At 70.4% G+C, this 57,671-nt stretch carries 44 protein-coding genes and 1 tRNA gene (2 of these 45 only partly in view); 25 read left to right on the plus strand and 20 right to left on the minus strand.

Annotated elements, in window-relative coordinates; genetic code table 11:
* Positions 1 to 447, plus strand: partial view of a hypothetical protein gene (locus AB0M70_RS20155; RefSeq protein ID WP_365821319.1) — the 3' portion only. The gene continues 108 nt to the left of window position 1, outside the view; 447 of the gene's 555 nt are visible here — the last part of the coding sequence; its start codon lies beyond the left edge, outside the window; its stop codon occupies positions 445 to 447.
* Positions 448 to 585: 138 nt separating this feature from the next.
* Positions 586 to 1,062 (plus strand): large conductance mechanosensitive channel protein MscL, encoded by a 477-nt coding sequence (gene mscL / locus AB0M70_RS20160; RefSeq protein WP_365821320.1) that lies wholly within the window; start codon positions 586 to 588, stop codon positions 1,060 to 1,062.
* A gap of 7 nt (positions 1,063 to 1,069) precedes the next feature.
* Here mscL and AB0M70_RS20165 read toward each other — a convergent pair whose 3' ends face one another.
* The 4 genes from AB0M70_RS20165 to AB0M70_RS20180 all read right to left on the minus strand — a co-directional run bounded on the left by AB0M70_RS20165 (position 1,070) and on the right by AB0M70_RS20180 (position 6,149).
* The gene (locus tag AB0M70_RS20165; protein ID WP_365821321.1) at positions 1,070 to 1,324 is read right to left on the minus strand and encodes a hypothetical protein; all 255 of its coding nucleotides are present in this window, start codon (positions 1,322 to 1,324) and stop codon (positions 1,070 to 1,072) included.
* Positions 1,325 to 1,361: 37 nt separating this feature from the next.
* The gene (pflA, locus tag AB0M70_RS20170; protein WP_365821322.1) at positions 1,362 to 2,162 is read right to left on the minus strand and encodes a pyruvate formate-lyase-activating protein; all 801 of its coding nucleotides are present in this window, start codon (positions 2,160 to 2,162) and stop codon (positions 1,362 to 1,364) included.
* Between the two features lie 27 nt (positions 2,163 to 2,189).
* On the minus strand, positions 2,190 to 4,448 hold the full coding sequence (gene pflB / locus AB0M70_RS20175) for a formate C-acetyltransferase (RefSeq protein WP_365821323.1): 2,259 nt from the start codon (positions 4,446 to 4,448) through the stop codon (positions 2,190 to 2,192).
* Positions 4,449 to 4,715: 267 nt separating this feature from the next.
* A complete protein-coding gene (locus AB0M70_RS20180; protein WP_365821324.1) occupies positions 4,716 to 6,149 on the minus strand; it encodes a NarK family nitrate/nitrite MFS transporter in 1,434 nt (477 codons plus the stop codon).
* A 183-nt stretch (positions 6,150 to 6,332) separates the two neighbouring features.
* Between AB0M70_RS20180 and AB0M70_RS20185 the strand changes: the two genes are divergently transcribed.
* The 3 genes from AB0M70_RS20185 to AB0M70_RS20195 all read left to right on the plus strand — a co-directional run bounded on the left by AB0M70_RS20185 (position 6,333) and on the right by AB0M70_RS20195 (position 9,776).
* The gene (locus AB0M70_RS20185; protein ID WP_365821325.1) at positions 6,333 to 7,430 is read left to right on the plus strand and encodes a P1 family peptidase; all 1,098 of its coding nucleotides are present in this window, start codon (positions 6,333 to 6,335) and stop codon (positions 7,428 to 7,430) included.
* 144 nt (positions 7,431 to 7,574) lie between these two features.
* On the plus strand, positions 7,575 to 8,810 hold the full coding sequence (locus AB0M70_RS20190; protein WP_365821326.1) for an Ig-like domain-containing protein: 1,236 nt from the start codon (positions 7,575 to 7,577) through the stop codon (positions 8,808 to 8,810).
* A gap of 174 nt (positions 8,811 to 8,984) precedes the next feature.
* The gene (locus tag AB0M70_RS20195) at positions 8,985 to 9,776 is read left to right on the plus strand and encodes a DUF6227 family protein (RefSeq protein WP_365821327.1); all 792 of its coding nucleotides are present in this window, start codon (positions 8,985 to 8,987) and stop codon (positions 9,774 to 9,776) included.
* 25 nt (positions 9,777 to 9,801) lie between these two features.
* Here AB0M70_RS20195 and AB0M70_RS20200 read toward each other — a convergent pair whose 3' ends face one another.
* The 5 genes from AB0M70_RS20200 to AB0M70_RS20220 all read right to left on the minus strand — a co-directional run bounded on the left by AB0M70_RS20200 (position 9,802) and on the right by AB0M70_RS20220 (position 15,823).
* Positions 9,802 to 10,056: a hypothetical protein gene (locus tag AB0M70_RS20200; RefSeq protein WP_365821328.1), complete on the minus strand. Its 255-nt coding sequence runs from the start codon at positions 10,054 to 10,056 to the stop codon at positions 9,802 to 9,804.
* Between the two features lie 128 nt (positions 10,057 to 10,184).
* Positions 10,185 to 12,194, minus strand: coding sequence for a fructose-specific PTS transporter subunit EIIC (locus AB0M70_RS20205; protein ID WP_365821329.1), 2,010 nt, complete (start codon positions 12,192 to 12,194; stop codon positions 10,185 to 10,187).
* 94 nt (positions 12,195 to 12,288) lie between these two features.
* Positions 12,289 to 13,236: a 1-phosphofructokinase gene (pfkB, locus tag AB0M70_RS20210; RefSeq protein ID WP_365821555.1), complete on the minus strand. Its 948-nt coding sequence runs from the start codon at positions 13,234 to 13,236 to the stop codon at positions 12,289 to 12,291.
* A 62-nt stretch (positions 13,237 to 13,298) separates the two neighbouring features.
* Positions 13,299 to 14,060, minus strand: coding sequence for a DeoR/GlpR family DNA-binding transcription regulator (locus AB0M70_RS20215; protein ID WP_365821556.1), 762 nt, complete (start codon positions 14,058 to 14,060; stop codon positions 13,299 to 13,301).
* 176 nt (positions 14,061 to 14,236) lie between these two features.
* Positions 14,237 to 15,823 (minus strand): MFS transporter, encoded by a 1,587-nt coding sequence (locus AB0M70_RS20220; RefSeq protein ID WP_365821330.1) that lies wholly within the window; start codon positions 15,821 to 15,823, stop codon positions 14,237 to 14,239.
* Between the two features lie 170 nt (positions 15,824 to 15,993).
* On the opposite strand from AB0M70_RS20220, the gene AB0M70_RS20225 reads away from it, so the two are divergent.
* A complete protein-coding gene (locus tag AB0M70_RS20225; protein WP_365821331.1) occupies positions 15,994 to 16,953 on the plus strand; it encodes a YafY family protein in 960 nt (319 codons plus the stop codon).
* 583 nt (positions 16,954 to 17,536) lie between these two features.
* Here AB0M70_RS20225 and AB0M70_RS20230 read toward each other — a convergent pair.
* Positions 17,537 to 18,544, minus strand: a complete 1,008-nt coding sequence (locus tag AB0M70_RS20230) for a sigma-70 family RNA polymerase sigma factor (protein ID WP_365821332.1) — start codon at positions 18,542 to 18,544, stop codon at positions 17,537 to 17,539.
* A gap of 184 nt (positions 18,545 to 18,728) precedes the next feature.
* Between AB0M70_RS20230 and AB0M70_RS20235 the strand changes: the two genes are divergently transcribed.
* Entirely contained in the window at positions 18,729 to 19,271 is a 543-nt protein-coding gene (locus AB0M70_RS20235) for an N-acetyltransferase family protein (protein WP_365821333.1), read from the plus strand.
* A 92-nt stretch (positions 19,272 to 19,363) separates the two neighbouring features.
* Complete coding sequence (locus tag AB0M70_RS20240; RefSeq protein ID WP_365821334.1) at positions 19,364 to 20,416, plus strand: questin oxidase family protein; 1,053 nt, start codon at positions 19,364 to 19,366, stop codon at positions 20,414 to 20,416.
* A gap of 19 nt (positions 20,417 to 20,435) precedes the next feature.
* Here AB0M70_RS20240 and AB0M70_RS20245 read toward each other — a convergent pair whose 3' ends face one another.
* Positions 20,436 to 21,224, minus strand: coding sequence for a class III extradiol ring-cleavage dioxygenase (locus tag AB0M70_RS20245; RefSeq protein ID WP_365821335.1), 789 nt, complete (start codon positions 21,222 to 21,224; stop codon positions 20,436 to 20,438).
* Positions 21,225 to 21,352: 128 nt separating this feature from the next.
* Here AB0M70_RS20245 and AB0M70_RS20250 point away from each other — a divergent pair, with 128 nt between their 5' ends.
* Positions 21,353 to 21,886: a MarR family transcriptional regulator gene (locus AB0M70_RS20250; protein ID WP_365821336.1), complete on the plus strand. Its 534-nt coding sequence runs from the start codon at positions 21,353 to 21,355 to the stop codon at positions 21,884 to 21,886.
* 25 nt (positions 21,887 to 21,911) lie between these two features.
* Here the strand turns inward: AB0M70_RS20250 and AB0M70_RS20255 are convergent, their stop codons facing one another.
* On the minus strand, positions 21,912 to 23,426 hold the full coding sequence (locus tag AB0M70_RS20255) for an MFS transporter (RefSeq protein ID WP_363211790.1): 1,515 nt from the start codon (positions 23,424 to 23,426) through the stop codon (positions 21,912 to 21,914).
* 78 nt (positions 23,427 to 23,504) lie between these two features.
* Entirely contained in the window at positions 23,505 to 24,161 is a 657-nt protein-coding gene (locus AB0M70_RS20260) for a helix-turn-helix domain-containing protein (protein ID WP_365821337.1), read from the minus strand.
* 309 nt (positions 24,162 to 24,470) lie between these two features.
* Here AB0M70_RS20260 and AB0M70_RS20265 point away from each other — a divergent pair, with 309 nt between their 5' ends.
* A complete protein-coding gene (locus tag AB0M70_RS20265) occupies positions 24,471 to 25,754 on the plus strand; it encodes a M6 family metalloprotease domain-containing protein (protein WP_365821338.1) in 1,284 nt (427 codons plus the stop codon).
* Between the two features lie 9 nt (positions 25,755 to 25,763).
* Here the strand turns inward: AB0M70_RS20265 and rho are convergent, their stop codons facing one another.
* The gene (rho, locus tag AB0M70_RS20270; RefSeq protein ID WP_365821339.1) at positions 25,764 to 26,978 is read right to left on the minus strand and encodes a transcription termination factor Rho; all 1,215 of its coding nucleotides are present in this window, start codon (positions 26,976 to 26,978) and stop codon (positions 25,764 to 25,766) included.
* Between the two features lie 352 nt (positions 26,979 to 27,330).
* On the opposite strand from rho, the gene AB0M70_RS20275 reads away from it, so the two are divergent.
* From AB0M70_RS20275 to AB0M70_RS20300, 6 genes are all read left to right on the plus strand, one after another.
* Positions 27,331 to 28,131, plus strand: coding sequence for a 3-hydroxybutyrate dehydrogenase (locus tag AB0M70_RS20275; protein ID WP_365821340.1), 801 nt, complete (start codon positions 27,331 to 27,333; stop codon positions 28,129 to 28,131).
* A 57-nt stretch (positions 28,132 to 28,188) separates the two neighbouring features.
* Entirely contained in the window at positions 28,189 to 29,607 is a 1,419-nt protein-coding gene (locus tag AB0M70_RS20280; protein ID WP_365821341.1) for an MFS transporter, read from the plus strand.
* A gap of 47 nt (positions 29,608 to 29,654) precedes the next feature.
* A complete protein-coding gene (locus AB0M70_RS20285; protein WP_365821342.1) occupies positions 29,655 to 31,577 on the plus strand; it encodes a helix-turn-helix domain-containing protein in 1,923 nt (640 codons plus the stop codon).
* A gap of 83 nt (positions 31,578 to 31,660) precedes the next feature.
* Positions 31,661 to 33,742 carry a pectinesterase family protein gene (locus AB0M70_RS20290; protein ID WP_365821343.1) on the plus strand — a complete coding sequence of 694 codons (2,082 nt, stop codon included), beginning with the start codon at positions 31,661 to 31,663 and terminating at the stop codon, positions 33,740 to 33,742.
* Positions 33,743 to 33,824: 82 nt separating this feature from the next.
* A tRNA-Arg gene (locus tag AB0M70_RS20295) sits at positions 33,825 to 33,897 on the plus strand.
* Positions 33,898 to 34,531: 634 nt separating this feature from the next.
* Positions 34,532 to 35,098, plus strand: coding sequence for a Uma2 family endonuclease (locus AB0M70_RS20300; RefSeq protein WP_365821344.1), 567 nt, complete (start codon positions 34,532 to 34,534; stop codon positions 35,096 to 35,098).
* A gap of 40 nt (positions 35,099 to 35,138) precedes the next feature.
* Here AB0M70_RS20300 and AB0M70_RS20305 read toward each other — a convergent pair whose 3' ends face one another.
* Positions 35,139 to 36,335, minus strand: a complete 1,197-nt coding sequence (locus tag AB0M70_RS20305; protein WP_365821345.1) for a hypothetical protein — start codon at positions 36,333 to 36,335, stop codon at positions 35,139 to 35,141.
* 661 nt (positions 36,336 to 36,996) lie between these two features.
* Here AB0M70_RS20305 and AB0M70_RS20310 point away from each other — a divergent pair.
* From AB0M70_RS20310 to AB0M70_RS20320, 3 genes are all read left to right on the plus strand, one after another.
* The gene (locus tag AB0M70_RS20310; RefSeq protein ID WP_365821346.1) at positions 36,997 to 38,832 is read left to right on the plus strand and encodes a transglycosylase domain-containing protein; all 1,836 of its coding nucleotides are present in this window, start codon (positions 36,997 to 36,999) and stop codon (positions 38,830 to 38,832) included.
* A gap of 59 nt (positions 38,833 to 38,891) precedes the next feature.
* Positions 38,892 to 39,503, plus strand: coding sequence for a serine/arginine repetitive matrix protein 2 (locus AB0M70_RS20315; protein WP_365821347.1), 612 nt, complete (start codon positions 38,892 to 38,894; stop codon positions 39,501 to 39,503).
* An 88-nt stretch (positions 39,504 to 39,591) separates the two neighbouring features.
* Entirely contained in the window at positions 39,592 to 40,515 is a 924-nt protein-coding gene (locus AB0M70_RS20320) for a MerR family transcriptional regulator (RefSeq protein ID WP_365821348.1), read from the plus strand.
* 37 nt (positions 40,516 to 40,552) lie between these two features.
* On the opposite strand, the gene AB0M70_RS20325 is transcribed toward AB0M70_RS20320, so the two are convergent.
* Together AB0M70_RS20325 and AB0M70_RS20330 are read right to left on the minus strand one after the other, a co-directional pair.
* Positions 40,553 to 42,415 (minus strand): MFS transporter, encoded by a 1,863-nt coding sequence (locus AB0M70_RS20325; RefSeq protein ID WP_365821349.1) that lies wholly within the window; start codon positions 42,413 to 42,415, stop codon positions 40,553 to 40,555.
* A gap of 275 nt (positions 42,416 to 42,690) precedes the next feature.
* Positions 42,691 to 45,666: a serine hydrolase gene (locus AB0M70_RS20330; protein WP_365821350.1), complete on the minus strand. Its 2,976-nt coding sequence runs from the start codon at positions 45,664 to 45,666 to the stop codon at positions 42,691 to 42,693.
* Positions 45,667 to 45,865: 199 nt separating this feature from the next.
* Here AB0M70_RS20330 and AB0M70_RS20335 point away from each other — a divergent pair, with 199 nt between their 5' ends.
* The 3 genes from AB0M70_RS20335 (at position 45,866) to AB0M70_RS20345 (ending at position 48,305) form a co-directional block, all read left to right on the plus strand.
* Complete coding sequence (locus AB0M70_RS20335) at positions 45,866 to 46,639, plus strand: GPP34 family phosphoprotein (protein ID WP_365821351.1); 774 nt, start codon at positions 45,866 to 45,868, stop codon at positions 46,637 to 46,639.
* Between the two features lie 382 nt (positions 46,640 to 47,021).
* Complete coding sequence (locus AB0M70_RS20340) at positions 47,022 to 47,879, plus strand: helix-turn-helix transcriptional regulator (protein WP_363211805.1); 858 nt, start codon at positions 47,022 to 47,024, stop codon at positions 47,877 to 47,879.
* A gap of 228 nt (positions 47,880 to 48,107) precedes the next feature.
* Positions 48,108 to 48,305: a DUF397 domain-containing protein gene (locus tag AB0M70_RS20345; protein WP_365821352.1), complete on the plus strand. Its 198-nt coding sequence runs from the start codon at positions 48,108 to 48,110 to the stop codon at positions 48,303 to 48,305.
* Between the two features lie 97 nt (positions 48,306 to 48,402).
* On the opposite strand, the gene AB0M70_RS20350 is transcribed toward AB0M70_RS20345, so the two are convergent.
* Positions 48,403 to 49,242, minus strand: coding sequence for a hypothetical protein (locus AB0M70_RS20350; protein WP_365821353.1), 840 nt, complete (start codon positions 49,240 to 49,242; stop codon positions 48,403 to 48,405).
* A 75-nt stretch (positions 49,243 to 49,317) separates the two neighbouring features.
* Between AB0M70_RS20350 and AB0M70_RS20355 the strand changes: the two genes are divergently transcribed.
* Positions 49,318 to 50,106 (plus strand): SDR family oxidoreductase, encoded by a 789-nt coding sequence (locus tag AB0M70_RS20355; protein ID WP_365821354.1) that lies wholly within the window; start codon positions 49,318 to 49,320, stop codon positions 50,104 to 50,106.
* A 300-nt stretch (positions 50,107 to 50,406) separates the two neighbouring features.
* Entirely contained in the window at positions 50,407 to 51,984 is a 1,578-nt protein-coding gene (locus AB0M70_RS20360; protein ID WP_365821355.1) for a sodium:solute symporter family protein, read from the plus strand.
* A gap of 97 nt (positions 51,985 to 52,081) precedes the next feature.
* On the opposite strand, the gene AB0M70_RS20365 is transcribed toward AB0M70_RS20360, so the two are convergent.
* Both AB0M70_RS20365 and AB0M70_RS20370 read right to left on the minus strand, forming a co-directional pair.
* Complete coding sequence (locus tag AB0M70_RS20365) at positions 52,082 to 53,200, minus strand: ADP-ribosylglycohydrolase family protein (RefSeq protein ID WP_365821356.1); 1,119 nt, start codon at positions 53,198 to 53,200, stop codon at positions 52,082 to 52,084.
* 146 nt (positions 53,201 to 53,346) lie between these two features.
* Positions 53,347 to 56,676, minus strand: coding sequence for a tetratricopeptide repeat protein (locus AB0M70_RS20370; protein ID WP_365821357.1), 3,330 nt, complete (start codon positions 56,674 to 56,676; stop codon positions 53,347 to 53,349).
* A gap of 241 nt (positions 56,677 to 56,917) precedes the next feature.
* Between AB0M70_RS20370 and AB0M70_RS20375 the strand changes: the two genes are divergently transcribed.
* Positions 56,918 to 57,671: the 5' portion of a VCBS repeat-containing protein gene (locus AB0M70_RS20375; RefSeq protein ID WP_365821358.1), read on the plus strand. 647 nt of this gene lie beyond the right edge of the window; 754 of the gene's 1,401 nt are visible here — the first part of the coding sequence; its start codon is at positions 56,918 to 56,920; the stop codon falls past the right edge of the window.

The raw sequence follows: 57,671 nt of genomic DNA on the forward strand, positions 1-57,671 counted from the left end.
CTGCTGCGGCACAGGCGGCGGGCCATGGCCGCGGGTCTCGCGGTGACCGCTGCCGCGCTCGTGGCCGCCGGGCCGCGTGATGCCGAACGGGCGCGGGCGCAGGGGCCTCCGGCCGCTTCCACCCCGGCCGCTGACGCCGCAGCGCCTTCGCGGGCCTCGAAGCCGCGGGCCGCCGCCATGGTGACGGCACCCGTGCGGATCGCGGACGCGGAGACGGTGCGTCTGCTGCACCGCGGGGACCGGGTCGACGTCGTGGCATCGGACGGATCGACGTCGCGGGTGGTGGCGGCCGGGGCGAGGGTGACCGAGGTGCCAGGGGCTCAGGCGGGTGCTGCCGAAAGCGCCGCCGAGGCAGGGGCGTTGCTCGTGCTCTCCGTGCCACGGGCGACGGCGGCGCGGCTCGCCGGAGCGGGTGCGGGCATGCGACTGGCGGTGACGCTGTGCTGACTCACGATGTGTGCGACTGCACTGATTTCCTGTCAAGCCGCTCGTTCGGGTTACCCAATTGGACAGTCCTACCAGGCCCTGACGTAGTTTGCGAAGCTGTCTGTTTCACGAACTGCATGTGCAACGAAAGGCCTCGTGGTGAGCGAGAAGAACGAGCCGAGTCTCTGGGAGGGCTTCAAGGCCTTCCTCATGCGCGGCAATGTCGTCGACCTGGCGGTCGCGGTGGTCATCGGAGCCGCGTTCACGAACATCGTGAACTCCGTGGTGAAGGGTGTCATCAACCCGCTGGTCGGCGCCTTCGGTACGAAGGACCTCGACCACTACAGCTCCTGTCTCCAGTCGCCGTGCGTCGTGAAGGCGGACGGCACGGTCGAGAGCGGCATCCCGATCATGTGGGGCTCGGTCCTCAGCGCCACCCTCAGCTTTGTGATCACCGCGGCCGTCGTCTACTTCCTGATGGTGCTGCCCATGGCCAAGTATCTGGCGCGGCAGGCCGCGCGGAAGGCCGAGAAGGAGGGCACGCAGGAGGTCATCGAGATCTCGGAGCTGGAGGTCCTCAAGGAGATCCGCGACGCCCTGGTGGCGCAGCGCGGCACTGGGCACGACGAGCGCTAGCGCGGGCTCAGAAGTGGTGGGGCGGCTTCTCGTCGAGGAAGCGCGCCAGGTCGGCGGCGCTGTCGCCGCCGGCCGAAGGCCGCTCGCCCCACCCGCGGTCCGTGTCGTCCGAGGACTGCTGCGACAGGGGGTCGTCGAAGACCAGGGCGCTCTTGGGCTTCTTCGGTGCCGCGGAGCCCTTCGGGGTTTCCGATTCCTTCGGGGCCTCCGAGGTCTCCGGGTCCTTCGGATCGCGCGGTTCGGGGGCGGGGGCGGTGCTCATGCGTCCAGGGTACGTCGGTGCGGCACCGCAGGGTCCTTCAGACGGCCGTGAGCCCCTGAGCTGCGAAGATCTCCCTGGCGGCGGCTACCTGCCCGGGGGGCGGCGAGGGGGTGGCGCGCAGGGTGAAGTCCTTGCCGAGGGCGTCCCACTTCGCCTCGCCCAGCTTGTGGAAGGGCAGCACGTCGACGCGCGAGACGTTGCCGAGCGAGGCGGCGAAGCGGGCGACGCCCTCGATGTTCTCCGGGTCGTCGGTCAGGCCGGGGACGAGGACGAAGCGCACCCAGACGTCCTTGCCGAGGTCCGCGAGACGTCGGGCGAAGTCGAGGGTGGGGCGCAGCGGCCGCCCGGTGACCTTCTTGTACGTGTCGCGGTCCCAGGACTTGATGTCCAGGAGCACGAGGTCGACGTCACGCAGCAGGGCGTCGGTGGCGCGCACGCCGAGGAAACCGGACGTGTCCAGGGCGGTGTGCAGGCCCAGTTCGTGCTTGAGGCGGTGCAGCAGTTCGCCGGTGAAGACGGGCTGCAGGAGGGGTTCACCGCCGCTGACGGTGGCTCCGCCGCCCGCCGCAGCGATGAACCCGGTGTACTTCGCGGCCTCCTTGATCACGTCGTCGACGGTGGTCCGCTTGCCGTCGCGCATCCGCCAGGTGTCCGGGTTGTGGCAGTACAGGCAGGCCAGCGGGCAGCCCGAGAGGAACGTGACGAAGCGGGAGCCGGGCCCGTCCACGCCGGTGGACAGGTCCCAGGAGTGGAGGGACCCGGTGACGGGCCGCCGGGTGACCGCGGCCGCGGGGGTCGCCGAGCCGAGCGACGAGCCCGTTTCGATCAGGACAGCCATGGCGTGACTCCCGGACTGCTCAGGGGCTCAGAGGGAGCCGTGGAAGGTGCGGTTGATGACGTCGAGCTGCTGGTCGCGGGTCAGGCGGACGAAGTTCACCGCGTAGCCGGAGACCCGGATGGTCAGCTGCGGGTAGTTCTCCGGGTGCTCCATGGCGTCCTGGAGCGTCGCCCTGTCGAGCACGTTGACGTTCATGTGGAAGCCGTCGCTGGCCATGTAGCCGTCGAGGACTCCGGAGAGGTTCTGGACCCGCTCCTCAGGGGTGCGGCCCAGGGCGTCCGGCGTGATGGTGTTGGTGAGCGAGATGCCGTCCTCGGCGTCGTCGTAGTCGAGCTTGGCGACCGACAGCGCGGAGGCGATGTAGCCGTGCTGGTCACGGCCGTTCATCGGGTTGGCGCCAGGGGCGAACGGCTCGCCCGCGCGACGGCCGTCGGGGGTGTTGCCGGTCTTCTTGCCGTAGACGACGTTCGAGGTGATCGTCAGGACGGACTGCGTGTGCACCGCGTTCCGGTAGGTCGGGTGCTGCCGGATCTTGCCCATGAAGTCCGAGACGATGCGCCGGGCGATGTGGTCGGCCCGCTCGTCGTTGTTGCCGTAGGCGGGGTAGTCGCCCTCGATCGCGTAGTCGACCGCGAGGCCCGTCTCGTCACGGATGACCCTGACCTTGGCGTGCTTGATGGCGGACAGCGAGTCGGTGGCGACGGACAGGCCCGCGATGCCGCACGCCATCGTGCGCAGGATCTCCCGGTCGTGCAGCGCCATCTCGATGCGCTCGTAGGCGTACTTGTCGTGCATGTAGTGGATGACGTTCAGCGCGTGGACGTACGTCTTGCCGAGCCAGCCGAGCATGGCGTCGTAGCGCTCGACGACGGTGTCGTAGTCCAGGTAGTCGCCCTCGATGGGCTCGAAGCCCTCGACGACGCGCTTGCCGGTCTTCTCGTCACGGCCACCGTTGATCGCGTAGAGCAGGGCCTTGGCGACGTTGACGCGGGCTCCGAAGAACTGCATCTGCTTGCCGACGGCCATCGCCGAGACACAGCAGGCGATGGCGGTGTCGTCGCCGTACTTGGGGCGCATCAGGTCGTCGGACTCGAACTGGATGGCCGAGGTGTCGATGGCGACCTGGGCGGCGAAGTCCTTGAAGCCCCGGGGAAGTTCGCGGGCCCAGAAGACCGTCAGGTTCGGCTCGGGGGCGGGGCCCAGGTTGTAGAGGGTCTGCAGGGCACGGAACGTGGTGCGGGAGACGAGCGGACGGCCGTCCTCACCGATGCCGGCCATGGACCAGGTGACCCAGGTCGGGTCGCCGGAGAAGCCCTCGTTGTACTCGGGGGTGCGCAGGAAGCGGACGATGCGGAGCTTGATGACGAAGTCGTCGATGAACTCCTGGGCCTCGGACTCGGTGATGCGGCCGGCCTCGATGTCGCGCTGGAGGTAGATGTCGAGGAAGTTGTCGATGCGGCCGATCGACATGGCCGCGCCGTTCTGCTCCTTCACGGCGGCCAGGTAGGCGAAGTACAGCCACTGGACGGCTTCGCGGCCGGTGGTGGCGGGCCCGGAGATGTCGTACCCGTAGGACATCGCCATGGACTTCAGCTCGCCAAGCGCCTTGATCTGCTCGGAGGTCTCCTCGCGGGCCCGGATGACGTCCTCGGTGGCCCATTCCTCGGCGAGGAGGTCCCGGTCGGCTTCCTTTGCGGCGATGAGGCGGTCGACCCCGTAGAGCGCGACGCGGCGGTAGTCGCCGATGATGCGGCCTCGGCCGTAGGCGTCGGGCAGGCCGGTGATGATGCCGGAGGAGCGGCAGGCGCGGATCTCGGGCGTGTAGGCGTCGAAGACACCTTCGTTGTGGGTCTTGCGGAGGTGGGTGTAGATGTCCTTGACCTCGGGGTCGGCCTCGTGGCCGTAGGCGTTGAGCGCGCCCTCGACCATCCGCCAGCCGCCGTTGGGCATGATGGCGCGCTTGAGCGGGGCGTCGGTCTGGAGGCCGACGATCAGATCGCGGTCGGCGTCGACGTAGCCGGGCCTGAAGGCGTCGATGCGGGACGGGGTCTTCACGTCCACGTCGTGGATGCCGCGCTCGATCTCCGCGGGGAACATCGCCAGGAGCTTCTGCCAGACCTGGGTGGTGCGTTCGGTCGCGCCGGTCAGGAAGGAGCCGTCACCCTCGTACGGGGTGTAGTTCTGCTGCACGAAGTCGCGGACGTCGACGGCGTCCCGCCACAGGCCGCCCTTGAATCCGTCCCAGGCCTGGCCGTGCACGGTCGTTTCCGCGGGAGTAGCAGTCATCGTCGACACCTTCCGAATCGCTTTTTCGCTCTGCCTCCATTGCACTCCGGTCCGGCCGGTCAAGGGCTCCGCGATGGTCCCCACTTCAGGGCCGGAGGTCCCCTCTCGTCGCTCCCAGGCGCAGGGAGACCCTCACTGACCTGGTGTTTCGCTCAGGACTTTGGACCCAAGTCCACTTGTGAAAGCATTCACAAGAATTTCGTCCGGGCATGCCGGTGGGCCGGGTGCTCCCACACCCGGCCCACCGTTCCGACGCCGCTCGGGGCGTCAGCTCGGGGACTCCGCGCCCTTGCGGGCGTAGAACCACCAGCAGACCGCGATACAGCTCGCGTAGAAGGCCACAAAGCCCCACATCGCGCTGGTGACCGCGAAGTTGGCGAACATCGCCGGGATGAAGAAGAAGCCGTAGGCCGCGATGGCGGAGGTGAATCCGGTGACGGCACCGGCCTCCATCTCGGACTGCTTGAGCGCCTTCGTGTAGGCGGGGGTGCCCTCCGTCAGGCCCTTCAGGTGCTGGGCCCGGAAGATCACCGGGATCTGGCGGAACGTCGAGCCGTTGCCTATGCCCGAGAAGAAGAACGCGCACAGGAAGCAGACGAAGAAGCCCCAGAAGTTGCCGTCGCTGCCGCCGGAGGGCAGGAAGTTGATGACGCCGATGATCGAGAGCGCCATGCCGACGAACGAGATGATGGTGACCCTCGCGCCGCCGATCTTGTCAGCGATCCAGCCGCCGGCCCAGCGGGCGAGCGCGCCCACGGCCGGGCCCATCCAGGCGTACGTGGCCGCGGAGTAGGCCGCGTCGATGGGCGTGAACGTGGTCTTGATGAGCATCGGCAGAGCCGCCGCGAAGCCGATGAAGGACCCGAACGTGCCGACGTAGAGCCAGGTCATCAGCCAGTTGTGCTTGCGCTTGAAGATGATCTTCTGCTGGCTGAAGGGGGTGGAGGCGACCTTCAGGTCGTTCTGGCCGAACCACGCGACGGCGGCCAGGATCACCAGGACGGGCACCCACAGGAACGCGGCGTTCTGCAGCCACACGGGCGTGCCGTCCGCCTTGTGCTGGGCCGAGCCGACCGCGAGCACCGAGCTGGTGATGACGATGGGGGTGACCAGCTGAACGACGGAGACACCGAGGTTGCCGAGGCCGCCGTTGATGCCGGTGGCGTTGCCCTTGTCGCGCTTGGGGAAGAAGAAGCCGATGTTGGCGAGCGACGAGGCGAAGTTGGCGCCGCCGACACCGCAGAGGGCGGCGATGGCGATCATCACGCCGTACGACGTGTTCGGGTCCTGCACCGCGATGCCGAGCCAGATCAGCGGGATGACCAGGACGACCGTGGAGAGCGCGGTGAAGCGGCGCTGGCCGATCATCGGGCCGAGGAAGGTGTAGAGGACGCGCGCCGTGCCGCCGGTGATGCCGGGGACGGCCGTCAGCCAGAACAGCTGCGAGGTGGAGAAACCGAAGCCGACGTCCTTGAGGTTGGTCGCCGTGACCGACCACACCTGCCAGACGACGAACGCGACAAGGAGCGCGGGGACGGCGATCCACAGGTTGCGGGCGGCGACCTTCTTGCCGATGGACTTCCAGAAGAGCTCGTTCTCCGGCTCCCAGTCGGTGATGGTCTTGCCGGGGCGGTACTGCGCGGGGTCGTACGTACTGCCCGATGGCGCGGTCCGCGTTTCTTGGGCGGCAGGCGATGTCATGTTGGTTCCCAGTTCGCTACGGGTCCCGACCTTGCTCCGGGGCCTGACATATCCACCGTCGCGTGCGCGGTTCTTCTAGAGCAGAGGCGTAGGACACGCGTCGACCGGCCCAAAGACACGAAGTACAGAGGGCCTTCGGACGTTCGGACCTCGAGGGCTCCCCCGCGTGATACGCAAGGCGGCATGGCTTCCTCGAACCCCTCCACCAGGCCCCGCACCCACTCCCTCTCCGATGTCGCCGGGCTTCGCGTGGGCCATGCCACCCGCGTCGCGCCCACCCACGTCGGCCACCTCACCGGCACCACGGTCGTGCTCGCCCCGGAGGGCGGCGCCGTCGCGGCCGTGGATGTGCGCGGCGGCGGCCCCGGCACCCGCGAGACGGACGCCCTCGACCCCCGCAACCTGGTCCAGCGCGTCGAGGCCGTCGTGCTGACCGGCGGCAGCGCGTACGGCCTGGACTCCGCGACCGGCGTGATGGCGTGGCTGGAGGAGCGGGGCCGGGGCGTGCGGGTCGGCCCCGATCCCTCCCACGTCGTCCCCGTGGTCCCGGCCGCCTGTGTCTTCGACCTCGGCCGGGGCGGCGACTTCACGGCACGCCCCGACGCCACGACGGGCCGCGCCGCGGTGGAGGCGGCCGCGGGCAGCGAGCCGTTCACGCCCGTCGAGGAAGGGAACGTGGGCGCGGGCACCGGCGCCGTGGTCGGGAAGGTCAAGGGCGGGGTCGGCAGCGCGAGCGTTCTGCTGGAGTCGGGCATCACCGTGGCCGCCCTGGTCGTGGCGAACGCGGCGGGCTCGGGGGTCGACGCGGGGACGGGCGCGCTGTACGGGCGGTTCTTCGAGGGGCGGCGGGTGGCCTACCCCGCCCCCGAGGTGCACGAGGAGGCCACGCGCCGGCTCGCCGAAGCCGCCGCCGAGGGCGGGCCTCCCCCGCTGAACACCACCCTCGCCGTGGTCGCGACGGACGCCGAACTCACCAAGGCCCAGGCGCAGAAGCTCGCGGGCACGTCGCACGACGGCATGGCGCGCGCCGTGCGCCCCGTCCATCTCCTCAACGACGGGGACACCGTCTTCGCCCTCGCGACCGGCGAGCACCCCCTGGCCGCCGACCGGCCCCTCGCCCTGAACGAAATCCTCGCGGCGGGCGCGGACATGGTGACGGCGGCGATCGTCAGGGCGCTCCTGGCCGCGGAGTCCGTCGAGACACCGGGCGGCAACTTCCCCTCGTACCGGGACCTTTACGGCGGACTCGACAGCGGCCTCGACGGCGAGCGGACCGAGTAACTGCCGAATGACCTCAGCGCACGGCCCGTTGGACCGCCGAGCGGCCATGTCCATGTGCCCGCCCTCACATCAAGCGGAAGGAACCTCTCCGCCCGTAGGCCGCTCTTAAGCCTTACTGGATCAGAACGCGCACTTCGCACAAAGATGGAGCAGCCCGTGACAACGTCGCACATAGCCAAGCCCCGGCGGCGCACCCTTCTGGCGGCCACCGCGCTCGCCGCGGTCGGTGCGCTCGCCCTTACGGCCTGTGGCGGCGACTCGGACGCCGACGGCGACAGCGACGGCAAGAACGGCAAGGCCAAGAACCAGGGCGCCGACATCACCATCTCGGCGAAGGACGGCTCGACCGGGGCCTCCATCAACGCCACCGGCGTCAAGGTCGAGGGCGGCAAGCTGACCGAGGTGAAGATGACCCTGGTCTCCACCGGGGCGGCGGTCGACGGCACGCTCTCCGCCGACGGCACCAGCTGGAAGCCCAAGGCCCAGCTGGAGCGCGGCATGAAGTACAAGATCGAGGCCAACGCCAAGGACACCAAGGGCAAGGAGGCGACGGAGAACGCGATCTTCACCACCGTCTCCAAGGCCAACAGCTTCATCGGCAGTTACACCCCCGACGGCGGCACGAAGGTCGGCGTCGGCATGCCGGTCTCCTTCAACTTCGACAAGGCGATCACCGAGAAGCAGTCCGTCAAGGCGCACATCAAGGTCACCACCGACAGCGGCCAGAAGGTCGTGGGCCACTGGTTCGGCGACCAGCGCCTGGACTTCAGGCCCGAGGAGTACTGGAAGGCCGGCTCCAAGGTCACCATGAAGATCGACCTGGAGGGCGTGAAGGGCGCGGACGGCGCCACCGGCGTACAGAACAAGACGGTCAGCTTCACCGTGGGCCGCGCGCAGGTCTCCACGGTCGACGTGAAGACCAAGAAGATGACGGTCGAGCGCGACGGCAAGGTCATCAAGACCATCCCGATCTCCGCGGGCAGCCCCTCGAACCCGACGTACAACGGGAAGATGGTGATCTCCGAGAAGTTCACCCAGACCCGTATGAACGGCGACACGGTCGGCTTCGGCGGTGAGTACGACATCAAGGACGTCCCGCACGCGATGCGCCTGTCGTCGTCCGGCACCTTCATCCACGGCAACTACTGGGGCTCGCCCTCGATCTTCGGCAGCGCCAACACCAGCCACGGCTGCGTCGGACTGCAGGACGCGCAGGGCGCCGGCGACTCCAGCACGCCGGGCGCGTGGTTCTACGAGAACTCCCTCATCGGGGACATCGTGACGGTCAAGGGATCGCCGGACGAGACCATCGCCCCGGACAACGGCCTGAACGGCTGGAACATGTCCTGGAGCGAGTGGACGGCGGGCAGCGCGGGCTGATCCCGGCCCCCGCTCCCACTCCTCCCACCAGCCCCTCTCACCAGCCCCAACACCGCGAGCCGCACGGGAACTTGCCGTGCGGCTCGTACGTTTTCCAGTTCCCGGACATGATGTCCGATCCAGGGGCTACGGTATGCACTCACAAGGTGACATGCAGCAACGCCGGGAGAGACCTTGAGCGTTCCGTACGAGTACGAGACGGCGTACGAGCCCCAGTCTGCCGAGCAGAATTCTCCGCACTCCCCGCAGGAGCATCTCGAGCGGCTTCTGCGCCGCGCCATGAACTCCTTCGACCTGCCGGACGACACGATAGGGCGCCTGGACTCGGCCCTGGCGTACGACAGTTCGCTGCACTCCGCGCATCACAGCGCGGGCCTGCACCGCGAGACCTACCGCCACACGTGGCTGCTCGCCGACGCGGGCGCGCTCACCCTCTGGGAGCTCGTGCACAACACGGGCCCCGGCAGCCACGCCCAGTACGAGCTGTACGCGGACGAGGAGGAGGCCGGGGTCGCCACCTCGCGTCTGCCGCTCCCGCCCGACACGCCCTCCACGGCCTGTGAGCAGCCCGTCGTGCTCCAGCTCCCGGTCACCGACGAACCCCGTCATACGTACGTGCCGGACGACTCCGCGGATCACGGCCGCCGGCTGCTGCGCCGCGCGGAGAACTCGGTGAGCGAGGGGCGCCCCGGCGAGGACCTGGAGCGTTTACTGCGCTCGGCGTTCGCGCACCAGATCACGCAGGCCTTCGGCCGCCCCTGCCTGGTCGGCGAGGCACGCCTCTGCTTCTCGCTCTACGAGCACGCGTTCCTGCTCTTCGACGGCAGCGAGCTCAGCCTCTGGGAGGTCGAGCACACGGTCACCCCCGACAAGCGGCACCGCTGCGAGGTGTACGCCTCCGAGGAAGCGGCCCGCGCGGCGATGGAGCAGCGCGCCAGGAACATCCCGCAGCAGCGTACGAAGTAGGGGCCGCCCGCGCACCGGGCGAGGCTCAGGGGCGGCCGTCGCCGAACTGCCGTACCAGGCCCGCGAAGGCGGCGCGCTCGTCCGCCGTCAGCTCGACCGTCTCGGCGCGCGGCGGGCCCGCCTGCGCGGGCAGCGCACTCAGCGCCCGGGACGTACGCCAGACGTCCACGTCGGCCTGGTCGCGCCGCATCACCCGCACCAGGCCCACGGCCCAGACGACGGTCGCCGCGGCCAGGACGGCCACGCCTGTCTGCTGGAGGATCGAGACATTCTGGAACATGCCGCACAGTAGACAGCACGATCCAGGGCTTACGACAGGGGGTTGTGGGACTTACGTCCTGAAGTGACGCATGTCGCACAACCCCCCGCATAGGGGCCGAACCTTTCGGGACCGCGTGCCGGCCGGGCTCAGACGGCCGCCGGCACCCGCTTCTCCGTCGCCGCGTCCTCGCCCGTGCCACCGCTCTCCGAAGGTGCCGTCTTCCGGCCGCCCTTGAGCAGGATGACCGCCACGGTCGAGACGCCGACCCCGGCGGCGATCGCCACCAGGTACAGCAGCGGCTGCCCGATGAGCGGCACCACGAAGATGCCGCCGTGCGGGGCCCGCAGCGTGCAGCCGAAGGCCATCGACAGGGCGCCGGTGACCGCGCCGCCCGCCATCGACGCCGGGATCACCCGCAGCGGGTCGGCAGCGGCGAACGGGATCGCGCCCTCCGTGATGAAGGAGGCACCGAGGAACCAGGCCGCCTTGCCGTTCTCGCGCTCGGTCTTGGTGAAGAGGCGTCCGCGGACCGTCGTGGCCAGGGCCATGGCGAGCGGCGGGACCATGCCGGCCGCCATCACCGCGGCCATGACCTTGAGGCTGCCCTCGGTCGGATTGGCGAGGCCGCCGACGGCGAAGGCGTACGCGACCTTGTTCAGCGGGCCGCCGAGGTCGAAGCACATCATCAGGCCGAGGATGACGCCGAGGATGATGGCGTTGGCGCCGGACAGGCCCTCCAGCCAGTCCGTGAGCGCACTCTGCAGCTCGGCGATGGGCTTCCCGATGACGAGGAACATCAGGAAGCCGACGACCGCGGACGAGATCAGCGGGATCACGACCACAGGCATGATCCCGCGCAGGACGGACGGGATCCGCACACGCTGGATGCCCATGACGACCGCACCCGCGATCAGGCCCGCCGCCAGGCCGCCCAGGAAGCCCGCATTGATCGTGACGGCGACGGAACCGCCGACGAAGCCGGGGACGAGTCCTGGCCGGTCGGCCATTCCGTACGCGATGTAACCCGCGAGGACCGGCACCAGGAAGGCGAAGGCGAGCCCGCCGATCTGAAAGAGGAGCGCGGCCCAGCTGGTGGTGTCCGTCCACACGAAGTGCTCGGCGACGGACGGCGCCTTGTCGATCTTCCAGCCGCCGATGGCGAAGCCGAGTGCGATGAGGAGGCCGCCGGCCGCGACGAACGGGACCATGTAACTGACGCCGGACATCAGCCACTTGCGCAGCTTGGTGCCGTAACCGTCACCGCTGTCACCGGCGTTGTCGACGGGGCTCGCTCCGACGTCCGCGGTGATCTCGCCGCGGGCCGCCTTCGCCCGCACCTCGGCGATGAGCTCGGCGGGCCTGCTGATGCCTGCCTTCACCCCGACGTCGACGGTGGGCTTCCCGCCGAACCGGTCCTTGTCCCGTACGGGGACGTCGTGCGCGAAGATCACCGCGTCCGCGGCGGCGACGACGGCCGGGTCGAGGCGGGTGAAGCCTGCTGAGCCCTGGGTCTCGACCGTGAGCTCCACGCCTGCCTCGCGGGCGGCGTTCTCGAGGGACTCCGCTGCCATGTACGTGTGTGCGATGCCCGTCGGGCAGGAGGTGACGGCGACGATGCGGAACGGCTCCGCCGGGGGTGAGTCGTTCTCCGGCCGCGGGTCGGTGGCTTCTGCCGCCGCGCTGCGCGCGGTTTCTTCCCCGCCCACTCGCCCATGACCCCGAATCAAGTCGGTCGCCGTTTGCGCGTCCGCGGCGGCCCGCAGCGCGCCCGTGAACTCCTCGTCCATCAACTGCCGTGCCAGCGAGGAGAGAATCGTCAGGTGGGCGTCGTCCGCGCCCGCAGGGGCCGCGATCAGGAAGATCAGGTCGGCGGGGCCGTCCGGCGCCCCGAAGTCGATGCCTTCGGCCGAGCGGCCGAAGGCCAGCGTCGGCTCGGTGACGTGGGCGCTGCGGCAGTGCGGGATGCCGATGCCGCCGTCGAGGCCGGTCGGCATCTGCGCCTCGCGGGCCGCCACGTCGGCGAGGAACCCGTCCAGATCGGTCACCCGGCCCAGGGCCACCATGCGCTCGGCGAGGGCACGGGCCGCCGCTTCCTTGGTTGTGGCGGACCGGTCGATTTCGAGGTCGACCAGTTCCGCGGTGATCATCTCGCTCATCGCGGGCTCCTTCGCACGCGTATCGCCCGGAGGGCGGGGGTGGGGACGGGGGTGCTGCGGGTGGGGACGGGGATGCTGCGGGGGGTTCGGGACGTCATGACGCCGGCTCCGTCAGTACGTGGTCCAGGGGGACCTCCGACGTGACGGTGACGGCGTCGGGCGCGAGGTCGGCGGGGGTCGGCATCGCGCTGCCGGGGAGCTGGACCGCCGCCGCACCGTGCGCCACGGCCGAGGCGAGGGCGGTGACGCCGGTGCCGCCCGCGACGAGGAAACCGGCCAGGGACGAGTCACCGGCTCCGACGTTGCTGCGTACGGCGTCGACCGGCGCGGAGGCGAAGTACGCGCCCGAGTCGTCCACCAGGAGCTGGCCGTCCGCGCCGAGGCTGGCGAGCACGGCCCGCGCACCGAGCTGCCGCAGTTCCTCGGCCGCCTTGACCGCGTCGCCGACGGTCGCCAGGGGACAGCCCACGGCTTCGGCGAGCTCCTCCACGTTGGGCTTGACGACGTCGGGACGTTCGGCGAGGGCGGCGAGCAGGGCGGGGCCCGAGGTGTCGAGGGCGATGCGGGCACCGGCGGCGTGCGCGCGGGCCACCAGGTCGGCGTACCAGGAGGGGGCGAGGCCGCGGGGCAGGCTGCCGCAGCAGGCGATCCAGTCGGCGCCCACCGAACGCTCCCGCACGGTGGAGAGCAGCGACTCGGCCTCGGCCGCGCTCAGTTCGGGCCCGGCTGCGTTGATCTTGGTGAGGGTTCCGTCCGGTTCGGCCACCGCGATGTTGGAGCGGGTCTGGCCCGCGACCGGGACCGGCGCGACCTGAATGCCCTGCTCGTCGAGGAGTTGGGCCACGAGTGCGCCGGGCGCGCCGCCGAGCGGCAGGACCGCGAGCGTCACCGCGCCCGCCGCCGCGACCGCCCTCGACACGTTGACGCCCTTGCCGCCCGGGTCCATGCGGTCACCGGTGGCCCGGATGACCTCGCCGCGGTCCAGCGAGGGGACCTCGTAGGTGCGGTCGAGGGAGGGGTTGGGGGTGACGGTGAGGATCATGCGCGTACGTACCGTTTCGTTGCTGACCTGCGTGGTGTGGCTCGTGGGCGTGTCCGCGCCGCTCATGCCCGGATCACCTCCGTGCCGCCGCTCTCGATGGCCGCGGCGTCCTCGGGGCTGAGGCCGCTGTCGGTGATCAGCAGATCCACGTCCCCCAGATCGCCGAAGCGCGCGAAGTGCTCCTGCCCGTGCTTGGTGGAGTCCGCGAGGAGCACCACGCGGCGGGCCGCGCCGATCGCCGCCCGCTTGACGGCGGCTTCGGCGAGGTCGGGGGTGGTCAGGCCGGACTGCGCGGAGAAGCCGTTCGCGGCGACGAAGAGGACGTCGGCGCGGATCTCTCCGTACGCCCGCAGCGCCCACGCGTCGACGGCGGCGCGCGTACGGCTGCGGACGCGGCCCCCGATGAGGTGGAGCTGGATGCCGGGGTGGTCGGCGAGGCGGGCGGCCGTGGGGAGGCCGTGCGTGACGACGGTGAACGTCGCGTCCAGCGGCAGGGAGGCCGCGAGACGGGCGACGGTCGAACCGGCGTCGAGGATGACACTGCCTTCGGCGGGCAGCTCGGCGAGGGCGGCGTGGGCGATGCGGTCCTTCTCGTCGGCGGCCGTCCCCTCGCGCTCGGCGAGGTCGGGCTCGAAGTCGAGGCGTCCGGCCGGTATGGCACCGCCGTGCACGCGGCGGACGAGCCCGGCCCGGTCGAGGGCCTTCAGGTCGCGCCGGATGGTCTCGGCGGTGACCTGGAACTCCTCGGCGAGCGACAGGACGTCGACCCGGCCGCCGTCGCGTGCGAGCCGCAGGATCTCCTGCTGCCGCTCCGGTGCGTACATGTCCGTCTGCCTCCGCCGCATGCCCGAGTGTGTGGTTTCCCTTGCAGAGTACGACTGCTTCGCCGCAAAGTCCACAGGTTCGGACTCCGCACGGACACAAACGGACTTCTCGGGCCGCGAAAACGGCCCGGGTGGAGCTCGTCGCTCCACCGGGCCGCACCCCGTCGCTACCGCGCTCAGGAGGTCAACGCGGGCTCCCGCTCGCCGAGTTCGTCACCGGGGGCATCGAGTTCGTCACCGGAGGCATCGAGAACCGCGTCCTCGCCGCCGCCGTCATGGCCGACGTCGCCGCCCTCCACGTGCTGCCGCGGCTTCGACGGCAGGGCGAACATCAGCAGGAAGATGGCGACGAGTACGCCGACGACCCACCACAGCGAGTTCTGGAACGCGCCCACGATCTCCATGGGCATCTCGCTCCGCGCCGCCTTCTCGTTGATCACGCCGAAGAACACCACCGAGACCAGGCCGAGCCCCAGCGCCGTACCCATCTGCTGCACGGTGTTGAGCAGCCCGGATGCCGACCCGGAGTGCTCACGCGGCACGTCCGACAGGATGGCGTCGGTCAGCGGCGCCACGATGAATCCCATGCCCGCGCCCATCACGACCAGCGGCAGCGCCATCTGCCAGGACGCGATGCCCGCGCCGTACCGGTCCGCCTCCCAGATGTAGAGCAGCACTCCGGCGGCCATGACGAGCGCGCCGCCCTGCAGCACCTTGCGTCCGAAGCGCGGCACGAGCTTCTGCACGGACATGCCGGCCGCCACCGAGACGGCGATCGAGAACGGCACCCCGGTCGTGCCCGCCCGCAGGGCGCTCCAGCCGAGTCCCGTCTGCATGTAGACCGTCCAGACCAGGAAGAAGATGCCCATCGCGACACCGAACACGGTCTGCACCGCGATGCCCGCGGCGAAGCTCTTCACTCTGAACAGCGACAGCTCCACGAGCGGCGAACCGTCCTTGGCCGCCTTCGCCTTCTCGTACGCGATGAGCGCAACGAAGACGAGGAGTCCGCCGACCATCATGGCGTGGCCCCACAGCGGCCAGTCCAGCTCCTGCCCGCGGGTGAGCGGGTAGAGCACCATCAGCAGGCCGAGCGTGACGAGGACGACGCCGACGAGGTCGAGCTTGAGGGCCTTCGGCGCCTTGGACTCGGTGATGAACTTGCTGCCGAGGATCAGACCCGCGATGCCGACGGGCAGGTTGATGAGGAAGATCGGCCGCCATTCGAGACCGAACAGGTTCCACTGGGTCAGCAGCGCGCCGAGCAGCGGCCCCGATACGGCGCCGAGCCCCACGATCATCCCGAAGAGCCCGAAGACCTTGCCCCGCTCGTGCGCGGGGAACGTGGCGTGCACGATCGACAGGACCTGCGGCACCATCATCGCGGCCATGCCGCCCTGCAGGATGCGGGACGCGACCAGCATCTCCGGGTTCGCGGCGAACCCGCAGAGCGCGGAGGCGAGGGTGAAGCCGCCGATCCCTATCAGGAACATCCGCTTGCGCCCGTGGATGTCACCGAGCCGCCCGCCGGTGATGAGCCCGGCGGCGAACGCGAGCGCGTAGCCCGCGGTGATCCACTGGATCTGGCTGTACGAGGCGCCTGCCTCCTCCTGGATGGACGGGATCGCGATGTTGACGATGGTGACGTCGACGAGGTCCATGAAGGCCGCCGTCATCACGATGGCGAGGGCGAACCAGCGGCGCCGGTCGGCTGCGGCGGCGTCCGATCCGGGGGGTGTGGTGGCAGGGCTGCTGTAAGTCATGGGAGGAGACTAGAAGTCATATAGGCCATAGCTTGTCCTAGATGGGCGGCACCTTGAAAAACATGACACGAACTTCGGGTACGACCTCGGGTACGACTTCGGGTACGAGCTCGGGCACACCCTCGGACAAGTCCGACTCCGGCGCTGGGTCTGGCACCGGGTCCGGGGGTATGGACACTCCGGCTCGGCTGCTGCAGCTTCTCTCCCTCCTCCAGACCCCGCGCGAGTGGCCGGGCGGGGAGCTGTCGGAGCGGCTCGGCGTCAGCCGTCGTACGGTGCGGCGCGACATCGACCGGCTGCGGGACCTCGGCTATCCGGTGCAGGCCAGCCAGGGGGCGACCGGTGGCTACCGCCTCGTCGCAGGGAAGGCGATGCCGCCGCTCGTCCTGGACGACGAGGAGGCGGTGGCGATCGCGGTGGGGCTGCGGGCCGGGGCGGGGCATGCGGTGGAGGGGGTGGAGGAGGCGTCGGTCCGGGCCCTGGCGAAGCTGGAACAGGTCCTGCCGTCGCGCCTGCGCCACCGGGTCCAGACCCTCCAGATCGCGACGACCCCGCTGACCAGCGGCGACGGCGCGAGCATCGCGCCCGAGACGCTTACGGTCATGGCGTCCGCGGCGGCGGGCCAGGAGCGGCTGCGCTTCGCGTACCGCTCCGGTGACGGCACGGAGTCCCGCCGGCTGACGGAGCCGCACCGGCTGGTGTCGACGGGGCGCCGCTGGTACCTGGTCGCGTACGACATCGACCGGGACGACTGGCGTACGTTCCGGGTGGACCGGGTGTCGTCGCCCTTCGCGACCGGGGCGCGCTTCGTGCCGCGGGAGCTGCCCGCGGGGGACGCGGCGGAGTTCATCCGCCGGTCGATGTGGCGGAGTCAGCCTTCGTACGCGGTCGACGTGACGTTCGAGGCGTCCGCGGAGGCCGTCGCCGGGGCGTTCCCCTCGGCGCTGGGTACGCCGGAGCCCCTTTCGCCCACGAGGTGCCGGCTCCGCTCGGAGGTGACGGACTCCATCGAATGGCTCGCGGTGCGGCTGGCTACTGCGGGCTGCGATTTCGTGGCCCACGGCCCACCGGAACTGGTAACTACCCTCCGGGCCTTGGGCTCCCGCTTGACGCGAGCGTCGTCTCCCTGACCGGTCCCGATGCCGCCCACGGCCTTGGCCCATGCCCCAGGGCCGCCCCGCGGTCCAGCCTCACGGCCGCCTCGTGCCGGCGCCTGCAGACCGTGGGGGCCGATCCTGAGCCGCGCTCCGCGCGGATTTTTCCCACCCACCCACCCGATTGCCCGGGAGTAACGAGAGTGCGGGCGAAGACCCCCGGGTGATGGGTGGGCGGGCGGGAGATATCCGCGCGGAGCGCGGTTCAGGTTTGCGCGGAGCGCGGGGAGGCCGGTACGCCGAGCAGGCGCCCCGCCGCCCCCGGACAGGAGTGAGCCCCGGGACGGGGCGGGTGGCGCAGGGCGACGGACACCCCGGGGTGGCCGAGGAAGGCAACCGGGGTGATGGGTGGGCGGGTGGGGGGCATCCGCCCGGAGCGCGGGTCAGGTCTGCGCGGAGCTCGGGGAACCCGGTAAGCCGGGCATGCGGCCCGTCGCTTCCGCGCGGAGCGGGGAGGACCGTGCGCCGGGCAACGGGTTCGCCAGCCCGGGTAGGGGTGAGCCCCGGTGCCGGGGGGGATGGCGCCGGGGCTCAGTTAAGGGGCGGCCTTGCGCGCCGCTCAGGCGGCCGCGTCGAAGCCCGTGTCCCGAGCCAACTTCTTCAGCTCGAGCAACGCATGCTTCTCGATCTGGCGAATCCGCTCCCGCGTCAGACCATGCTGCTTGCCCACCTCCGTCAGCGTCCGCTCGCGACCGTCCTCGATGCCGTACCGCATCTTGATGATGGAGGCCGTGCGCTGGTCGAGGCGGCCGATCAGATCGTCCAGCTCCTCGCTGCGCAGCAGGGTCAGGACGGACTGCTCGGGCGAGACCGCGGAGGTGTCCTCGAGGAGGTCACCGAACTGCGTGTCCCCGTTGTCGTCCACGCCCATGTTGAGCGAGACCGGGTCACGGGCCCAGTCCAGGACGTCCGTGACACGCGCGGGCGTGGTGTCCAGCTCCGCCGCGACCTCTTCCGGCTCGGGATCGCGTCCGTTCTTGCGGTTGAACTCGCGCATGACCCGGCGGATGCGGCCGAGCTCCTCCACCAGGTGGACGGGCAGCCGGATCGTGCGGGACTGGTCGGCTATGGAGCGCGTGATTGCCTGGCGGATCCACCACGTGGCGTACGTGGAGAACTTGAAACCCTTGGCGTAGTCGAACTTCTCGACCGCGCGGACCAGGCCCGCGTTCCCCTCCTGGATCAGGTCGAGCAGCGGCAGACCACTGCGCGGATAGCGGCGAGCTACGGCGACGACCAGACGCAGGTTCGACCGGATGAAGACGTCCTTGGCCCGCTCGCCGTCGGCGACGAGCGCCTCGAGCTCCTCGCGGGACGCGGAGGCGCCGGGGACGGAGTCCTCGACGTCGCCGTCGAGTATCTTCCGGGCATACACACCGGCCTCGATGATCTGGGACAGCTCGACTTCCTTAGCGGCGTCGAGCAGCGGCGTACGCGCGATCTCGTCGAGGTACATGCCGACCAGGTCGCGGTCGGCGATCTCCCCGCCTACGGCGCGAACACTGCGTGCCGCGTCGGTCTCGCCGGAGGAGGCGGACTTACGACGGGCGACGGCACGGGTTGCCATGCGTGCTCCCTTGCGTGTGGAGGTCCTGGTCGGCCCTTTTCACGGGCCTCTGTGGTGGAAACCACACCCTCGCGGGTGCCCTGCTTCCGATGGAAACAACGACTGGAATCCGGACAGAATTCCCAAGCCGCGTAACTATTTTCCTGACGTTGCAGTACCCTGTGCCGCCACAAAGGGAGGCGGGATGTCGTCGGAGCGTGACGAGGTGCAGGTCAGGCCGGGCTCGGAGGCCGATCTGGAGGCCCTGACCGCCATCTACAACCACTACGTACGCGAGACGGCGATCACCTTCGACACGGCCGTCTTTCTGCCGGAAGAGCGCCGCCCTTGGCTGCTCTCCCACCCTGAAGACGGCCCCCACCGCCTCTTGGTTGCCCAGGAGCGGGATTCCGGCCTGATCCTCGGGTACGTCACGAGTTCTCCTTTCCGGGTCAAGCCCGCGTACGCCACCTCGGTGGAAGTGAGCGTGTACTGCGCGCCGGATGCCGCGGGCCGCGGCATCGGCACCCTGCTCTACAAGGCGCTCTTCGAGGCCCTCGAGGGCGAGGACCTGCATCGCGCCTACGCCGGGATCGCCCAGCCGAACGTCGCTTCCGGCCGCCTCCACGAACGTTTCGGCTTCCGGCACGTCGGCACGTACCGCGAGGTGGGCCGCAAGTTCGGCCGCTACTGGGACGTCGCCTGGTACGAGCGTCCCCTCGGCCCCCGGCACCGAAGCGGGTCCTAGGTCCCGACCCGGCCCGCCCTAAGCCCTGACCTAGGCCTGACCTAGGCCGCAAGGCCGTTACGCCCGCGCCCGGACCCGCCTACCGTGCCGCCATGGACGCCACCGCAGACAGCAGAGCCGACGCCGCAGCCGACACCACCGGCACCCTCGACGAGGCCCTGCAGCGCCTGCACGCCTCGGGCCCCGAGCGGCTCGGACGGCTCACCAACCACGCCCCGATGGCCGTCGAGGCGCTCGCCGCGCACGGCCACTCCGGTGCCGTCCACCGCTGGCTCGAGCTGTACGCGCCGAAGTTGGAGGAGTACCCGGGCTCGGTCGGAACAATCACCGCCGACAACTGGCGCGAGGCCCTCGGCGATCCGCGCCGGGCGGCGGACTGGATTGCGTACTTCGGCCGGCAGGTCGGTGAACGCCCGTGGCGCGAGGTGCTCGCCGCCTGGTGGCCGCGCCTGCTGCCGGGCCTGTACGGCGGTTCCACGCACCCGGTGATCCGCGTCGGCCACGCGGTGCGCACGCTCCTGTCCGGCGAGGAGACCGGACCCCGCGTCACCGAACTCGCGCACGGCCTCGGCTACTGGGCCGCCCGCCACCACCCCGTCACCGGCATCGCGCTCCTGCCGCCGGGCACCGGCACCGCGGCCGCCGCCCTGGACGCCGTAGAGCCGATCCCGGACAGGGACAGCGGCGGCTTCCCGGCAAGGCTGGGCCGGGTCGTGGGCCTGCCCGCGTGGGCGGCCACCGTGACGGATCCGGACGAGGCGCGCCGCGGGCTCACCGAGCTGGTGCGGGCGGCGACCCACCGGTACGCCACGCACGGCCACGGCGAGGCGACGATGCTGGTGCACGCGTCGACGGCGCCCAACGCCGTGCTGCGGGCGCTTCCCGCGCTGCCCCGCACCCTGTGGGCGCCGAGCCTGCACGCGGCCTGGACGGCGTCGGCGGCCGTGACCTCGATGTACGCCCCCGACGCCCCGGTCACGTACACCGCGCCCGGCACCTTCGCCCCCGAGGAGGTCTTCGAGCGGGCCCTGGCTCACGGCGACGAGCACGTCATCAAGTTCGCCGACACGGCGCTGGACGTGGGCGACGAGCTCGCCCTGACGGCGGCCCTGCGCGCCATCGAGATCAGCGAACCGCTCGCCTAGAGCGGTCAGCTGAAAGCGGTCAGCCGAACTGCACGGACCTCTTCGCGAGCCCCATCCAGAACCCGTCGATCACACTGCGCTGCCCGCCGAGGTCCCCCGCGGCCTCCGCGGCCCCCAGCGTCACGAACAGGGGCGCGAAGTGCTCCGTGCGCGGATGTGCGAGCTCGCCCGCCGGAGACTTGTGCCGGAAGTCGAGGAGAGCGTCGATGTCGCCCGCGTCGAGCGCCTCGTGCCCCCATGCGTCGAACTCCACGGACCACGACGGCACACCGCGGTCCAGTTGGCGCAGCGCGGCCAGATTGTGCGTGAAGAAGCCGCTGCCGACGATCAGCACGCCCTCGTCCCGCAGCGGCGCGAGCTTGCGGCCGATGTCGAGGAGGCGGCCCGGGTCGAGGGTCGGCAGGGAGATCTGGAGCACGGGGACGTCCGCGTCGGGATACATCTCGACGAGCGGGACATACGCTCCGTGGTCGAGCCCGCGATCCGGGATGTCCTGCACCGGCGTACCCGCCCCGCGCAGCAGTTTGCGTACGGAATCGGCCAGTTGGGGGGCGCCCGGGGCGGCGTACGTGACCTGGTAGTAGTGCTCGGGGAAGCCCCAGAAGTCGTAGACCAGCGGGGTCGTCCCGGTCGCGCCGAGCGCGAGCGGGGCCTCCTCCCAGTGGGCGGAGACCATGAGGATGGCCTTGGGGCGCGGCAGCCCCGCCGACCAGGCACGGAGCTGGTCCGGCCAGAGCGCGTCGTCGGCCAGCGGCGGCGCGCCGTGGCTGAGATACAGGGCGGGCATGCGCTCCTGGGTCGCGGTCATGGCGGCACCTCCGAGGACGTACGGGGAACGGTTCACTCACACACGGTGGCTTTTGCTTTAACTCTCAAGCTTTCTCGACGATGACCCTACTCCCCTATTGTTTAACTTTCAAGGAAGGGCTGCGTACAGTGGAGTACATGGACACGGCACCCACTTCTTCCCCCGACCTTCCCGACGGGGAACCGCGCTGGCTCGACGACGAGGAACAGCGCACCTGGCTCGCGTATCTGCAGGCCACCACGCTCCTGGAGGATCACCTCGACCGCCAGTTGCAGCGTGACGCCGGCATGCCGCACATCTACTACGGCCTCCTGGTCCAGCTCTCCGTCGCCCCGCGGCGCCGCATGCGCATGACGGAGCTGGCCAGGAACACCAAGATCACCCGGTCCCGTCTCTCGCACGCCGTCGCGCGCCTGGAGAAGAACGGCTGGGTGCGCCGCGAGGACTGCCCCTCCGACAAGCGCGGCCAGTTCGCGATCCTCACCGACGACGGGTACGAGGTCCTGCGCAGGACCGCGCCCGGCCATGTCACCGCGGTGCGCCAGGCACTCTTCGACCGGCTCACCCCGGAACAGCAGAAATCCCTCGGCGAGATCATGGTGATCGTCGCCGAGGGACTTCAGCCGAAGGAGGCGGGAGCGGACCTGCCCTGGCTCCGCTAGGCCGCCTCCCCCTGAGCCACCGGGGTCAGTGCGCGACCACCGGAATCCTGATCTCGTCCTCGACGCCCTCGCCGTCACCGGAGCCCGAGGCGGCCGGAGCGCCGCTCTGGGCGCCGGTGTTGATCAGGGCGAAGGCGATCGCCGCGGCGGCGGCCAGGATGCCGACGGCCCACCAGATCGCGCTGGTGTAGCCCTCGACCATGGCCTGCGCCTGGACCAGCTTCTGGGCCGCGGGAGTCGTCGCACCCGCCGCGTGGTCCGCGATGTACGCGGTCGTGGCGGAGGCGGCGATGGTGTTCAGGAGAGCGGTGCCGATGGCGCCGCCGACCTGCTGCGAGGTGTTGACCATCGCGGAGGCGACACCCGAGTCACGCGGCTCCACACCGTGCGTGGCCAGCGACATGGCGGGCATGAACGCCGTACCCATGCCGAGGCCGAGCAGCAGCTGCGCGGGCAGGATCAGACCGGCGTACGAGGTGCCGATCTCCAGCTGCGTCAGGAGCAGCATGCCGATCGCCGCGACCACGAAGCCCGGACCCATCAGGAGGCGCGGCGCGACGCGGGTCATCAGGCGGGCGCCGATCTGCGTGGAGCCCGTGATCATGCCGACGATCATCGGCAGGAACGCGAAGCCGGTCTTGACCGGCGAGAAGCCCTTGACGATCTGCAGGTAGTACGTGAGGAAGAGGAACAGGCCGAACATCGCGATGATCGCGAGGCCGAGCGAGAGGTAGACGCCACCGCGGTTGCGCTCGGTCAGGACGCGCAGCGGGAGCAGCGGCGACTTGACCTTCGCCTCGGTGAGGACGAACGCGGCGAGCAGGACGGCGGAGCCGACGAACATGCCGATCGTCAGGGAGTCCGACCAGCCGGCCGACTCGGCGCGCGTGAAGCCGTAGACGAGGGAGACCAGACCGAGGGTGGACAGGACCACACCCGGGATGTCGAGCGGCGAGCGGTTGCGGGCGCCGGCCGGCTCACGGATGACGAAGTAGGCACCGATCGCGGCGACGGCGGCGAACGGGATGTTCACGAAGAACGTCCAGCGCCAGTTCAGGTACTCGGTGAGGAAGCCGCCGAGGATCAGGCCCACGGCGCCACCACCACCGGCGATCGCACCGTAGATGCCGAACGCCTTGGCGCGCTCCTTGGCATCGGTGAACATCACGGCGAGCAGCGAGAGGGCGGCGGGCGCGAGCAGTGCGCCGAACACACCCTGCAGGGCGCGGGCGCCCAGCATCATGGCCTCGCCGGTGGCCGCGCCGCCGAGCGCGGAGGCCGCGGCGAAACCGATCAGGCCGGTCACGAAGGTGCGCTTGCGGCCCCAGAGGTCGGCTATGCGGCCACCGAAGAGCAGCAGACCACCGAAGGCCAGGGCGTAGGCCGTGATGACCCACTGGCGGTTGCCGTCCGAGATGCCCAGGTCCTGTTGGGCGGAGGGCAGCGCGATGTTCACGATGGTCGCGTCGAGGACGACCATCAGCTGCGCGAGCGCGATGAAGATCAGCGCTTTCCAGCGCCTGGGATCTGTTTCTGACATGGGAGTAGCCACCTAGCGGTACGTGTGGTGAAAAAGTGACGGAAAGCGATGCGTTCGAGCGGCCCGGGTCAGGCGGGCTCAGGACTGGCGGAGGTCCTCCAAGGTCGCCGCCTCACCGGGCAGCTCGGAGCGGGCCGGCGCCATCAGGCCGTCGAGGAACAGCTGCAGATGACGGTGGACGAAACGGTCCATGTTCGGGCACGCCGTGCCGGGCAGCGGCCTCGTGAGCTGGGAGAGGGCGACCATCAGGTCCCCGACGGCGATGTCGGTGCGCAGCTGCCCGGCCGCGCGCGCCCGTTGCATGAGCCCGTCGATCACGGCTTCGAGCCGCTCACGGGCATCGACCAGATCCGGGTGATCGGGGTCGAAGGCCGCCTGGAGGATCGGGCACAGGGCACCGATGCGCTCGTCGGCGGAGGCATGGACGAACCGGCGCAGGACGTCGAACGCGACACTCGGGTCGGCGTCCGCGGCCACGATGGCCGCCTCGGCGTGGGCCGAGACGCGGTCGGTGACCATCAGGACGACCTGGTGGACCAGTTCGGAACGGTCGGAGAAGTGCCGGTAGACCGTGGCGTTGCCGACGCCTGCGCGGCGCGCGACCTCGTCGAGCGGCACATCGGGGCCGAACTCGACGAACATCTCGCGTGCGGCGGCGACGATCCGCTCCCGGTTGCGCAGGGCGTCGGCCCGCGGGCGGGACGTGCGGCGCTGCGCGGCGGTGGCGGTTTCCACGACGACTCTCCTCAAGTCTGCGGTCGAGCCTCCGGACGGTGCCGGAGCCTCGGATGCGCGATGCGGGGAATCACTCCCCGTTTCGCTCGGACACAGGTCTAAACGGGGAGACAGTCCCCGGATATTTCCCGCTGCCCCACTTTCTTCACGTGACCCGCGTCACACCTGCGCGAAGAGCCGCATGAAGACCTAGATGAACAAGAAACCCACGATCGGTCGCACCCAACGAGCGCCCGCGCATCCACCGGCACAGGGTGATCGAAAGGGTGCAGCCAGGACCGGCGGCTGCCGCTAGGGGAAGGCCCACGCATGCAGCAGCCGACCTGGAAGCAGATATGCGGAGCGCGACGTGGCGCCGCACTCGCCACCTGCGCCGTCCTTGCTTTCACGGTCACCACGTCGGCGAGCACCGGGCGCCTGATGGAGGAGTCCCCCACGGCGGCGGGCCCCTCGTCCCTGGCCCGCGCGACCACCCTCAACCCGTGCATGATCAGCGGCACGATGGGCGTACAGATGTCGGAGGGCATGCCCACCCCCACCGGCTACTCCCGCTCCACCGGCACCGTCCGGGCCCTCAACCTCATGGTCGACTTCTCCGACGCCCCCGGCGACGGCCCCGCGCTCGACCGCCTCGCGGAGTTCTTCCCGCAGACGTCGGACTGGTTTCGCACCAGCTCCTACGGACGGCTCGACTACCGCCCCGAGTCCCCGGTCCCCGACTGGCTGCGGATGCCCAAGAGCTTCAAGGAGTACGGGATAGAGCGCGGCGCCCCCTTCGACCCCGGCTACCGCGAGCTGGTCACGGACATCGTGGCGGCGGCCGACCCGGACGTGGACTTCCGGGACTACGACCTGGTGAACATCCTCATCACGCCGAACGCGGGCCCTTCCGCCCTCGACACGGTCCTCTCGGTGACCTTCGCCGGCAACACCGAGGCCCCCGTCGCGGACGGCGTCCCCGTCTCGAACGCGTCCTTCGTCTACAGCAGGCAGGACGACGGCTCGGGCAGCTACCGCGAGACCGGCTACCGCGTGCTCCCCCACGAGAACGGCCACGTCTTCGGCCTGCCCGACCTCTACACGCAGGAGGGCGGCGGCGCGGTCGGCCACTGGGACATCATGAGCGAGGACTGGGGCGCCAACAACGACCTGGTGGCCTGGCACAAGTGGAAGCTCGGCTGGCTCGGCGACGACCAGGTCAGCTGCGCGTCGAACCCCGGCACCACCGAGCACACACTGAGCCCGCTGCCGACGGAGGGCGGCACCAAGCTCGCCTTCGTGCCCCTGAGCGAGCGGACGGGGTACGCCGTCGAGGTGCGCACCCGCGGCGGCAACGACGAGGCGATCTGCAAGCCGGGTGTCCTGATCTACCGGGTGGACGCGGAGATCGACACCGGCCACGGCCCGATCACGGTCGCCGACTCCACGAAGGACAGCGGCGGCTGCACGCGCCGGCCGAACGTCCACGCGGAGCTCTCCGACGCGACCTACGAGCCCGGACAGACCTTCACGGACAAGAAGACGGGCGTACGGATCACGGTGACGGACATCGACGAGCAGGGGCGCTACCGGGTGCACGTCACGCGCCCGTGAGGCCACGCCTCAGCCGCCGTTGACCTTGGCGGACCCGGCGCCGGGCACGGTCTGCTGCACCTGGCGCAGGAAGGCCACGTTGTCCGGGGTCTTGCGCAGGCGCTCGATCAGCGCCTCCAGGTTGCTCTGCGGGTCCCTGCCGTGCAGGGCCCGCCGCAGTCCGCGTACGGCGGTCAACTCGTCGGCGGGCACCAGGAGTTCGTCACGGCGTGTGCCGGAAGGGGTGACGTCGACGGCGGGGAAGACCCGGCGTTCGGCCATGCCCCGGTCGAGGCGGAGCTCCATGTTGCCGGTGCCCTTGAGCTCCTCGAAGTAGTAGTCGTCGGCGCGCGATCCGGTCTCCACGAGCACGGTGGCGAGCATGGTCAGGGACCCGCCCTCCTCCGCGCACCGCGCGGCACCGAAGAGGCGCTTGGGGCCCTGGATGGCGGCGGCGTCGACCCCTCCGGAGAGGGTGCGGCCACCACTGGACGCCGCGTTGTTGTACGCGCGGCAGAGCCGGGTGAGGGAGTCGAAGAGCATCACGACGTCCTTGCCCTCCTCGGTGAGGCGCTTGGCGCGCTCGACGGCGAGTTCGGCCAGGGCGATGTGCTGCTTGGCGGGCCGGTCGAAGGTCGAGGCGAGCACTTCACCCCGTACGGAACGCTTCATGTCCGTGACCTCTTCGGGCCGTTCGTCGAGCAGCACGACCATGAGGTGGGCCTCGGGGTGGTTCGCGCTGACGGCCGCCGCGATCTGCTGGAGCAGGACGGTCTTGCCGGTGCGGGGCGGCGCGACGATGAGGCCGCGCTGGCCCTTGCCGACGGGGGCGACGAGGTCGATGAGCCGGGTGGCGACACTGCCGCCGCCCGTGCCCGGCGTCTCCAGACGCAGCCGCTCGCGGGGATGCAGCGGGGTGAGGTCGCCGAACCGTGCGCGCCGGTGCAGCGCCTCGGCCGAGTGCCCGTTGACGCGCTCGACCGAGGTCAGCGTGCGGGCCCGTCCGCACTCGCCCTGCACCACATCGCCCGCACGCAGGCCGAGTCGGCGGATGAGGGCAGAGGGAACCTGCACGTCGTTCGGGGTGGGGAGGCAATCTCCGGTACGGAGATGGCCGTTGGCGTTGTGGCTCACGTCGAGGATGCCGGAGGCGGCGACGGCGGGAGCGTCGGTGGTACCCCTGTTCGGGGTGGTGTCCCTGTTCGGGGTGGTGGTCTTGTTCCGGGTGATGGTTGCGGTACTCATGATGGGGTCCTTTCGCGGACATGCGAATGAGGGGCCCGGCAGGACGGTGTGTGTTCACGTCCCGTACGTCGGGCGGAAGGAAGAATCGCGGCTAAGAGCTTCGGCGAAACGCGGGAGCATCAAAGCTGCGGGAGCCTCACAGAGGCGGAAGAAAAGAAGATCGGCACCGGCGCCGCAGAAGGCGGCGTACACACGTGCTGTTCGCAAGGTAGCACAGCTCGCGGCCCGCCGGACGTGACGTGGGTCACCGGGATCGTACCCGCACGGGCGCACCCATCCACATGACGCGCTCCCCGGTTATGTGGCCCCCACACATGGGAACCCCGCCCGCCGCACCCTTACGTTTCCGGCCATGACGAGCCCCACTCCCCGTGGTGACACCCCCGCCGGACCCGCCGGACCCGCCGGAACCGACCTCACCGGACGCACCGCCCTGGTCACCGGCGGCGCCAGCGGCATCGGGCGGGCCTGTGCCGTGGCCCTGGCCGAAGCGGGCGCCTTCGTGCACGTCGTGGACCGGCACGCCGACGCGGCCAAGAACGTCGCCGACCGGATCGACGGCGAGGCACACGCCGTGGACCTCGCCGACCCCGCCGCGGTGGACACCCTGCCCACGCACGTCGACATCCTCGTCAACAGCGCCGGGCTCCAGTACGTCGCCGCCATCGAGGAGTTCCCCCCGGAGCGGTTCGACCTGATCCAACGGGTCATGGTCACCGCGCCGTTCCTCCTGCTGCGCAGGACGCTGCCCCACATGTACGCCCGCGGCTGGGGCCGCGTCGTGAACATCTCCAGCGTGCACGGGCTGCGCGCCAGCGCCTTCAAGTCCGCCTACGTCACCGCCAAGCACGCCCTGGAGGGCCTGAGCAAGGTCACCGCCCTGGAAGGCGCGACGCACGGCGTCACCAGCAACTGCCTCTGCCCCGGCTACACCCGCACGCCCCTGGTCGAGGACCAGATCAGCGCCCAGGCCGCCGCTCACGGCATCGCGCCCGAGCAGGTCCTCACCGACGTACTTCTGCGGCGTTCCGCGGCCAAGCGGCTCATCGAGCCCGAGGAGATCGCCGCCGCCGCGCTCTGGCTCTGCGGCCCGCACAGCGGCTTCGTGACCGGCGCCTCGCTGCCCCTGGACGGCGGCTGGACCGCCGGCTGACACCCCACTCCCCGACGCCATTCCACGACACGTCCCCATCGAGAAACGGATCACGCCATGGCAGCCGCAACGCCGCGCGCCTCGGGCAAGAACCCCGGCAAGGCCCCGGGCACGCCGGGAATCGCCCGCATCATCAGCGCAAGCCTCATCGGCACCACCATCGAGTGGTACGACTTCTTCCTCTACGGCTCGGCCGCCGCGCTCGTCTTCAACACCCTCTTCTTCCCCGACAGCGACCCGCTGGTCGGCACCCTCCTGTCCTTCCTCACCTACGCCGTCGGCTTCGCCGCCCGGCCGCTCGGCGGCGTCGTCTTCGGCCACTACGGCGACAAGATCGGCCGCAAGAAGCTGCTCGTGCTCAGCCTGATGATGATGGGCGGCGCCACCTTCGCGATGGGCCTGCTGCCCACCCACGCGACGCTCGGCGTCGGCGCCCCGATCCTGCTCACGGTGCTGCGCCTGATCCAGGGCTTCGCGCTCGGCGGCGAGTGGGGCGGCGCCGTCCTGATCGTCTCCGAGCACGGCGACGACAAGAACCGCGGCTTCTGGGCCTCCTGGCCGCAGGCGGGCGCCCCCGGCGGCAACCTCCTGGCCACCGGCGTCCTCGCGCTCCTCGCCGCCGTCCAGTCCGACGAGGCGTTCCTCGCCTGGGGCTGGCGCATCCCGTTCCTGCTCTCCGGGGTGCTCGTGATCATCGGCCTGTGGATACGGGTGTCGGTCTCGGAGTCGCCGCTGTTCCTGGAGGCGCAGGCGAAGGCAGAGGCCGGCGCGGCCTCGGGGCAGGCCGCCGAGCAGGACGCACCGGTCGTCGAGGTCTTTCGGCACAACTGGCGCGGCGTCCTCACCGCGATCGGCACCCGGCTCGGCGAGAACGTCTCGTACTACATCCTCACGGCCTTCGTCCTCGTCTACGTCACCGTGCACCTGGAACTGCCCAAGAGCACCGCCCTGAACGCCGTCCTCATCGGCTCCGCCGTGCACTTCGTGACGATCCCGCTGTGGGGCGCGCTCTCGGACCGCATCGGCCGCAGGCCCGTCACCCTGATCGGCTCCATCGGCATGGCCCTCTGGGCGTTCGCGTTCTTCGCGCTCGTCGACAGCGAGTCGTTCGCCGTCATCACCCTTGCCGTCACGGTCGGGCTGCTCTTCCACGGCGCGATGTACGGGCCGCAGGCCGCCTTCATCTCCGAGATGTTCGACACGAAGGTGCGCTACTCCGGGGCCTCGATGGGCTCGCAGCTCGCGTCCATCATCGGCGGCGCGCTCGCGCCGATCATCGCGGTGGAACTCCTCAAGGACTTCGACTCGGCGGTGCCGGTCTCGCTCTACGTCTGCGTGACGGTGGTGATCACGACGCTCACGGTGCTCGTGGCGAAGGAGACCCGGGGCCGGTCGCTCTCCTCTCCGGCCGAGCAGCGTTCCGCCTCCGAGGGTGCGGCCGGCACGGCCTCGGCGACAATCGGAAGCCGCACCTGAACCGCGCCACGCGCACGCGCACCCCGCTCCCGGAGGCGACCCGTCGTATGACCAGCTCCCCAGACGCCGCCCACCGGGAGCAGGTGTGCGCCACCGCCCTGCGTGAACTGCTCGACCTGCTCGCCCAGGACGCGCCGGCCGAGCAGTTCGCCCGCCCTGCCGCCGCCGCCCGCGCCGCCGGGGCGAGCGGCGCCGAGCTCGCGGCGGTCGACGAGGCCACCCAGACCGCCCTGCGCGTACGCCGCACCCTCAACCAGCACCAGCGCAGAGAAGCCGAGCTGACCGCGCTGTTCGACACGGCGGGCGACCTCGCCGCACTGCGCGACCTGGACGCGGTGCTGCGCGCCATCGTGCACCGGGCCAAGCTGCTGCTCCGTACGGACGTCGCCTATCTCTCCCTCAACGACCCGGCGGCGGGCGACACCTACATGCGCGTGACGGACGGCTCGGTCTCCGCCGCGTTCCAGAACCTGCGCCTGGGCATGGGCGAGGGGCTCGGCGGCCTCGTCGCGCAGACCGCCCGCCCCTACGCCACCGGGGATTACGAGGTCGACCCCCGTTTCCAGCACACCGCGACCATCGACAGCGCCGTACTGGAAGAGGGCCTGCACGCCATCCTCGGCGTACCGCTGCGGCAGGGCACCCACATCATCGGGGTCCTCTACGCCGCCGACCGCACCGCCCGTGCCTTCACGCCGGACGAGGGCGCGCTGCTCTCCTCGCTCGCCGACCACGCGGCCATCGCCATCGACAGCGCGCGCCGCATGGAGGAGACCCGGGCGGCGCTCGTCGACCTGAACGCGGCTTCGCAGACCATCCGCGCGCACAGCGAGGCGCTGCGCAGGGCCGAGGACGCGCACGACCGCCTGACCGATCTCGTGCTGCGCGGCGGCGACTTCACCGAGGTCGCCACGGCCATCGGCGCCCTCCTGGACGGCGGCACGCTCATCCATGACGCGGACGGGACGGAACTCGCCCGGGTCGACGCCGATCCCCGTACGCCTCCCGCCGAGGCCGTCGCCGCCTCGCGGGCCAGCGGCCGGGCGGTGCCTCTCGACGGGACCTGGGTGTGCGCGGTCCTCGCGGGCCCCGAGCTCCTCGGCAGCATCGCCCTCACCGGCAGGCCCGACCTCGGCGAGGCCGACCGGCGCCTCTTCGAACGCGCCGGGGTCGTCACCGCGCTGCTTCTGCTGCTTCGCCGTTCGGCCGCCGAGGCCGAGGACCGCGTACGCGGTGAACTCCTCGGCGACCTGCTCTCCCTCTCCGGCACCCCGGGCCGCCTCACCGCGCGCGCCCGCCGCCTGGACGTCGATCTGGCCCTGCCCCACGCGGTGTTCGTCGCCCACAGCGAGGCAGCGTCCCGCCGGCTCCTGCTCTCGTCGGCCGCGCGCGCGGCCCGCGCCCACCGCGGCCTTTCCGGGCTGCACCACGACCACGTGGCCCTGGTGATCCCGGCCGACGACACCGGCTCCCGGGCCCGCGCGCTCGCCGCCGAGCTCACCCAGGCCACCGGTGCGCCGGTCACGGTCGGCGCCGCGGGCCCCGCGATCGGCCCCGAGGCCCTCTCGCTGGCGCACGCGGAGGCGTTGCGGTGCCTCTCCGCCCTGCGCGCCCTCGGCCACACCGGGCGGGGCGCGGACCTTCCCGACCTCGGCTTCCTCGGCGTACTCCTCGGCGAGGACACGAACCTCGACTCGTACGTACGCCGCACACTGGGCCCGGTCCTGGACTACGACACCCGGCGCGGCACGGAACTGATCCACACCCTGCGGGCGTACTTCGCCTGCGGCATGAGCCAGTCCAAGGCGAAGGACTCCCTCCACGTGCACGTGAACACCGTGGTCCAACGCCTGGACCGGATAGGCCACTTGCTCGGCGCGGACTGGCAGTCCCCGGAGCGGGCGCTGGAGATCCAGCTGGCGTTGCGCCTGCATGCGTACACGTCGGCGTCGACGTCCACCTCGGTTTAGAGGGCTCACGGCAACCAATCCGCCCGGTGGTGGCGACTGCCCTGCGCAACGCACACCCACGATCTTCAGGGCGGCTACCCCACATGAAGCACACGAGAGCGACGCAGCAGCGGCACCGCAGGCGGCGGCTGATCGGCATGCGACTCGGCATCCCGGTGGCCGTGGCGGCCGCGGCGGGTCTCACGTACGGCACGGCGTTCGGCATGTTCGGCGAGGAGGCCCAGCCGAGGGCGTCGGCGGCATCGGGCTCCGCATCGGGCTCCGCCCCCGCCTGGGCGGCGGACGTGGCCGACGGCTTCGCCTCGGTCAACGCGCTTGGCCAGAACGGCACATACGGCGGACGCGGCGGGAAGACGGTCACCGTCAAGACGCTCGCGGACCTGGAGAAGTACGCGACGGCCCCCGATCCGTACGTCATCGTGGTCGCCGCGACGATCACGATGAACCCCAAGGGCAAGGAGATCAAGGTCGCGTCCGACAAGACGATCCTGGGTTCCGGAACCTCGGGCCAGATCGTCGGGGGCGGCTTCTTCCTGGGCCAGGGCGTGCACAACGTGATCATCCGGAACCTCACGATCCGGGACTCGTACGCGGGCACGTGGAACGACAAGGAGCACGACTTCGACGCCGTGCAGATGGACGGCGCGCACCACGTCTGGATCGACCACAACGACCTGCGGCACATGGCCGACGGCCTGATAGACAGCCGCAAGGACACCACGTACCTGACGGTGTCCTGGAACAAGCTGAGCGACAACAACAAGACCTTCGGCATCGGCTGGACCGAGAACACGACGGCCGACATCACGATCCACCACAACTGGTTCCGCGAGACCGAGCAGCGCAATCCGTCCACGGACAACGTGGCCCACGCGCACCTCTACAACAACTACCTCCAGGACGTAGCAGGCACGGACATCAACTCCTCCTACGGGAACTACTCACGCGGCAAGACGAAGATGGTCCTGGAGAACAGCTACTTCGAGGGCCTCAACAACCCGGTGACGAAGGACAGCACGGCGTCGGTCGTGCAGCGCGGCAACGTCTTCGCGGGCACCAGCGGCCGCAACGAGAGCGGAGGAACAGCCTTCGACCCGAAGAGTTTCTACGCCTACACGCTCGACAAGGCGGCGGACGTCCCGGCGAAGCTGAAGGCGGGAGCGGGCCCGCGCGCGACGGTCGGTGTCACTTCGACGAAGGCCGCGGCGGCGAGCACCCTAACCGTCGCGAAGGACGGCAGCGGCCAGTACAAGACGGTCCAGGCGGCGGTGAACGCGGTCCCCGCGAACAACCCGTCGCGGGTCACGATCGCGATCAAGCCGGGCACGTACCGCGAGACGGTCAAGATCCCGGCGAACAAGCCGCACGTCACGCTGCAGGGCACGGGCGGCAGCCGCAAGGACACGGTCATCGTGTACGACAACGCGGCGGGCACGCCCAAGCCGGACGGTTCCGGCACCTACGGCACCTCGGGCAGCGCGACGGTGGCCGCGGAGGCGGACGACTTCCAGGCCAGGAACCTGACGATCTCCAACGACTTCAACGAGCAGGCGAACCAGAACATCGCGGGCCACCAGGCGGTGGCCCTGCGCACGGCGGCCGACAAGGCGTTCCTCGACACCGTGATCGTCGAGGGCGACCAGGACACACTGCTCCTGGACACGGCGTCCAAGGCGACACTGGGCCGCGCGTACATCAGGAACTCCTACATCATCGGCAACACGGACTTCATCTTCGGCCGGGCGACGGCCGTGGTGGACCGCTCGGTGATCACCCTCAAGAAGCGCTGGGACGGCTCCTCGCAGGGCTACGTCACCGCGCCCTCGACCGCCCCCGACCGCAAGGGCTTCCTGATCACCCGCACCACGGTCAACGGCGACGTGTCCGCGCGCAGCTTCTACCTGGGCCGGAACTGGCACGCGGGCGGCGACGCGACCCTGGACCCCCAGACGACGGTGCGTGACTCCTCCCTCAGCGCGGCGATCAGGCCCACCCCGTGGACGGACATGGGCGGCTTCTCCTGGAAGGACGACCGTTTCGCGGAGTACAAGAACACGGGCGCAGGCGCGGGCCCGGCCGGTGCCGACCGCCCCCACCTGACAGACACCCAGGCCACGACCCAGGAAACCGCCGACTGGCTGGGAGACTGGACCCCGAAGCCCTGAGCCCCCACCCCCGGCCACGCACCGCCACCCCACCCCCATCCGCTACCCTGTCTGGAACCGCCATCCGTGGCGGCGCCACCTTGCCTTCGTAGCTCAGGGGATAGAGCACCGCTCTCCTAAAGCGGGTGTCGCAGGTTCGAATCCTGCCGGGGGCACAAGGGGAAAGGCCCCGGACCGATCTTGGTCCGGGGCCTTTGACATACCACCAGCCTTAGCCTTCGGACACGGATCGGACATGTCAGGAACAGCGCGGTGAAGCACGAGGGCGGTCGACCGGCCTACCAGGTGGGCGATGTACTGAGAGTCAGTTGCTCGCCGGCGAGGGCGCGAGTCGCCGATGTTCGGGGATCCCACGTCTCTGTGGAGTGGCCCTGGGGGAAGATCGATCCGGACTCCCGGTTCCGATGGAACAGGCAGGTGGCCTTCCCTGTCGCCCCTGACTCGTGGGAGTGGTCGTACACGCTGTTTCGCACCGAGCCGAGCCCTGACTGCCTGAACCGTGGGGACTCGTGCAGCGTGAACATCCCCGAGACTCTTGTTCGTGTCGTCGACATCTTGCGGCACGATCCGCCTCTGGACCTGGGGCGACTTCCTCGGCCGCACACGAGGCTGGTCGTACGTCCCGTTGATGCTTCTCCTGACGTCCTACAGGAGAACGAAGGGGTCACGATCGAGATCGAGTCCGCCGCACCCATCGAGATTGAACTGGTGGAGCGGGCCTAGCGGATGGCGGACAGTACGCTGAATCCAGCGGGATCGGGCCCGCGACGCAGTGTCCGGGAGTGTTTTATGACGGCCGACATGGTGGCCCCCGCATGGATGCACGAGCAGATCACGGCGGAGGAATACGAGTCCTGGTCCGAGGAGCAGTGCGCCGGTATCGAGATCGTGGACGGGATGGTCGTCGTGAGTCCGAGCGCGTCCAAGCGGCACAACCGTCTGGCCCGCATTCTGGCCAACGCCCTGGATGCCGCCGCGGGCCCGGAGTGGAACGCCGACACGGACTTCGACGTCCGGCTGCAGGACGTCCCGCTGACCAATCGCCGCCCGGACGTCGTCGTGTACCGCGCGGACACGATCGACATCACCCCGACCCGCCCCGAGCACGTGCTGCTGGTCGCGGAGGTGGTGTCGCCGGGCTCTGAGACCACCGACCGGATCGTGAAGGTCGATCAGTACGCAAAGGCGGGCATCGGCTTCTACTGGCGGATCGAGCAGGCCGCGACGGGCGTTCCTCTCGTGTACACCTACGTTCTCGACCCCGCGACGACGACCTACCGGGTAGGAGACGTGTTCACCGGCATCCTCAAGGCAGTGGCCCCCTTCCCAGTGGAGATCGACCTCGGCCAGGTCTGACCCCCGCGAGGATGGGTGCCCGCCGCTGTGCCCGGAAGGCTCACGACGGGGGCAAGCTGTCTTCGTCGCTCACCCTTGTCCCGGTTTCGGGCTCATCCGCCGCGTACGGGTGGACGTAGCGGTCCTTGTTGAAGGGGGTGAACCAGTTGGTGATGGCCAGGGGGGTGATGCCCAGGGCCTCGCCTGCCTCGCTCTCGTCTATGCCGTCCATCGCGTCGTCGTAGAGCCACTCGTGGTCCATGTCCTCGTAGACCAGCTCGGCGAAGCATTCCAGTGCCGACGCGACGCCCTCGTCCAGGAGGCCGAAGGTGTCCAGCGTGACCTCGGCCTCGCGCAGCAGCAGTCTGAGCGCCAGCTCCTCGGCCACGCAGCTCAGCTGCCGGAAGCTGCCCTCGGTCAGGCGCGTCGTCAGGGCGATCGCCGTAACGAGGAAGCGGCGGGCGAAGCGGGCGTCGTACTGCAGGGCGTAGCGCGGGGGCAGCTCGTCCAGGAGCCACATGGGGCCGTCGCATTCGGCGACGTTCGTCGCCTCCCGGTCAAGGGCGTGCGCGTCCTGGAACAGCTCGTCCAGGAGGACATCCGTACCCCAGATCAGGGCTCCCGCGGCCAGCTCGGCTTCCTCCGTCGTGATGCCGGGGGCGGAGTCGGGGCGTGCGTTCTTCGATTTGGTGACGCCCTCCGTCTCTTCCTCCTCCGGCTCCGGTACGCCGAACATTCCCACCCCGAACGCCGCCAGCCTCGGGGCCATCGCCCTGATCTTGGAGCGGATCGCCTCGGTTTCCGCCGTCGTTCCTGCCGCGTGCGGGGACCCCGCCTCGCCGGCCAGCCCCATCAGGCGCGCGCGGCGGGACTCGACGTCGTTCGGCGGGGCGTCCGGGCCGTCGGCCGCGTCCAGGCTCTCCTTCGCCTGGTCCGGGTGCAGCTCCACCTGGCACCGTTCGACGGTCCAGTCCGCGAGCAACTCCGTACGCTCCAGGAGTTCCTCCACGAGTTCGCGGACGGTCTCCTCGGCGAGCTCGAGGGCCGGGGCGTCCACGAAGACCTTCAGGAGCGCTCCGCCGGGGTACACGCCCACAAATGTGTCGCGGAGCCTGACCTCCGTCCCGTCGGGTCCCGCGATCTCCTCCACGGACTCGAAGCCGTCCTCGAGGAGAGCGCCGGCGCCGATGCGCTGCAGCTCATCCATCTCCGGGGTACCGGCCGCTATCCGGGCGTCCACACTCACTGCATACGTCACGCACCACAGCCTCGCAGGCGAAACCACCCCTTGCGCCCGCAACGCCCGCATCCCACCCGTCCCGGGTCCGCCCCGTCCGCCTCACACCCTTCGCGCATTCAACCTGTGTCGTCCGGTCCGCCCTGGGAACACGCTAGGAGAAGCGGTGGCTTCGAGTCGTGGTGGGGCTTTTCGTGCCGTGCCGCAGCCGCAGCAGCCGTCGCTTTTGAGCTCCCACGGAGGTCGGCGCACTCCCGCGTCGCCGACCCCGTGGTGGAGGCGGGCCGGCCGTGGCCAAGGGGAGCCGCCGCGGCCGGGCCCCGCCACAGGCCGTCAGGGGGCGGTCAAGAGGTCGTCGAGAAGCCGTCGAGAAGCCGTCGAGAGGTCGTCGAGGGCTCTGTTACGTGCCCCTAATACGTACCCGGCCAACCCTCGCCCACGCCGCTCCCTCTCCCCCACCATGGGGACACACTCTCAGGGAAAGCCGGCGCGCAAGCCATGCCGTCGCCGTAGCCGTCGCCGTAGCCTCAGCCTCGGCCGCGATCTCGGCCGCAGCCGTCGCCGCCTCGTCGACTACCCCCGGCGCGGCAGACGCGGACCCTGGCGGTGGGTTCCCTCCTGGCGGCAAGTGCTTGGGGGGTTCGCGTTTCTTGTCGGCGGGCTCGGGTGTCTCTTCGGGCTCGTGTACGCCTCCGTCGACATTCCCGACGAGAACGCCGCCGCCCGGCGCGAGGCCAACGTCTACTACTGGGCCGACGGCACCCAGATGGTGAGCACCGGTGACGTGAACCGGCAGAACGTCCGGCTCTCGGAGATTCCCGACGCCGTCGAGAACGCCGTCATCGCCGCCGAGAACGACACCTTCTACAGCGACTCCGGAGTCTCCCCCAAGGGGCTCGTTCGCGCCGCCGTCAACATGGTCCGGGGGCAGGAGACCCAAGGTGGTTCCACCATCACTCAGCAGTACGTGAAGAACACCTACCTCTCCCAGGACCAGACGGTGACACGGAAGGTCAAGGAGTTCGTCATCGCGCTGAAGGTGGACCAGAAGAAGAGCAAGCAGGAGATCCTTCAGGGATATCTCAACACCAGTTGGTTCGGGCGTGGCGCCTACGGCATCGAAGCCGCCGCCCACGCCTATTACGGCATTCCTGCCCGCCAGTTGGACCCCAGCCAAGGCGCAGCCCTCGCCGCCCTGTTGAAAGGCGCCGAGCAGTACGACCCCTCCGCGAGCGCGGTCAACCACCACCGCTCCGAGGCCCGTTGGAAGTGGATCCTCGACCGGCAGGTCAAGGCGGGGCTGATGACAGCCGAGGTGCGCGGGAAGTTCACCGTCTACCCCGAACCTCAGAAAGAGTCCCGGACCACCAGTCTCGGCGGGCAGACCGGTTACCTCGTGGACGTCGCGAACAAATACATCAAGCAGCACACCTCCCTCACCGACAAGGACCTCGCGCGCGGCGGCTATCAGATCCACACCACCTTCGACCGGCACAAGGTGCGGCAGCTGAAGGGCGCGGTGGAGCGCGTACTCGACCGCGAGATCGACCCGAAGAAGCGCGCCGCCGACAAGGGCGTGCAGGTCGGCGCCGCCTCCGTGCGCCCTTCCGACGGCGCCATCGTCGCCCTCTACGGAGGGCCCGACGCCACCGAGCACTTCACCAACAACGCCGACACCTCCGGCGTCCCCGTCGGCTCCGCCTTCAAGCCCTTCGTGCTCGCCGCCGCCCTCGAACACGGCATCAGCACACGCTCGGGCGGGCGGGGTACGCCGTGGCAGGCCGTCTCCGCCGGCAGCTCCTACGACGACAGCGGGCGCCTGCGCGAATCCACCACGCCCACCCTCGCGAGCGGCGGCATCGGCAGCATGAACGGCACCGACAGCACCCGCCCCACCCTCCGCCAGGCCCTCGCGAAAGGCGGCAACGCCACCTACGTACGCCTCGGCAAGGACGTCGGGTGGGAGCGGGTGCGGCGCACCGCCGTCGCGGCCGGGCTGCTCGAAGGGAGCATGGCTCGCCTGGAGCGCACCTTCCCCATCGGTACGTCGACTCCCAGCGCGATCCGCATGGCCAACGCCTACGGCACCTTCGTCAGCCGCGGCCTGCGGCACGAGCCGTACTCGGTGACCAAGGTCGTCAAGAACGACGCCACCGACGAGAGCGTCGACGGGCTCACCAGGCCCGGCGTCCGGCGCGCGTTGGATCCCGACGTGGCGGACGAGACCGCCGGCGCGATGCGGGGCGTCGGCGTGGCTGCCGTCGGCCGGCCCGTCGTCGCCGGGCGCACCGGTGACCAGGACCGCCTCCGGTCGGCCTGGTTCGCCGCCACCACCGAGGAGCTCTCGACCGCCGTGACGATGTTCCGGACCAGTCCGGGCAAGCCGCAGTTGCTGCCCATGTCCGGTGTCGGCGGGGCGGGTTCACGGCACGGGAATGTCTTTCCCGTCCAGATCTGGCGCGATTACGTGAAGTCGGACACCGAGACCGCAGAGGCCGGCAGCGGCCGTCAGCCATAGTCCCGGTCCGGGGGCCAGCACCCTTCCCCCGACCCCCGCCCGGCTGTCATCGTGCCGATATGTATCCCTATGGGCCACCTCCCGGGCCGCCGCCCCGCATCGACGCGGGGCAACTGCGGCCCCGGCGGCGGTGGTTCGTCGCCGCGGCGGTGATCGCCGCGGTCTGCGTGGGCATCGGTGTCGCCAGCTTTCTGCTGACGCTGACCTCGACGGTGGACTCCGTCGACGACGACAAGGCGTTCACGAGCGGGCAGTCCGTCACGATCCGGATCGGACCCGACGACGCCGCCGCCATCTACGTACGCAGCCCCTTCGTCTCCCGCGCCCGCTGCGAGGTCGTCTCCGGCCCCTCCGGTTCCACGCCGCGCGTGACGACGCCCGAGAGCACCTTCACCGTCACCAAGGGCAGCGTCGAGTGGGAGCGGGTGTTCGTGCTGAAGGCCGACACGGCGGCGGACTACCGCGTGACGTGCGACGACCGGCGCGGCGCCCTCACCTTCGCCCCCGGCGACGACGCCGACCTCGCGTCGTTCGTCGGCGGCATCGTCGTGACCGTCGTCGTGCCACTCCTCGGCCTCCTCGCGGGCTCCGGCATCGCGATCATCGTCGGCGTACGGCGCGGCAGGCACCGCCGCTGGCTGGAGGCCCAGGCGTACTACGGCCACCGCTGACCCACACGGCCACCGTTGACCTTCCCCCTGGGGCAGAGCCCATCGTCGGCGTGCCGGGCCACCGGGCCCGGTGACGGAGGATGCCCCCATGGACGCGCACGCACAGGCAGACGTACCAGCAGGCGGAGACCCGGCAAGCGGAGACCCGGCAGGCGGCGAAACCCTGCTCACCATCGGTGAGTTCGCCGCCCGCGCCCGGCTCTCGCCCAAGGCCCTGCGCCTGTACGACCGCCTCGGGCTGCTGACCCCCGCGTACGTCGACGCCTCCACCGGCTACCGCCACTACCGCGCGGCGCAGGTGGAACACGCCCGCACCGTCGTGCTGCTGCGCCGTCTCGGCATGCCGCTCGCGGACATCACCGCGACGGTACGGCTCGACGGCGAAGGGGCGGGGCTTGCGGTCGCCGCGTACTGGGCGGGCGTGGAGGAGCGGCACGCGGAGCAGCGCACGCTCGTGGGGTACCTCCGTGGACGACTGTCCGGAAGAGGTTTTGAGATGTACGGGAAAGACTTCGAGGTCAGGACCCTCGACGTGCCCGAGCAGTACGTCATCAGCGAGAGCAGGCACCTGCTCTCCGAGGAGCTGCCCGTCTGGATCGACGCGTCGACGCGTCGCCTGGAGGAGGCGGCCGAGAGCGAGTGCGGCGGCATGGCGGGCTCGCCGTTCGTCGTCTACCACGCCGAGGTCACCCAGGACAGCGACGGCCCGGCGGAGGCCTGCGTCCCGGTCAGGGACGCGGCGGCGGCGCGGGCGTGGGCGGCGAAGGCGGGCCGGCAGCGGGGCACGACCTCCCGGGTGGAACCCGCCCACCGGATCGCCTACACCCGCATCACCAAGGCCCAGGTCTCCTATCCGCAGATCCTCGGCGCGTTCGAGGCGGTGGAGGCGTGGGTGGCCCGCGAAGGCCTGAAGGTCGCCGGAGCGTGCCGCGAGATCTACTTCGTGGAGTGGGACGCGGCCGGTCCCGAGGACCAGGTGTGCGACGTGGCGTTCCCGGTGACGACCGCGTAGGCGCCCCGCCGCGGGGCGGCGCCCCGCGGCGGAACGGTCAGCGCACGCTCTCCCGCAGCTCCTCGGGGCAGGCGGTGCCGCGCGGCAGCTGGTAGGGCGCGCCCAGGCGGTAGACACCGGGGCCGGGGGCGAGGAGTTCGGTCCACTTGTCGCCCTCGGCGTCCTCCTCGGCTTCCATCAGGCAGCCGTTGACGTTGTCGAACTGCTTGGGGCGGTCCTCGTCGTTCTCCCGCAGCCGCTTGGACTCCTCGGTCTCCTTGGGGCCCTCGACGCCCTTGCCGTCGGCGTCGACGATGCTGAGCCACGGCGAGTACGGCACCCGGATCAGGACGCGGCCCGCCTCCTTCACCTCGATCGTCATCCCGCCCGCCTCGGCACGGTCGACGACCGCGGGCGGGTCGGCGAGCGGGGTCGGGTCGGTGACCTCGTACAGCTGCCAGTTGGAGTCCACCCACACCTGCTTCAGATACGGCAGGCCCCGCTCGACAAGGGCGGCCTCGCGCTTGCCGCCGTCTCCGTCGGGCTCGCCCTTGGGCAGCACGACGAAGTGCACGGACCAGCGCTTGAGCCACTCGTGATAGTTCGCGGAGTTCAGGGTGTCGTCGTAGAAGAGGGGGTTGCGCTCCATGTCCGCCTGGCGGTTCCAGCCGCGGGCGAGGTTCACGTACGGCGAGAGCGCGGAGGCCTCGCGATGGCTGCGCGCGGGCACGACCTCGACGCGGCCCTTCTCGGCGCCGACCTCCTGCAGTTCGTTGACGAGCGGCGCGAGCTCACGCGTCCAGGACGCCTGGGGCGTCGTGTGCACTATGTCGTCGATCGCCTTGAAGCCGACCCAGCCGGTGAAGGCGACGAGGGCCAGGACGATCGTGTACCACTTGCGGGACTTCTTCACCGCGAACGGCAGCGCGGCAAGGAGCGCGACGCCGCCGAAGGACATCGCGAGGCGGGAGATGTTGGAGCCGATCTGCGAGCTGATCAGCCAGACACCGAGCACGAACGCCGCGTACACGGCGGTGGTGATCCGCACCGTCTTCCACTGCTTCGGCACGAGGAAGAAGACGAGGCCGGAGCAGATCAGGGGCAGTGACGCCGACCCGAAGGACATCGGCTGCGTGCCGGAGAACGGGAACAGCCACGCGGACAGGCCCACGACGATGGCGGGCGCCACCCCGAGTGCGTACGCGCCGGGGTAGCGCTTGCTGAGGAACAGCGCGACGGCGACCAGGCCCACGAAGAGGCCGGCCACCGGGGAGCCCATCGTCGCGAGCGCGGCGAACGGCGCGGCGACCAGCGCCTTCGCCCACCGCTTGTAGCGCCAGCGGTAGGGCCAGCAGAAGACGGCCGCGACCGCCATCAGCGCGAACATCTGGCCGAGGCCGTACGTCACGCGGCCGGACACCGCGTTGCAGAACAGCGCGAAGACACCCGCGAACGCGGGCCACAGCGGCTGCTTCACCGCGCGGCTGCGGACCAGGATCATCGTGAGGAGCGCCGCGGAGACCGTCCCGGCGATCATCATCGTCGTCCGGACGCCGAGCACCGACATCAGATACGGCGAGACGACGCTGTACGACACCGGGTGCATCCCGCCGTACCAGGCGAGGTTGTACGCGGAGTCGGGGTGCCGTCCGACGAACTCGGCCCAGGCGTCCTGCGCGGCGAGGTCACCACCGCTGTTGGCGAAGGTGAAGAACCACACGACGTGCAGGACGGCCGCGGTGACGGTCGTGACGGTCACCGGGTGCCGCAGGACCCGCTCCCACCGGGGAGCCCGTTCGGGTGTCACGGGGTGCGCTCCGCGCTGGGCGGGCAGCTGTATTCGCGCCCCGGTGCGGGTGCCGCCACCGGTGCCGGGCTCAGGATCGGCGTCGTCGGCTCGCGTCGGCTCCGCTGTGGCCACTTGCGGCACTCCCCGTGTCGTTCTGTCCGTCCGGGGGCCGCGCCAGGGGGTCCGTCCCGGAACACCCCGTCGCTCAGCCCCGGCGTACTGCTCCCCGAACTTGTGACGCTAGCACGCACGGCGCGCACGGAGCCCGGGGTGGGGGCTCCGTGCGCGAGAGGCCGGCCGGCTTCGGCCAAGGCGTGGGCAGGGGCGGCGCCTTGCGCCTGTTCCCCTGCCCGCTCCCCTCTGTACGTGGCGCTGTCCTTGCCTCTGTACGTTCCGCTGTCCCTGCCTCAGCCGACGCGCTGGAGCTTGGCTCCGAGGCCCGGCTCGGCAAGGTCCTTCTGGAGCGCGACGGGCACCTCGACGGCGCCTTCCTTGCCGTCGCCGACGCTCAGCACGCCCACCGTCGTACCGGCCTTCGCCGAGTGCGGGATGGTGACGCCTGCCTTCTCGCCGAGCTTCAGCTTGACCGTCAGGCCCGACCAGCCCGCGGCGGCGACGTCCTTGGTCGCGACGACCGGGGTGGTGCCGCCGAGCCCGTCGTCGACCTGGCCCACGACCTCGCCCTTCTTGACGATCGTCTTGGCCTCGAGCGCGCCCTGACCGGCCTCGATGAGCTTGCGGGTGACGCCGGTGACCTGGTCGATGTTGGCCACGCCGTTCTCCCCGTACTGACCGAGGGCGGCCCCGATGATCGTGCGGGTCTCGCCGCCGACCTTCTTCTCCGCGGCGAAGAGGATGTTGCCGCCCGCCGCGGTGGTGGTGCCGGTCTTGATGCCGATGGCGACGGTCGGGACGAGCCCGAAGAAGTTGTTCTGCTTGTCGCCGTTGAGGTCCTTGTAGCTGGGCTGGCGGGAGATCTCGTTGAAGACCGGGTCCTCCATCGCGGCCCGGCCCAGCTTCACGAGGTCCTCGGCGGTGGAGACCGTCGTCTTGTCGAGGCCGCTCGGGTCCGTGTAGTGGGTGTTCTTCATGCCGAGTTCCTTGGCCGTCTTGTTCATCTTCGCGACGAACTCGTCCTCGGAATCGCTCTTGGTGTCCCAGCGGGCGAGCAGCTTCGCCACGTTGTTCGCGGACGGCAGCATGACCGCCTGCAGCGCCTCGTACTGGGTGATCTTCTGGCCCTCGGTGACCTTGACGACCGACTCGTTGCCCGCCTTGCCGGTGGTGTAGTGCTTCTCCGCCGCGGCGTCGACCGGGATCTTCGGGCCGGGGTTGCCCTTCTTCAGCGGGTGGTCGCGCAGGACCAGGTAGACCGTCATGACCTTGGCGATGCTCGCGATCGGCACGGGCTTCTGGTCGCCGGACGTGCCGAACGTGCCGATGCCGTTCACGTCCATCGCCGCCTGGCCCTTGGCGGGCCACGGCATGGACGGCTTGCCGCCCTCGAAGGTGACGGTCTCCTTCGCGGTCAGCGCGAGGGTGGGGGTCGGGAGCGGACGCACGGCCTGTACGACTGCAAAGACGACGATCAGGAGCAGCACCAGCGGCGTCCAGATCTTGACCCTCCGCACGGCGGTGCGGACGGGGGTCTCCGGGGGCGGCGGAGTGTTGGTCAACTCGGCGAGAAGGTCGAGCGGCGGCCGCGGGGGCAACGGCTGCTGGGTGGTGCGCTCGGGCCCTACGTTGGCCTTCTCCGGCGCGGGCGCCTTGGCCGGGGGCTTCGGGGCGCCGGGGGCCGCGTCGTCGAGCGGCTTGAGCGCAACGAACTTGCTGGTGCGCTCAGCGTCCCCCTCGGGCTTCGCGGAGGGCTTTGCTTCGGACTTTGCTTCCGGCTTCTTGGCTTCGGGCTTGTGGTCGCCGAGCTTGAGCATGGTGGTCGGCTGATCGACCGGCTTCGGGGACAACGCCTTGAAGACGGCGGTGGCCTGGTCGACACCGCGGGTGGGGGCGTCACCGTCACCGGAGGGCTTCCCGTCGGCGTCGGCGTCATCTTGGGCGTCGGCCGAGGGCTTGGGGGTGCTGTCGGTGGGGGCGGGCTTGGGGGTGCTGTCGTTGGGGCCGCGCTTGGCGCCCGGCTTGGGGTCGGCGGGGTTGGCGTCCGCCTTCGGGGAGTCCGACGGCTTGGCGTCCGACTTCGGGGCGGCGGGCTCGGCGTCCGCCGGGGAGTCCGAGGGGGCGGGGGTGCCGGTGGTCTTGCCACTGCCCTTGCCGCCGGAGGGCTCGTCGCCTTCGGCGGCGCTGGAGGCTGCGGCGGCTGCGCCGGCTGCGGCAGCCGAGGGGGTGGTGTCGGCCTTGGGCTTGGCGTCAGCCGTGGGCTCGGGGGACTTGGCGTCCGGCCTGGGGTCGGCAGGCGCAGCGTCAGCTGCGGGCTCGCCGGGCTTGGCGTCGGTCGTGGTTCCGGCTGCCGCCGCGGGCTCGGCGCCGGCGTCGCGGGAGCCGGACACGTCGCCGTAGGGACCGTCCTCGCCCGCAGCCGCGTCGGCCGTCTCGGGTTCGGCGTCGTCGGCGTCACCGGAGCCGTCCGCAGCGCTTACGGAACCAGCCGCGCCCGAAGGCTCGGAGGCGCCGGCAGCTTCGGCGTCACGGGAGTCTTTCGCGTCGCCTTCCGCACCCGCGGGCTCATCGGCCACCTCGGGCTCGGCAGAGGCGGTGGCGTCGGCAGAATCGCCGCCGCTCGCCGCGTCACCTGCGGAATCGTCCGCCTCAGGCACGACGGGCCCGGCAGAAGCGGTGGCGTCACCGGAATCGTCGGCGTCACCCGCAGACTCAGCAGAGCCAGCGGCCTCGTCGGAAGAACCCGCGTCGCCCGCAGCGCCACCGGAGCCCGCCGCGTCCGAAGCCTCGGTCTCCCCCGCAGCCTCGTCGGCCGCGTCAGCCTCGTCAGAGCCAGCCGCCGCACCCCCAGCGTCACCGGAACCCCCCGCGCCCGCAGCCTTCGCCTCGGCGGCAGCCGAAGCCCCGCTCTCCCCGGCAGCCTTGGCCGGGGCAGCGGATCCCTCGGCGTCCGGCTCATCGTCCGCCGTGGCCACCCACGCCGCCACAGCGGCCCTCAGCCGTGCGTCGCCGGCCTCGGGGGCCTTCGCGCCCTTGGGCGTCTCCTCACGCTCCTGCGCGCCGGAGGTCACCGCCTTCGTCGAGAAGACCGCCGTCGCCTGGTCCTCGCGCGCCGCGGGGACCTCCCGGGCCACCGCCAGACGCGGGTCGCGTTCCTCCGGCGCCGGTGCCGGAACGGACGGTTCTGCCCCCGTCGGGTTCCCCGACGACTTCCGCTGCTTCGACCTGTCGGGGGTCTCGCCCGCCACCGATGCCTCCTCGTACGCCATGCCGCTCGCGTTGCCGTTGCGCCAAAACCACGGCCGGACCCGCTGTCCGAACCATGTACCAGTGTCCTGTGTGAGGGCTTAACCCCCGTGGTAGACGAGAACGACATACCTACTGGTTCCCGTACGTACCGGTCACGCACTCTCGACAGACCAATGTGAGAGGGGTCACCCTGTCATTCATCCACGCGGGGAGGCATGGATGGGCAGGAGCCGCAGAACAATTCCGGAGGAGCTTCTGCTGCTCGCTTTGGACCCGGCCACGGGTACCACAGCGCAGCCGCAGTCGCTCGACCTCGGTCTGGCCGGAGCACAGCTAGTGGAGCTGGCGCTGGCCGGACGGATAGCCCCAGACGGGGATCGTATCGCCGTGGTGATGCCACGGCCGACCGGAGATCCGACTCTGGACTCCGCACTGGAACTGCTGCGCAGGCGCGGCAGCCCGGTTCGGGCGGTCCACTGGATTGGCGGGCCCCGACTGGGGCTGCGCCAGATCTACCTCGCGCACCTGGAGCGGTGCGGCATGGTGCATGCCGTATCGGGCCAGATGTGCGGAGTACTGCCGACGACTCGCTACCAAGCGACGGACACGGCAATCAGCCGGGACATCAGGTCCCGACTGGACAGCGCGATCCGCACCGGCGTACCCCCGGACCCGCGGACCGCGGCGCTCGCCGCGCTCGCTCACGCAGTGGGACTCGGCAAGCACCTCTACCCCGGCAACGAGGGGCGTTCATCGCGCTCCCGTCTCCGGGACCTGATCAGGCACGACCCGATGGGCGGCCTCGTGGCACACGCCGTGATGGACGTCCAGAACGGTGTGGCCGCTCAGCCACGCCGCAGCCCGGCCCCAGCGGGACCGGGTGGACCGGGTGGACCAGGCGGTGGCCGACAGCCGGCCAGGACCGTGCCGGAGCCCGGCGGGGTTCCGATGCAGCCGCGCCGCGGATCCATGGCACGTGCCGTGGCCCACTGAGCCCGGTCAGAGATGTAGGGAAGCAAGGACTCACCCGTAACCCGCACCACCCGCAGTACCGGCAACAGCAACGCCGCACCGCAGTCCCCCAGACCCGGTTCGGGAGCCGCTGGGCCGCGCGGGGCACTGGCACCGGGGCCGTCCGGACGACGGCACCGGTGCCCGCGCCCCGCGCGGCCGCACAACTGGCACCGCGCGGCCGGGCCGCACCCTCGCACCAGTCCTCATGTCCGTCTTCGCGTCGCCTGCATGGCAATGCAACGCAATGCAATGCAGTTCGCTCTGCACATCGGCTGTTTCCCAGCGGTGCGCGACACGATGGTGGCACTCTGCTGAACAGCAGATACGCAAAGTAGAGGCATGTAGTCGGAGGTGCACGTCCGTGGCGTCCAATGTCAATCCCACCGTCAGGCGACGCCGGTTGGGCCAGGAGCTCCGCAGGCTCCGCGAGCTCAAGGGCATGACGGCCGAGGAGGTGGCCGAGCGCCTGCTGGTCTCGCAGTCGAAGATCAGCCGCCTCGAGAACGGCCGCCGTTCGATCAGTCAGCGCGATGTACGCGATCTCTGCGGGGTCTACGAGGTCGAGGACCACCGCATCGTCGACTCGCTCATGCAAATGGCCAAGGACTCGCGCCAGCAAGGCTGGTGGCACTCCTTCGGCGACATCCCGTACAGCGTCTACATCGGTCTGGAGACGGACGCCGCGTCCCTGCGCGTGTACGACCCGCAGGTCGTCCCCGGCCTGCTCCAGACCCGTGCGTACGCGGAGGCGCTCATCACCGGCGCACTGCCGGAGACCACGCCGACGGACATCGAGAAGCGGGTCCAGGTCCGCGTCCGCCGCCAGGAGCGCATCAACGCCCCGGAGAATCCTTTGCGCTTGTGGACCGTCCTCGACGAGTCCGCGCTGCGCCGCGTGGTCGGCTCCCGGCATCTGATGCGCGACCAGTTGGAACACCTCGTGGAGCAGTCACAGTTGCCGCATGTGACGGTCCAGGTGATTCCCTTCGAGATGGGCGCGCATCCCGGCCTGAATGGCCAGTACGCGATTCTCGAGTTCCCGGACGCGGCGGACTCCAGCGTCGTCTACATCGAGGGCGTCACCAGCGACCTCTATCTGGAGAAGGCCAACGACGTGCAGCAGTACAGCGTGATGTACGAGCATCTGCGGGCACAGGCCCTGAATGTGGATCAATCACGCCAACTCATCGCAGACATCGCGAAAGAGTATGCACGCTGAGGCATACGTCGCGTATGCGACCGCCTCATGAGGAAAAGCGCCGCACGGTACACCTACCACTCGGCGAGGCGGAAGACCCCAATGGAATATGCCATCCGGTCGAGTGAACGCTCCCTTCACTCAGCGATGTTGGCGAGTAGCGTCATTCACGCCATCAAGCAACATCTGTTGGCGCAGCCGCTGTCGGCGGTGACCGCAACTCAACAACTGGGCAAACCGGAGTAAACCATGGCGATTCATCAGGGCGCTACGAATACGTGGGTCAAGTCCTCGTATTCCACGGGAAACGGCGCGTGTGTCGAGGTCAAGTCCCCTCTTGCGACCGCGATTTCGGTCCGGGACTCAAAGGTCACCGAGGGCCCCGTCCTCGCCTTTCCCTCCGACTCATGGCGCGCGTTCGTCTCCGAGGTCGGCCGGGAGAAGTAACGAGAGATCCACAATTGCATAAGCAGCACCGATTGAGCCCTCTCGACTGGCCCGCCGTCCCGGCCGAGGGGGCTCGGCCTTTCTCCGAGCTGATCGGCTAGCGAAGCTGATCGACGTACGTATCCGTTCCCGGCACCGTGGGAATGAACGGAGCCACCAGTTCCACTTTTCCGAGCCCTGATTCCGCCACCGCGTCCGCGCGCCCGGCGAAATGCTCCTGCCAGCAGTCCCGCGGATCGGCCTGCAGGAACCAGAGCAGCGTGAGCCGCGTGTCGACTCCCTCCACCTGCTTCACGTACGTCATGCGGTCCCCCGGCAGCGGAGTCGGCCGGAAGATGGTCACCATCGCGGCCGGAGACCCGGCGAGCGCACGCGGCAGGTGCCTGGACCGCAGCCACTCCAGCAGCTCCGCCCGCTGCGCGCCCGACTCGGCGTCGACGACTTCGAGCACGAGGCCCTGGTAGGGGTGGTCGAGCGCGTGGAAGTCACGGGGTCCGGCCGCGCCGTCGCGGTAGACGGTGGCCTCGTGGTCCTGGAAGGCCGTGAACACGTGCGTGCGGTCCTGATAGACGCGGCCGTCGCGGTTGAGGCGCTTGTTGATGCCGACGGTCCACTTCATGTGCTCGTCGTAGCGGCCCTCGGTGACCCAGTACGTGGAGAGGTAGCAGCCGGCGGTCACGGGTTCGGCGATCGCTGACTTCTCGGGGTGGCGGAGGAGCTGGAGTTCGCGGGGAGCGACCCAGCGGCGGCCCGCGTACATCCAGGGCATGGCCATCGCGCCGGCGTAGTAGTGGTCGTCCTCGTACCAGCGGTTGTACGCGTACTCGTGGCCCGGGTGCGGCTCGACCATGGTGATCAGGGCGTGGCCCGGGTGCACGCCGTACGGGCCGACGGCGGCCAGTTCGCCGTAGACCTCGCTGCGGGTGTCCTCGCTCATGAGTCTTCCTTCCTCCGGTGGACGCCCATACTCTGACGCCCCGTCAGCAAAACTGCCAGAGCCTGGAGGGCCCCCATGCGCTCGCTCCTCGAAGGAAAGACCGTCGTCGTCTCGGGGGTCGGCGCGGGCCTGGGCCACCAGGTGGCGGCCGCCGTCGTACGGGACGGGGGCCGGGCAGTGCTGGGGGCGCGCACGGAGGCGAACCTCGCCAAGTCCGCCGGGGAGATCGACCCCGAGGGCACGCGGACGGCGTACCGCCCGACCGACATCACCGACGAGGCCCAGTGCGAGGCGCTCGCGGACCTGGCGCGCGAGCGGTTCGGCGGAATCGACGCGGTGGTCCATGTGGCCGCCTGGGACAGCTACTTCGGCGGAGTGCAGGACGCGGACTTCGCCACCTGGCAGCAGGTCATCGACGTCAATCTGCTCGGCACGCTGCGGATGACGCGGGCCTGCCTGCCCGCACTGAAGGAACAGGGCGGCTCGGTGGTGTTCATCGGCACGCAGTCGGCCGTCGCGGCACCCTCGCAGGTGCGGCAGGCGGCGTACGCGGCGTCGAAGGGGGCGCTGACGTCGGCGATGTACTCCCTGGCACACGAGGTGGGCCCTGACCGCGTCCGGGTGAACACCGTGCTGCCCGGCTGGATGTGGGGTCCGCCGGTCGAGGCGTACGTCCAGTTCACCGCGCACACCGAGGGGGTGCCGGAGACGGAGGTACGGGATCGCCTCGCGGCGCGGATGGTGCTCCCGGAACTGGCGACGGACGGGGACGTGGCGGACGCCGCGGTGTTCCTGGCGTCGGACATGGCGCGGGCGATCACGGGACAGTCACTGCTGGTGAACGCGGGTGAGCTGATGCGGTAGAGCGCTCGGCGGAACAGGCTACGGCGGTACGGGACTTGGGTCCCGTACCGCCGTTTTCGTGTGCTCAGGGTGCTCACAAACCCGCTGCCGAGACCCTCGCCTGCCAGTCAAGTATGTGAACGAAGGTCAGTAAACAGAACGATTTTACTCGCTCTTGACCTTCTTGCCGGTTGTCGGCAACGCACACCCGAACCCACGATGAGCGGGCACTTCAAGGCCGCCCAGGTCCGTATGTCACGAAACTGGCGAAGTGCACGGCATAACAGCACAGTTCACAAGGCGGACCCCTGGAGGGGGCACATGAACAGTCTCGACTGGGCCGTGCTCATCGGCTACTTCGGCATCATGGTCGCGATCGGCGTCTGGTCCCACAAACGCGTGGACAACGTGAGCGACTTCTTCACCGCGGGCGGCAAGATGCCCTGGTGGCTGTCCGGCATCTCGCACCACATGTCCGGCTACAGCGCCGTGATGTTCACCGGGTACGCGGGCATCGCGTACACCTACGGCGTCACGTCCTTCATCACCTGGTCGTTCCCGATCGCGCTCGGCATCGCCATCGGCTCCAAGCTCTTCGCGCCCCGCATCAACCGGCTGCGCGGACGCCTGCACGTGGCCTCGCCGCTCGAATATCTGAAGAACCGCTACAACCTGAAGACCCAGCAGGCCCTCGCCTGGTCCGGGATGCTCCTGAAGATCGTGGACGTGGCCGCCAAGTGGGCCGCCATCGCCACCCTGCTCTCCGTCTTCACCGGCATCTCGATCAACCAGGGCATCCTGATCACCGGCGTGATCACCGCCATCTACTGCACGATCGGCGGCCTGTGGGCGGACGCGCTCACCGAGCTCGGCCAGTTCATCATCCAGCTCCTGGCCGGTGTCGCGATGTTCGTGGCCGTGGTGTCGAAGCTGGGTCCGCACGGCGGCTTCTTCGGGGTCTGGGACGAGCCCGAACTCGCTGGCCACGGAAAGCCGTTGGTCGGCCCGTACGGCACGATCTTCCTGCTCGCGTTCCTCTTCATCAAGCTCTTCGAGTACAACGGCGGCATGCTCAACCAGGCCCAGCGCTACATGGCCACGTCGAGCCCCAAGGAGGCCGCGCGCTCGGCCCGGCTCTCGGCGGTGCTGTGGCTGGTGTGGCCGGTCATCCTCTTCTTCCCCATGTGGATGTCCCCGCTCCTGGTGGACGCGCAGAAGCCCGACGGCTCGGACTCGTACGCCCTGATGACCGAACAGCTGCTTCCGCACGGCCTGTTGGGCCTGGTCATCGTCGGCTTCTTCTCCCACACGATGGCCATGTGCTCCTCGGACGCCAACGCCATCGCCGCGGTCTTCACCCGGGACGTGGCACCGGTGATCTCCCGGCAGGCCAGGCTCTGGAACGAACGCTCGGGCCTGCTCGCCGCGCGTCTGACGACCGTCGTCTTCCTCGGCCTGTCCATGGCGGTGGCCACGCAGGTCAACTCGCCCGCGTTCAAGGACATCATCACGGTCGTCATCAAGTGGGTGGCGGGCCTGATGGGTCCGATCGCCATCCCGATGATGCTGGGTCTGCTGCGCACGTTCCGCAAGTCGGGTCCGACCGCGGCGCTCACCAGCTGGTCGATGGGTCTGCTCGCCTTCTGGCTGGTCAACTACCCGATCAACTGGAGCGTCGAGGGCGGGGTGCCTCTGGAGTACCAGGTCTCGATCCCGCTGGCGGTGTCGCTGATCCTCTACATCCTGGTCGGCTACCTGAAGCCGGAGGACACTCCGGAGCGGGACGCGATCATCGAGAAGATCAACACGGATGGCGATGGCTCCGCCGGTGCTGCAGTGATTCCGCCCCCGGCCGGGGAGGCTGACGACGTAGTCACCCCGCAGGGTCGGCTGCCGTAATTCACCGGCTTCGCCTAGTTCGTCCTCAAACGCCGGACGGGCTGGAAGACTCCCCGGGCAGGGTGTCTTCCGGCTCGTCCCTCGCGCGGGGAACCCCTCAAGCCCGCGGATACCGCGCAAGCCACCCCGGCGACGACACCGCGGGCCCGTGCAGCGCGGGCCCCTGCGTCATCTCCATCGCGAAGTCGTCCGCCAGCTCGAGGATCGTGGCCCGCCCCTCCAGCTCGGTGAGCCAGGCGGGCGGCAACGCCGTCTCGCCGTGCAGCGCGCCGAGCAGCGCCCCGCACAGGGCGCCCGCGGCGGCCGACGAACCGCTGTGGTTGACCGCGAGCCGCAGCCCGTGGCGGATGTCCTCGCCCACCAGGGCGCAGTACACCGCGGCGGCAAGGGCTCCCTCGGCCCCACCGTCCCCCATCAGCTCCTCCACCCGGGAGGGAGTGGGCATCCCCTGCCGCACGGCTCCCAGGGCGTGCTTCAGCGCGTCGGTCACGGGCTGGTGGCCCGGCCGGGCGGCGAGCAGGGCGAGCGCCCGCTGGATGGCTCCGTCCAGGGAGTCCCCGCGGGCGAGACCGTGGACCAGGATGGTGTGCGCGCCGGCGGCGAGATAGGCGGTGGGGTGCCCGTGCGTCTGGACGGCGCACTCCACGGCGAGCTGCAGCACCAGCTGTGGCTCCCAGCCGACCAGGAGCCCGAAGGGCGCGGACCGGGTGACGGCCTCGGCGCCCTGCTCGCCCGGGTTCTTGGGGGCTTCGAGCGTCCCCATGGTCTCGTCCCCGAACCCGATCAGGCAGGCGCGGGCGGGCGAGCGGCGCGAGTAGAGCCACTCCTCGCGGGCCAGCCAGCCGTCTTCCTTGCGCCGCTCGTCGGGCCCCCAGTCGCTCTGGGTGGCCGCCCAGCGGCGGTAGGCGCGGTGCAGGTCGGTGGGCGGATGCCAGGCGCCGGTGTCGCGCCGCACCTGGGCGCGTATGAGTCCGTCGACGGTGAAGAGGGTGAGCTGGGTGGCGGCGGTGACGGCGCCGCGTCTGCCGTGCGCGGGGGCGGGTTCGGTGAGGCCCTCGGCTCCGTGGGCCTCGCGTATCTCGTCCAGGCTCAGCGCGTCGACGGGCGCGCCGAGCGCGTCCCCGACGGCGGCTCCGAGGAGAGTGCCGCGCACCCGGCTGCGGAAGTCCTGCTGCTCGGCGCGCCCCCACACTCCGGTGGCTGCTGCGGTGCTCACGGCACCTCCTCCCCTGGCTCGCCCCCTGCACTTCCGCGCATGTTCTGCGCAGCACTGTAATCGACCGGGAACGGTCGGTTCAGGGTCGATGCGATTTCTAAGGAGACGCCCTTCAGGTCACTTTTGACCGGCCTTCACCTGGGCTTTCAGAGATCTCCGCAGGACGGCTGCGAGCTCCACCGCTCCCGGAACGCGTCCCTCGCCGCGCGCACCCCGGCCAGGCGCGGCGCCAGGTGGGACCGGTCCGCGCCGGGGGCGTCGTAAAGCTCCGTGAGGAGGTCGGTGAGTTCCGCCAGGTCTTCCCAGTCGACTTCCGGGGGCGGTGCGGCCAGGACGCGGTCCAGGCTCGCGTCGAGGGACGTCCAGTCGGCCACGGCCGCGGCGGACACCACGTCCACGCAGTCGTCGGATACGGAGAGCGGCGCCTCCCGCGGCTGCCAGAGGCGGGTCGCCTCCTGCCACAAGGGCAGGGCCGCGTCGCACCCCTTCGCGCCGCTCTCCGTCAGCGCCAGGACGAACGCCCCGGCCACCGCGTCGGCCTCGACGAGCGTCCGCGCCGCCTCCCGCGCACGGTCCCACTGCCCCGTCATGCGGTAGGCCTTGGCCAGCTCCTCGGAGTCGTCGGGGTCATCCGCGTCCAGCACCGCGAGCGCCCGCTCCGGAGCGCCCGTCCACATGTGGAGCTCGGCTCTCTTGCGGCGCGCCCAGTCGAGGTCCGCACCGATCTCCGCATAGTGCGCCAGATCGGCGAGAGCCTGCTCCCAGTGGCCGGAGGCCAGGGCGTTCTCCGCGCGGACGACGCGCGTCCAGCCGTCGTCCGGTTCCGCCTCGACCGCACGGTCGAGGTCCGCCGACGCCTCCGCGTAGCGGCCCAGTTTGCGCAGCGTGGAGCCGCGCAGGACCCGCGCAAGCTGGTACCCGGGGGCCATGTCGAGCACCCGGTCGAGAGCGGAGCAGGCTTCCTCGTGGCGCCGGAGATCGTGCAGGACCGCGCCGCGCAGGTACAGCAACCCCTCGCTGTCCGGCCGCAGCGCGCAGGCCCGGTCGACGTCGGCGAGCGCGCGCTCGTGATCGGCCAGGACCCGGTGCACGCCTGCCCGTTGGGTCAACGCCCAGGCGTTGCCGGGGTGCAGATCGAGGGCCCGGTTCAGGTCGGCGAGCGCCTCCTCGTGCCGCCCGAGGTCGTTCAGCGCGGCACCGCGGCTCGCGTACGCCGACGCGTACGCGTCGTTGAGCCCGATCGCCCGGTCGTACTCCGCGAGAGCCTCCTGCGACTTGTCCGCGGTACGCAGGGCGTCCCCCCGCTCGCACGCGACGAACGCCGACTGCGGGGACATCCGGGCCGCGCGGTCCAGGTCCGCCATCTGCTCCGTGCGCTGCCCGCGGTGGCCTCGTATCCGCGCACGGCGCGCCAGCGCCCAGGCGTACTCCGGGTCGAGTTCCACCGCCCGGTTCAGGTCCGCGAGGGCCTCGTCGTCCTGCTCGATGCTGTACTGGGCGGCGCCCCGGGACGCCCAGGCGTACGCGTCCGCCGGCTGGAACGCGATCGCCCGGCTCAGGTCCCTGATCGCCTCGCCCCAGTTGCCGAGCACCCGGTGGTACTCGCCCCGCAGCCGCAGGGCCCGGTGGTAGTCCGGGTCCACGGCGATGGCACGGTCGAGTTCCGTGATCGCGGCGGCGAAATCGCCCTGCTTGGCCCGGGTCGACCCCTTGCCGTAGTGCGCACGCGCCAACTCCGGTTCCAGGGCGAGAGCGCGGTCGTACTCGACCAGCGCTTGCTCGTACGCCCCGCTCTCCCGCAGGTCGCGCCCCCGCAGCATCCGCGCGACCGCCTGCCCCCGCACGTCGAGACCGGCCCGGTCGGCCAGCAGTCCCAGGGCGTCGGCGCACGCGTTCTCCGACAGCGCCGCCAGCAGATCCCGCCCCCACCGCCCGGCGGCCGCCGCGCCCGCGTCCTCCCCGGCGTCCACCAGGAGCTGCGCCCAGCGCCGGGCCACGACCTCGCCCACGTCGCAGGCGTCGACGACCTCCCGCAGGACGGCGGGCAGCGCTCCCCGCTCCCCCGCGCACAGCAAGTGGTACGACTCCGCGAGCCGCAGCTCACGCCACGTCTCCGACTCCCACAACTCCTCCGCTTCCACGCCCGCTTCGGCCTCCGTCCGCCATCCCGCGAACGTCTGCGCCAAGCGGCCGTGCGCCTCCGTCCACCCGCGCGGCGACCCCCTGCGCTGCGAGCGGAGCATCGGCGCCCGCACCACGTCGTGGTACTGCACCCGGTCGCCCCGGTCACTCACGAACGGCAGCCCCCGCAGCCAGCCGAAGAGGCCCGGCACCTCCGCCTGCGCGCAGATCCCCTCCGCCGCCGCCCGGAACACATCCGCGTCGAGGCGCCTTGGCAGCGCGCACGCCAGCGCCACCGCCCTGCGCACGGGGTCCCGCTCCCACTTCAGGAAGCGCTCCACCGCGGTGGCGCTCGGGTCACCCACGTCGTCCGGGGCCGCGGGCCTGCCTTCGGCGAGGGTGGAGACCAGGACGGGCAGGCCGCCGGAGAGCCGCAGGACCTCCTCCACCACCGGCTCCGCCACCACGCCCTTCCCGGCGAGCAGCCCCCGCGTCTCGAGCTCCGTGAAAGGGCCGAGCGGCACATCCATGACGAAGTCGCCGTAGCCGCCCCACCGGGCCGTGTCGAAGGGCTGCTGCCCGGCCGTCACCACGATCACGTCGGCGGGCAGCGCGCCGTGCCGGTCGGTGAGCATCACGTCGTGCAGCCAGCTGTCCAGGAACGGCGCCGTCCTCTCGTACGTGTCGAAGAAGAGCACGATCCACGGCGATTCCTTCGCCGCGTCGGCCAGTTCGGCCAGGAAGACCGGCGTGAGGACCCGCTCCGGGGACAGGACCAGCTGGACGTCGTCCTGATTGCCGAGCCGCGCGCTCAGGCCCGCGCGCAACCTGTCTGCTCCTTGGGCGAGTTGGGCCGGGTCCACCGCTCCAGCGAAGGCCCCCACCCCCGGCAGCAGGCCGAGCCCGACCAGGCTCGCGCGGGCGGCGGTCATGCTGCCGGTGGAGGGCGCGGGCCCTCCCGCGGGACCTGGCTCCTGGCCCGCGGCCTCGAACATCGCCGCCGCCGAAGCCGATTCCGCTTCGTGCCGGCGCTCGCGGTGGGTCGCAAGAAGCCGGTTGAGGTCCTTGCAGCGGCGGCCCCGCAGAGCGAACTGGGCGGCGATCGCCGCCATCGCCTCGGGCACACTGCCGACCGCCTCGTCGACGTACGCGGTCAAGGCACCCTGCTCGCGGGCGAGTTGCTCCCACTCCCGCACCAAGGACGTCTTTCCGACACCGCCGATCCCGTGGACGTGGAACAGGAAACGGTGCCGTTCGTCCGCGGGAGGGGTGTCGAAGTTGGCCCGGAACGCGTCGAGTTCGCCGCGGCGGCCGACGAACCCCGCCCGCCTGCGCCGACGAATCAGCTCCTGCATGGACGGTTGTTCCGCCCCCGCCGACGCCATCACCGGACCCACCCTTCCCCCGCGCTCCCGACTGCCCTGCGCCCAGTGTTCCACCCACCCCAGGACGGCGGGCCGAAACCGTGTGGCGGGAAACGGAGGGCAACGTCACGGGAATGTCCGGGCGTCGTAACAAGAAACCTGCGGGGTACAACCACTTCTCTGATGCGCCTGTCTTCCCTGGTGTCACAGCAGTTACCCCACAGGAGGACCAGTGCGTCGCTCACTCATAGCCGCCGTCGCGGTGACCGCGCTCGCGACCCCGCTCGCCGTCGTCGTCACGGCCGGTTCCGCCTCCGCGGCGCCCGCCGCGGCAGGCAAGTCCGTGACCGACTTCAACCATGACGGATACGCCGACCTCGCCGTCTCCGCGGGCGGCGGCGCCGTGGACGGCGTGGCCGGCGCGGGCTACGTCTCCATCGTGTACGGCTCGGCCTCGGGCCCCGACACCGCGCACGCCAAGCAGATCAACCGCACCACCCCCGGCATCCCCGGCGCCCCCGAGGAGGACGGCAGCTTCGGCGCGTCCACCGAGGCCGGTGACTTCGACGGCGACGGATACACCGACCTCACCGTGAGCAACGGCAAGACCGACGCGGTGGTCTGGGGTTCCGCGAACGGCCTGACCCAGGGCGCCGAGCTGCCGGGCGACTACGTGAACGAGCTGAAGGCCGGCGACTTCAACGGCGACGGCAAGACCGACCTCGTCGCCAACTCGCAGAGCACCCTGAAGGTGAACTACGGCCCGTTCACCCGCGACGGGAAGCCCGCCTCCACCTCGTCCGTCGAGAACGGCGACGACGGCCCGCAGAACCTCATGGTGGGCGACGTCACGGGTGACGGCGCCGACGACCTGGTGACCGGCCACGCCATGGAGGAGATGCAGCACTCCTCGCGCCTGTGGAAGGGCACCAAGGAAGGCCTGTCCAAGACGTCGACGCCGACCAAGAAGTTCACCACGAACGGCG

The sequence above is a fragment of the Streptomyces sp. NPDC051214 genome (genome assembly GCF_040682375.1).
Taxonomy (GTDB): Bacteria; Actinomycetota; Actinomycetes; order Streptomycetales; family Streptomycetaceae; genus Streptomyces.

Coding starts and splice junctions, on each gene's coding strand:
- AB0M70_RS20165 (WP_365821321.1), bottom strand. CDS start 1,324: ATGAGCACCGCCCCCGCCCCCGAACCGCGCGATCCGAAGGACCCGGAG.
- pflA (WP_365821322.1), bottom strand. CDS start 2,162: ATGGCTGTCCTGATCGAAACGGGCTCGTCGCTCGGCTCGGCGACCCCC.
- pflB (WP_365821323.1), bottom strand. CDS start 4,448: ATGACTGCTACTCCCGCGGAAACGACCGTGCACGGCCAGGCCTGGGAC.
- AB0M70_RS20180 (WP_365821324.1), bottom strand. CDS start 6,149: ATGACATCGCCTGCCGCCCAAGAAACGCGGACCGCGCCATCGGGCAGT.
- AB0M70_RS20185 (WP_365821325.1), top strand. CDS start 6,333: ATGGCTTCCTCGAACCCCTCCACCAGGCCCCGCACCCACTCCCTCTCC.
- AB0M70_RS20190 (WP_365821326.1), top strand. CDS start 7,575: ATGGAGCAGCCCGTGACAACGTCGCACATAGCCAAGCCCCGGCGGCGC.
- AB0M70_RS20200 (WP_365821328.1), bottom strand. CDS start 10,056: ATGTTCCAGAATGTCTCGATCCTCCAGCAGACAGGCGTGGCCGTCCTG.
- AB0M70_RS20205 (WP_365821329.1), bottom strand. CDS start 12,194: ATGAGCGAGATGATCACCGCGGAACTGGTCGACCTCGAAATCGACCGG.
- pfkB (WP_365821555.1), bottom strand. CDS start 13,236: ATGATCCTCACCGTCACCCCCAACCCCTCCCTCGACCGCACCTACGAG.
- AB0M70_RS20215 (WP_365821556.1), bottom strand. CDS start 14,060: ATGTACGCACCGGAGCGGCAGCAGGAGATCCTGCGGCTCGCACGCGAC.
- AB0M70_RS20220 (WP_365821330.1), bottom strand. CDS start 15,823: ATGACTTACAGCAGCCCTGCCACCACACCCCCCGGATCGGACGCCGCC.
- AB0M70_RS20225 (WP_365821331.1), top strand. CDS start 15,994: ATGGACACTCCGGCTCGGCTGCTGCAGCTTCTCTCCCTCCTCCAGACC.
- AB0M70_RS20230 (WP_365821332.1), bottom strand. CDS start 18,544: ATGGCAACCCGTGCCGTCGCCCGTCGTAAGTCCGCCTCCTCCGGCGAG.
- AB0M70_RS20235 (WP_365821333.1), top strand. CDS start 18,729: ATGTCGTCGGAGCGTGACGAGGTGCAGGTCAGGCCGGGCTCGGAGGCC.
- AB0M70_RS20240 (WP_365821334.1), top strand. CDS start 19,364: ATGGACGCCACCGCAGACAGCAGAGCCGACGCCGCAGCCGACACCACC.
- AB0M70_RS20245 (WP_365821335.1), bottom strand. CDS start 21,224: ATGACCGCGACCCAGGAGCGCATGCCCGCCCTGTATCTCAGCCACGGC.
- AB0M70_RS20255 (WP_363211790.1), bottom strand. CDS start 23,426: ATGTCAGAAACAGATCCCAGGCGCTGGAAAGCGCTGATCTTCATCGCG.
- AB0M70_RS20265 (WP_365821338.1), top strand. CDS start 24,471: ATGCAGCAGCCGACCTGGAAGCAGATATGCGGAGCGCGACGTGGCGCC.
- rho (WP_365821339.1), bottom strand. CDS start 26,978: ATGAGTACCGCAACCATCACCCGGAACAAGACCACCACCCCGAACAGG.
- AB0M70_RS20275 (WP_365821340.1), top strand. CDS start 27,331: ATGACGAGCCCCACTCCCCGTGGTGACACCCCCGCCGGACCCGCCGGA.
- AB0M70_RS20280 (WP_365821341.1), top strand. CDS start 28,189: ATGGCAGCCGCAACGCCGCGCGCCTCGGGCAAGAACCCCGGCAAGGCC.
- AB0M70_RS20285 (WP_365821342.1), top strand. CDS start 29,655: ATGACCAGCTCCCCAGACGCCGCCCACCGGGAGCAGGTGTGCGCCACC.
- AB0M70_RS20290 (WP_365821343.1), top strand. CDS start 31,661: ATGAAGCACACGAGAGCGACGCAGCAGCGGCACCGCAGGCGGCGGCTG.
- AB0M70_RS20300 (WP_365821344.1), top strand. CDS start 34,532: ATGACGGCCGACATGGTGGCCCCCGCATGGATGCACGAGCAGATCACG.
- AB0M70_RS20315 (WP_365821347.1), top strand. CDS start 38,892: ATGTATCCCTATGGGCCACCTCCCGGGCCGCCGCCCCGCATCGACGCG.
- AB0M70_RS20320 (WP_365821348.1), top strand. CDS start 39,592: ATGGACGCGCACGCACAGGCAGACGTACCAGCAGGCGGAGACCCGGCA.
- AB0M70_RS20330 (WP_365821350.1), bottom strand. CDS start 45,666: ATGGCGTACGAGGAGGCATCGGTGGCGGGCGAGACCCCCGACAGGTCG.
- AB0M70_RS20335 (WP_365821351.1), top strand. CDS start 45,866: ATGGGCAGGAGCCGCAGAACAATTCCGGAGGAGCTTCTGCTGCTCGCT.
- AB0M70_RS20345 (WP_365821352.1), top strand. CDS start 48,108: ATGGCGATTCATCAGGGCGCTACGAATACGTGGGTCAAGTCCTCGTAT.
- AB0M70_RS20350 (WP_365821353.1), bottom strand. CDS start 49,242: ATGAGCGAGGACACCCGCAGCGAGGTCTACGGCGAACTGGCCGCCGTC.
- AB0M70_RS20355 (WP_365821354.1), top strand. CDS start 49,318: ATGCGCTCGCTCCTCGAAGGAAAGACCGTCGTCGTCTCGGGGGTCGGC.
- AB0M70_RS20360 (WP_365821355.1), top strand. CDS start 50,407: ATGAACAGTCTCGACTGGGCCGTGCTCATCGGCTACTTCGGCATCATG.
- AB0M70_RS20370 (WP_365821357.1), bottom strand. CDS start 56,676: ATGCAGGAGCTGATTCGTCGGCGCAGGCGGGCGGGGTTCGTCGGCCGC.